Here is a 57,671-nt window from a genome sequence, read left to right on the forward strand (position 1 = left end):
CCGTCACACCATGGGAGTGGGTTGCACCAGAAGTAGCTAGTCTAACCTTCGGGAGGACGGTTACCACGGTGTGATTCATGACTGGGGTGAAGTCGTAACAAGGTAGCCGTAGGGGAACCTGCGGCTGGATCACCTCCTTAATCGACGACTCAGCTGCTCCATAAGTTCCCACACGAATTGCTTGATTCATTGAAGAAGACGATAGAAGCAGCTTTAAGCTCCAAGCTGATAGCTCCAAGCTAACAGTTACGCGCTCGAAATTGGGTCTGTAGCTCAGTTGGTTAGAGCGCACCCCTGATAAGGGTGAGGTCGGCAGTTCGAATCTGCCCAGACCCACCAATTTTGTATGGGGCCATAGCTCAGCTGGGAGAGCGCCTGCCTTGCACGCAGGAGGTCAACGGTTCGATCCCGTTTGGCTCCACCATTAACTGCTTCGAAGCGTTTGAGAGTTTAGAAATGAATATTCCAGAGTGAATATTGATTTCTAGTCTTTTGATTAGATCGTTCTTTAAAAATTTGGGTATGTGATAGAAAGATAGACTGAACGTTACTTTCACTGGTAACGGATCAGGCTAAGGTAAAATTTGTGAGTAATTGCGAATTTTCGGCGAATGTCGTCTTCATAGTATAACCAGATTGCTTGGGGTTATATGGTCAAGTGAAGAAGCGCATACGGTGGATGCCTTGGCAGTCAGAGGCGATGAAAGACGTGGTAGCCTGCGAAAAGCTTCGGGGAGTCGGCAAACAGACTTTGATCCGGAGATGTCTGAATGGGGGAACCCAGCCATCATAAGATGGTTATCTTGTACTGAATACATAGGTGCAAGAGGCGAACCAGGGGAACTGAAACATCTAAGTACCCTGAGGAAAAGAAATCAACCGAGATTCCCTTAGTAGTGGCGAGCGAACGGGGACTAGCCCTTAAGTGGCTTTGAGATTAGCGGAACGCTCTGGAAAGTGCGGCCATAGTGGGTGATAGCCCTGTACGCGAAAATCTCTTGGTCATGAAATCGAGTAGGACGGAGCACGAGAAACTTTGTCTGAATATGGGGGGACCATCCTCCAAGGCTAAATACTACTGACTGACCGATAGTGAACTAGTACCGTGAGGGAAAGGCGAAAAGAACCCCGGAGAGGGGAGTGAAATAGATCCTGAAACCGTATGCGTACAAGCAGTGGGAGCCCACTTTGTTGGGTGACTGCGTACCTTTTGTATAATGGGTCAGCGACTTATTTTCAGTGGCGAGCTTAACCGAATAGGGGAGGCGTAGCGAAAGCGAGTCTTAATAGGGCGTCTAGTCGCTGGGAATAGACCCGAAACCGGGCGATCTATCCATGGGCAGGTTGAAGGTTAGGTAACACTGACTGGAGGACCGAACCGACTACCGTTGAAAAGTTAGCGGATGACCTGTGGATCGGAGTGAAAGGCTAATCAAGCTCGGAGATAGCTGGTTCTCCTCGAAAGCTATTTAGGTAGCGCCTCATGTATCACTGTAGGGGGTAGAGCACTGTTTCGGCTAGGGGGTCATCCCGACTTACCAAACCGATGCAAACTCCGAATACCTACAAGTGCCGAGCATGGGAGACACACGGCGGGTGCTAACGTCCGTCGTGAAAAGGGAAACAACCCAGACCGTCAGCTAAGGTCCCAAAGTTATGGTTAAGTGGGAAACGATGTGGGAAGGCTTAGACAGCTAGGAGGTTGGCTTAGAAGCAGCCACCCTTTAAAGAAAGCGTAATAGCTCACTAGTCGAGTCGGCCTGCGCGGAAGATGTAACGGGGCTCAAACCATACACCGAAGCTACGGGTATCACCTTCGGGTGATGCGGTAGAGGAGCGTTCTGTAAGCCTGTGAAGGTGAGTTGAGAAGCTTGCTGGAGGTATCAGAAGTGCGAATGCTGACATGAGTAACGACAATGGGTGTGAAAAACACCCACGCCGAAAGACCAAGGTTTCCTGCGCAACGTTAATCGACGCAGGGTTAGTCGGTCCCTAAGGCGAGGCTGAAAAGCGTAGTCGATGGAAAACAGGTTAATATTCCTGTACTTCTGGTTATTGCGATGGAGGGACGGAGAAGGCTAGGCCAGCTTGGCGTTGGTTGTCCAAGTTTAAGGTGGTAGGCTGGAATCTTAGGTAAATCCGGGATTCTAAGGCCGAGAGCTGATGACGAGTGTTCTTTTAGAACACGAAGTGGTTGATGCCATGCTTCCAAGAAAAGCTTCTAAGCTTCAGGTAACCAGGAACCGTACCCCAAACCGACACAGGTGGTTGGGTAGAGAATACCAAGGCGCTTGAGAGAACTCGGGTGAAGGAACTAGGCAAAATGGCACCGTAACTTCGGGAGAAGGTGCGCCGGTGAGGGTGAAGGACTTGCTCCGTAAGCCCACGCCGGTCGAAGATACCAGGCCGCTGCGACTGTTTATTAAAAACACAGCACTCTGCAAACACGAAAGTGGACGTATAGGGTGTGACGCCTGCCCGGTGCCGGAAGGTTAATTGATGGGGTTAGCTAACGCGAAGCTCTTGATCGAAGCCCCGGTAAACGGCGGCCGTAACTATAACGGTCCTAAGGTAGCGAAATTCCTTGTCGGGTAAGTTCCGACCTGCACGAATGGCGTAACGATGGCGGCGCTGTCTCCACCCGAGACTCAGTGAAATTGAAATCGCTGTGAAGATGCAGTGTATCCGCGGCTAGACGGAAAGACCCCGTGAACCTTTACTATAGCTTTGCACTGGACTTTGAATTTGCTTGTGTAGGATAGGTGGGAGGCTTTGAAGCGTGGACGCCAGTTCGCGTGGAGCCAACCTTGAAATACCACCCTGGCAACTTTGAGGTTCTAACTCAGGTCCGTTATCCGGATCGAGGACAGTGTATGGTGGGTAGTTTGACTGGGGCGGTCTCCTCCTAAAGAGTAACGGAGGAGTACGAAGGTGCGCTCAGACCGGTCGGAAATCGGTCGTAGAGTATAAAGGCAAAAGCGCGCTTGACTGCGAGACAGACACGTCGAGCAGGTACGAAAGTAGGTCTTAGTGATCCGGTGGTTCTGTATGGAAGGGCCATCGCTCAACGGATAAAAGGTACTCCGGGGATAACAGGCTGATACCGCCCAAGAGTTCATATCGACGGCGGTGTTTGGCACCTCGATGTCGGCTCATCACATCCTGGGGCTGAAGCCGGTCCCAAGGGTATGGCTGTTCGCCATTTAAAGTGGTACGCGAGCTGGGTTTAGAACGTCGTGAGACAGTTCGGTCCCTATCTGCCGTGGACGTTTGAGATTTGAGAGGGGCTGCTCCTAGTACGAGAGGACCGGAGTGGACGAACCTCTGGTGTTCCGGTTGTCACGCCAGTGGCATTGCCGGGTAGCTATGTTCGGAAAAGATAACCGCTGAAAGCATCTAAGCGGGAAACTTGCCTCAAGATGAGATCTCACTGGGACCTTGAGTCCCCTGAAGGGCCGTCGAAGACTACGACGTTGATAGGTTGGGTGTGTAAGCGCTGTGAGGCGTTGAGCTAACCAATACTAATTGCCCGTGAGGCTTGACCATATAACACCCAAGCAATTTGCGTCGAAAGGCCAGATTGCGGTGTGTGAAGACGAAAGAACCGAAAGTTCGTGATACTCACAAAACACCAAGCTGTCACATACCCAATTTGCTGAAGCGCGACCATCTGGTCGCGACTCAGTACCCGAATTTCTTGACGACCATAGAGCGTTGGAACCACCTGATCCCATCCCGAACTCAGCAGTGAAACGATGCATCGCCGATGGTAGTGTGGGGTTTCCCCATGTGAGAGTAGGTCATCGTCAAGATTAAATTCCGAAACCCCTATCTGCGTATGCAGGTAGGGGTTTTGTTTTAGTAGAAGTCACCAGTTTTCACTGGCACGTTAAATTTCTAACGGGCTGGTCACAGAATTTCTTGACGACCATAGAGCGTTGGAACCACCTGATCCCATCCCGAACTCAGCAGTGAAACGATGCATCGCCGATGGTAGTGTGGGGTTTCCCCATGTGAGAGTAGGTCATCGTCAAGATTGAATTCCGAAACCCCTGTCTGCTAACGCAGACAGGGGTTTTGTCGTTTCAGGGGTACTGAAAAGCCCGATGTGGAACCTCTCCACAACGGGCTTTTTCACGTCTTACGCAAACAGCTTCAGCACATTGTTCATCGCATCATCGGCAAAACCCTGTACGAAGTCCTTGAAGCCCGGCAGTGCCTCGGCGCCACCCTGCGCCGGTTCGGCAATGATGCTCCAGGTGGCTCGGGACTTGCCCGCATCCAGTGGTTCAACGCTCATCGCTGCCCACAGATTGGCCACACCCAGAGTGTTGTAGATAGTGGTCCAGGTCATATGCCGTGCCTGGTCGTCCCGGGAGTTGAGTTGTTCGACCACCAGATTGCCGTCCTTGAAAACCTTTTTGCGCAGCGATGACACGCCATCACCGGTCATTTCGATGTGCGACAGCGCCGGGATGAAGCGATTGAAGCCGGCAAAGTCACCGACTACGGCCCATACCTGCGCAGCATCGGCGGGCACGTCCACCGAGGACACCACGTGGCAGCCTTGAGGGTTTTTGATCAGGGTGTCGGGTTGCAGAGTACTCATGGTTTTGCTCCGTTGGGTTGAGTCAGATGAAATTGATTTCTTTGAGGTAGTCGCAGCCGCGACGCAGCAGCGCCGGGGACTTTTGCGGGTAGTGCGCGCCCATTAGCCGAACACCGGCCTGGGCGTTGTCGTGACCGATCATCGAGATGTCGCCGATGTCCTCCTCGAAGCCGTTGAGGTAGAACCCCAGCACGCCGAACAGAGCGTTGTCGCTGTCCACCCGACCCAGTTGCTGTTGCCAGTCGGCGACGCTGACCATCGCGAATTCGCGGCCCGCTTCGCGGAAGGACGCCACGTAGTTGTCCCAGCTCAAGGGTTCGGGGTTGTGTAGGTTGAACACCGCTTGTTCCGGTTGATAACGACTGGCGTGGAAGGCGATGAAGCGGGCGAGAAAGTCCACCGGCATCAAGTCGAAATTCAAGGCGAATTCCGGCACCTGTCCCAGCTGGATCGAGCCCTTGAGCATCAGCATCAGGCGATTCTTGTGCGGCTGGCACACGCCCGTGAGGCTGTTGAAGCTGATGTTGCCGGGGCGGTAGAGATTGACCCGCACCCCAAGCTCCCGTGCCCGTTCGAGGATGCGCTCGCCGACCCATTTGGACAGGTTGTAGCCGTTCTTGATGTAGATCGGTGGCGTCGGTGCGGCCGGCAACTCAAGCACTCGGCCGTCGGCGGATATCGTGCTGGAGGCCGAGAGCGTCGAGACGAAGTTGAAGATTTTTTTGCTGCGTCCTTCGCACAGGCGCAAGCACTCGAAAATCGGCTCGACGTTGTCCGGGGCGAGCGACTCGTAATCGAGGACGTGATTGACGTTGGCCGCGTTGTGCACCAGTGCGCCAAACTCTCGATCCAGTCGCTGGTAAACCTCGGGCGCCAAACCGAGTTCCGGCCGCGTGATGTCTGCTGCGTAAACCCGCACCCGACTCATATCCAGATGCGCCAGACGGTTCTCTCGCAACGCCTGGGCAAAGCGCTCGCCCGCCGATTGCCCATTGCTGTCGCGAACCAGGCAAGCGACTTCGCTGGCACCCCAGGCCAGCAGCGCCTCGACGATGTGTACACCGACAAAGCTGTTGGCACCGGTGACGATCACCTTGTGCGCATCGCCCATGCGGCTGACGGGCAGCGGCTGAACATCCAGTTCGCGGAAGGCATCGTGCATGGCTTGTTCGCTCAGCGCTTCTTCGCTGTCGGAGCCGCGTACCAGTGTCGCCAGTTTCGCGAGAGTGGGCAGTTCGATGAAACGGTTGATCGAGATGCTGCGCCCGAACTCCTCGCGCAGTCGCAGGAGCATGCGCGACAGCAGGATCGAATGCCCGCCCAGGTTGAAGAAGCTTTCGTCGGTGGAAATGTCGATCGCCGGCAGCTCCAGTAACTCGGCCCAGATCTCCAGCAGTAGGGCCTCATCGGCGCTGGCGGGCAGGCGTCGTGGAGGGTGCTCGGTGACGTTGAGCGGCAACTCCAGAAGCGCTTTGCGGTCGACCTTGCCATTACTGGCGTAGGGCATGGCTGTCAGCTCGGTCCATGCAAGGGGGCGCATGTAGTCCGGCAGGTGCTGTGTCGCGTGGGCCTTCAACGCTTGGCGAGCGGTGCCGGTAAGGTCTTCCCGGGGTTGGGCAACGAAAGCCAGAACCCGCCGCTGGCTATCAATGACCACGGCAACCTGGCGGTACAACTGACTGTCGCGCAGACAGCGCTCAATCTCTTCCGGTTCGACCCGGAAGCCGCGAATCTTCACCTGATTATCACGCCGACCGCACAGCTCGATCCCTTCCGCCGTCCACTTCGCCATGTCCCCGGTGCGATAGACGCGCAGGGTCCGGCCATCAGGCAAGTTCAAGTGCAGATAGCGCTCAGCGGTTTGCTGCGGGTTGTTCAGGTAACCCAGGCACACACCCGGGCCAGCGATGTACAGCTCACCGACGGTCTGTTCGGCCACCGGTTGAAAGTCGTCATCGAGAATCAACACCTGGCTGTTGGCGATTGGAGCGCCCAGCGAGCGGTTGTTGTCGCCTGCTAGGAGTTTGCGCGCGGTAATCAGCACCGTGGCTTCAGTGGGTCCGTAGAGGTTGTAGAGCTTGCCCTGGCGGCTCAGTTGCTCGATGACCCACGGCTCGCAGACATCGCCTCCGGTCATCACATGGTCCAGGCACTGCAATTGCTCCAGCGGCAGGATGCTCAACAAAGCCGGCGGCAAAAAGGCGTGGCTCAATTGCCGATGACAGATCAGTTCCACCAGTTGCAGCGGATCGCGGCGTTGGTCATCGCCGGGCACGATCAGTTCCGCGCCCTGCAACAAGGTGGGGAAGATGTCGATCACCGACGAGTCGAAACCCAACGAAGAAAACTGCAGCACCCGGCTCTGGCGGGTCAGCTGTACATAGTCGGCGTACCAGTGGGTGAAGTGCGCGAGGTTAGCCTGGCTGAGCAACACGCCCTTCGGATGGCCGGTGGTGCCCGAGGTGTAGAGCGCCATGCAGGGCGCATCGAGGTCGGGGCGTTTGCGCATCAAAGGTTGAGAGAGGTCTGCTTCATGGGCGTCGATATTGCTGATGTCCAGCCCTGGCATCTCGCTCGCCAGGGGATGCTCGCCGTCATGCAGCAACAACACCGCGCCGGCATTCGACAGGATGTACTGCTGACGTTGCAACGGATGGCTCGGCTCCAGCGGCAAGTACACCGCGCCGCTGCCCAGGATCGCCAGGATTCCCGCATACAGCGCACTGCATTTGGGCAGGCAGATCCCGATGACGACCAAGCCTTGATGCTGCTCCAGCAGCGCTCGCAGACGTTGCTGGATGGCGCGGCTGTGGGCGTGCAACTGGCGATAGTCGAGGGTGTTGCCGTCGATGCTCAAGGCCGGATGGTCGGCACTCTGGATGCATTGTTGTTCAAGCCTTTCGATCATCGGCGTTTGCGCGAGTTGCTGCAGTCTTGGGTCGGCGGTGGCATTGAGGCGATGCACGAACGCGAGGCTGTCCAGGAACCGCAGGCTCTCGATGTGCTCGAAGCGGACAGGTACGGCGGGTGCGGCGAGCCGAAAATAGTCGGCATCGCGCGAGTAGCGGCTGACCAGCAGCGCCACGTGGTCAACCAGTGCTGTCATGGCCTGCATACGCAACGCCTGGCCGTTGCCCGACGGTTCATCGGCAATGGGTACACGGCTCAGTAGCGTTGAATCATGGCAGCACAACACGTCCAGCGATGGCAGGCCGGACGCCTGTGGCAGGCCAAGGCCCAACTGCAATGTCAGTCGTGGCGCCTGACAGCTGAACTGAAGCGACGTGCCATCGTCGATCAGTAGATCCGCAGGCCCCGGCACTTCGTCGAGTGGGGATATCCGCGTCAATGAGTGACCGTGTTGTTCGAGTTCCAATGCCAGGTCGGTCAGGGCCTGGCTTTGTCCGCTGAGCAAAATGTCGAGACGTCTCATGATGGGCTCCTCGTCAAACCAGGTAGTCGCTGAGGGCGGTTTGTACGCACGGCGAATCGAGCAGCGAGCTGCTGTGGAAAAACCGCACAATGTTGGCCACCAGCGGGTGATGGCGACTGATCGGGAAGGCCAGTGCCGACACTTCGTTCTTGAGGGCGTGGCGCGCCGCGTCTTTGATCTGCAGTGCGTCGATCAAGCGGAAGTCGAAGGATTTCTGGATGTCGTTGGTCAGGTAATGGGCAATGAACACCGGCAGAATCTGCGCGATGCTCTGGCGGTCGTCTGCACTTGCGGCATGCCAGTAGATGCGTACCAGCCGCGCCCAAAAACCGGAATGGCGCCCCTCGTCCAGCAAGTGATCGGCCATCAGGCCCTTGATCGATTGCTTGACCGTGTCGTCCTTGGCGAACGCGGCGACATCACCGGTCACCGTGTTTTCGGCGATGGCCACGCAGATCAGTTCTACGGCGCTACGCAGGTGTTCCGGTGCGAGCGCCACGGCCGCCGGTATCGCCCGGCTCAGCTCGATCTCATCCGGCAACTCAATGGGGGTGATGCCGGTCATGGCGATGGTCTGTTGCATGAAATCCATCGCCACCAGCGCGTGGTAATCCTCGTCCACCACGACAGTCATGGCGTCGTAGCGGCAGGCGAACGGGAACTCGACCGCGAAGCGATTCTTGGCAATGCTGCGGGCGGTTTTGTCGACGATCTCGGTTTCGAAGATCACCACATCGTTGATGAACTTGTAGAGCGTCTGCACCAGGGCGAAGTCGCGCTGTTCCGGGCATGCGCGCAGAAAGGTTTCGCTCAGCACCAGCGGTTGGCGGCTCAAGGGGTAGATCAGTTTGTCGTCGTTTTCCAGCACGCGGCGCGGGCGCGTACGGATGGTCGCGCGGCTCTCCCAGGCATCGGCGAAGGATTGGTAGTCGGCGGCGTTCATGCGCTCACCTCCACGACGGATTCGTTCATGCTCAGGCGCAACCCGTCCCACAGGGCAATGCGGCTTTCCACGGCAGCGATGGCGCTGGCGTACACGTCTTCCTGCCGTTGCGGGTCGCTATCGACCAGTCGCGACAGGAGCTTTTCCGCTGCCGGGCCGTGGTCCTCGGAATCGACCTCAATGTGCCGGTCGAGGTAGTACCGGAAAGTCGGCGCCTGTTCGATGCCGATACCCCAATCGTCGAGAATGCGCCGGAACATCTGCGGAATAACGCTCTCGCGACCGTGCAGAAACGCCGCGGCCACACTGTGACCCGGCGCATGCAGTGCTGTGTGTAGCGTATGGCGAACGAAATTGGCGGCCGCCGGATCGACGTTGACGCTCTGCAAGGCCACGTCGTAGTTCACGCCTTCTTGCTGCAGGGCCACGAAGCGTTCGATGGCAACGGTGCATGCCCCGACCTCGCGCATTGCATCCAGGTACAACTCGAAGTGGCTGTAGTGACCCTTGGCCGGGCGATCATCCGACTCCTCACCCAGTACGATCTCGTTGATCAACCGCGCGGCCTGGGGATCCTGCGGCGGCAGCCAGGGCAGTCGCACGCAGGTCAGTTCCTGTTGCAGGCGCTTGGTCAGCGACATGAAGTCCCATACGGCAAACACGTGGGTTTCCATGAAACGTCGCAGGACGGGAAGCGAATGTATTTCAGAAAAGATCGGGTGTTCGCTAAGTTCGGATTTTTTTGAATCAGACATTCTTTAGTTGGTTTCATGGATGATCCTGTAAATGATCCTGGGTGAGAACTAATCAAGCACTGAAGTTCGCTGGAAGTTTTCTCCTGACGAACGGGCGCCTCAAACTAATTGATCTTTTTCAGTGCCATGGATGCCGAGTGGCTGGGGCGCTGTAGTCGTTTGTAGCTGACGGCGAAGAAAAACTAATACACATATAAAGTGTTAATCAACTTGTTTCGGTATTATTTTAATATTCAACTTTTTTGAAGATGATAAGTTTCAATAAAACTTTTTATATTGGTTTTATTTTGGCGTAGTTACTCCTTCCGGCTTATATGAGTCAGAATTGAATAAAGAGTGAATGCCTCACTCGAAGTAACTTCTTTAGCGGGTGTCGTTGGGGATGTCTGAGGGGGTGGAAGTGGGGCGCGAGTGATGCCGATCCTTCCGTTCCCGTGATGAGGCTCCTTCCTTCGCTTCTGGGGGCAGGGACTGCTCCATTCGCACGGAGCGTCACCCGTTATTTGTCCTGGTTATCCAGAGTGGGCGTAAATCGAGGTGGCCGCCATTACTGAGGCATCACGCAAGCGTTGCAATGGTCGGGCTTTAAGGCGGCGGGGCGTTGGGGCGCGGCATGGCACCGCAAAGGTGGTGTGGTATGGGGCGGGGGGATTTGTAATCAAATTATTCGCGGAGCATTTTTTGGGGGGATGCGCGGCAAGCGAGGTGAACCCTTCGATAGGTTCCCCGGGCTTGCCGCCGCGGGCTACTTCGACCTGTTCCTGGCCTGGACTTCAGGGCTGTTGAGGTAGCGCGTAATGACCTCGACCCCTCGGTTCAGATGATGTTCGAGCAACTTCACGGTGCGTTCGACGTCCCGGTCTTCGGCGGCCCGCAACAGTGCCCGGTGGTCGTCCTGGGACAGTTTGCCCAGGCCCATGGCTTCCAGGTTGAAACGCAGGAACCGCTCCTCTTCGATCAGACCGTCTTCGACCAGATTCAACAGCCGGCGATTGGGCGCCCGACTGTAAAGCGCCATGTGGAACAGGCGATTGAGCCGGCCGATTTCGGTGTAGTCGCTTTGCGTTTCGAGTTCGTCGATGTAACGGGCAGCCTGTTCGAGATCTTCGTCCCGGAGCAGTGGCACCGAGAGACGCAAGGCTTCGGATTCCAGCAGGATGCGCAGCGCATAGGTTTCCACGGCGTCGCCCTGGACCAGCGGCGCGACCACGGCGCCCTTATGGGCAATCACGTTGAGCAACGATTGTGCTTCGAGCTGGCGCAAGGCCTCGCGTACGGGCATGCGGCTGACGCCGAACAGGTCGGCGAGGTCTTGCTGGCGCAGGGCCGCACCGCAAGGAATGCGCCCGTCGAGTATGGCCGCGCGCAGGGTTTCTTCGATCACCGAGCGTGCCATATGAGCGGGAATCGGCCCGTTGACCTTGATACTGCTGAGAGGGTTGGGCTTTTGTGTCACTAAACGCACCCTGATTGATGGAATTTTTTTGGATCCAAGTGACCCTAGTAACTGACTGACGGCTTGTCAAACAGGCTCACGAGTGCCCTTCTTGCAGTTTAGCGCGCCGCCAGTGATCTCACTGTGCCATTGTCTTTTCCCGGTCTAACCTTCACCATTCAAACGACTCCCTCCTGCCTATCCAGGATGCCTCGCATTGGCGGCAAGTTTAACGATCCCCCGGATTTTACGCTGGCTGTGCAGCGCATTGTTGCTGACTGGCGTGATGCTGGGCAGCTTGAGCGCCGATTGGGATTTTTCCCTGATCAGCCGACGGGCGCAGGCATTGTATGGACCTTTGGGAGAAGGTCAGCAGCGCATTAATGATTGGCAATACTTGCTGGTCAGTCAGAAGCAGCTCGGCGAATTGGAACAACTCAATGTGGTCAATCGCTTTTTCAACAAACAGCTGCGATACGTCGAAGACATCGACCTGTGGCACGAAGTCGACTACTGGGAAACCCCGATCGAAGCCCTCTGGAAAGGCGCCGGCGACTGTGAAGACTACGCTATTGCCAAGTACTTCAGCCTGCGTCACCTCGGTGTAGCCAGTGAAAAGCTGCGTATCACCTATGTCAAGGCACTGACCCAGAACCGCGCGCACATGGTGCTGACCTACTACTCGAGTCCGGAAGTCGAGCCCCTGGTGCTCGACAGCCTGATTGATGCAATCAAGCCGGCCAGCCAACGAACGGATTTGCTGCCGGTCTACTCTTTCAATGCAGAAGGGTTGTGGTTGCCGGGTGCCAAGGGCAACAAAAAGGTCGGTGATACCAAACGCCTTTCGCGTTGGCAGGATGTGTTGAAGAAAATGCAGGCCGAAGGATTCCCGGTCCAGACGACTAACTAGGAGCACACGCTCAGATGTCTTTGTTCAAACAGCTGTTGATTGCTATCTGTCTGTTTCTGGTGGTCGCCTTCACCGGTAGTTTCATGGTCAGTCTGGAGAGTTCGCGCACTCAGTACGTCAATCAGTTGCGCTCCCATGCCCAGGACGCCGCGACGGCGCTGGCGCTTTCCCTGACACCGAACATCGACGACCCGGCGATGGTCGAGTTGCTGGTCAGCTCGATTTTCGACAGCGGTTACTACGCGAGCATCCGCGTGGTCGATCTGAAGACCGACCAGACCCTGGTCGAGCGCACAGGCATTCCGACGGTCAACAACGTTCCGGACTGGTTCGTCAAACTGATCGGCCTGGAACCTGCCGGTGGTGACGCGATCGTCAGCCGTGGCTGGGAGCAGGCAGCCCGGGTCGAGGTGGTCAGCCACCCGATGTTCGCGCTGGCCAAGTTGTGGCAAAGCGCCTTGGGCAGCCTGGGCTGGTTGCTGCTATGTGGCGCGGTCAGTGCGGTACTCGGCGCACTGTTACTGCGTCAGCAATTGCGACCGCTGGATTACATGGTCCAGCAATCCCATGCCATCGCCCGACGGGAATTCCTCAGTCTGCCGGAACTGCCGCGCACCCCCGAACTTCGCCGGGTCGTGCAGGCCATGAACCAGATGGTCGAGAAGCTCAAGGCGCTGTTCCAGGAGCAGGCTGAGCGCAGTGAAAAACTACGGGTCGAGTCCTATCAGGACTCGTTGACCGGGTTGGCCAACCGGCGTTATTTCGAGATGCAACTGAATGCGCGGGTAAGCAATCCGGAGCAGGCCAGTTCCGGTTATCTGCTGCTGTTGCGGGTCAAGGATCTGGCCGGTCTCAATCAGCGTCTAGGCGGCCAGCGCACCGATGAAGTACTCAAAGCCGTCGGTGAGCAACTGTCTCGCGAGTGCGCCAAATACCCGGAAACCCAGAACCTGGTCACCCGTATCCGTGGTGGCGAATTTGCCGTACTGGCACCGGGGCTGGTGCGGGCAGAAGCGCTGCAACTGGCGCAGAACCTCGACAGTGCCTTGGCCAGTCTTCACGCTACCGGCGCCACCGATGTGGCTGCCGTGGCGTCCATCGGCCTGGCGCCTTTTGCTCATGGTGACTCACCGCAAACCGTGCTCAGCCTGGGTGACCAGGCGCTGGCGCAGGCCGAAGGCCAGGGCGAGCAGAACTGGGCCTGTATCGAACACAGCCTTGCGGCCAGTGTCGGCGACGATCACCACGCCTGGCATCTGATGCTCGACCAGGCGCTGACACAGCGGCGTTTCGAGCTGTATTTCCAACCGGTAGTCGCCGCCCAGGACACGCAACTGGTACTGCATTACAAAGTGTTGTCGCGACTGCTCGACGAGCACGGTCAGACCATCCCCGCCGGGCGTTTTCTGCCTTGGCTGGAGCGCTTCGGCTGGACCGCGCGTCTGGATCGGCTGATGCTCGAGCGGGTGTTGGAGCAAATGAGCGGGCATGAGGCGTCGCTGGCGCTGAATCTGTCGTCGGCTACCCTGGCCGACCCGCAGGCGCAAAACAAAATCTTCGAGATACTGCGCGCAAATTCCAACCTCGGCCCGCGTTTGACCCTGGAGATTGGCGAAGAGCAATTGCCTGACCAAGCGGTGCTGGAGCAACTGACCCGGCGCCTGCGTGAGCTCGGCTTCTCCCTGAGCCTGCAACGTTTTGGTGGCCGCTTCAGCATGATCGGCAACCTGGCACGGCTGGGGCTGGCGTACCTGAAGATCGATGGCAGCTACATTCGGTCGATTGATCTGGAGAGTGACAAACGCCTGTTCATCGAGGCGATCCAGCGGGCGGCGCACAGCATTGATTTGCCGTTGATTGCCGAGCGGGTCGAGACTGAAGGCGAGTTGTCGGTGATTCGCGAGATGGGGCTATACGGTGTGCAGGGCCAGTTGTTCGGCGAGCCCAAGCCCTGGAAGTAACTCTTTAGAGCTGGGTTGCCCGCGATGAGGTTGGAACAATCACTGAGGATCAATGATCAGATCAATCCGCTTTCATCCTCATCGATCAACTGACTCAACCCACCCAACGCCTCACGCGCCTGGGTCCGGTCCATCAGTTTGGCCTGGGCCGCCATCGGCAGGTCGGTGACGCGGATCACGCCTTTCTGGGTCAGCACCTGAATCAAGTCGTCGAGTACCCGGATCATTTCCAGGTCACTTTGCTTGAGCTGTTTGAGGCTGTTCTCCACAGCCGCGTTGGCAAACCAGGCCTGGATTTCATGATTGTCGGCCGCCAGCGTTTCCGTGGCCTCGGCGTAGGCGGCGGGTTCCACGCGTGCCAACAGGCCCTGCGCATCGCGTTGCACGTAAAACATTGAGCACCCCTCGGATTTGAGCCAGCGTCGTGCTGTCAGCAGCATAGGTCAACTGCACGCCAGTATGTGGCGCGGTGACGAAATCGTCACCGGGCAGTGGACGCAAACGTGACGGCCGCCCCATAAGGGGCGGTCGTTTTCGTGCATCAGCTGTTGTTGTGATCGACCTTGATGGTCGGGTCGCTACCGGCAATCAGGTTGTGCAGGTTGGCGCTCGACCAGTTGTTGCCTTCCAGCTTGATCGTCACGTCCGGCGTGGCGGCTGCGGCGTTGCCCGAGTTGAACTGACCGGCCGAGCTGACCTGCAGCGACGACACGCCATCGACCGTGGTGATCTTCAGGAAGTTGTCGATGGTGCTGCCGGTTTCGCCCTGCAACAGATCGCGCAGGTCGATCCGGTCGCCTTCGCTGGCCTTGAAGTCCTTGATCACGTCGTTGCCGGTGTCGCCCGCTTTCCAGACGAAGGTATCACCACCGGAACCGCCGATCAGGGTGTCGGTGCCAGTACCGCCGAGCAGGATGTCATTGCCCTTGCCACCGTCGAGGGTGTCGTTACCGCCTGAGCCGAACAGGATGTCATTGCCCGCACCGCCCAGCAGGGTGTCGTTGCCGTCATGGGCACCGGACACATCGAACGCGGTGTAATGCTCGGTGATGTACTGGTGCACATTGCTGGTGGTGACTTTGCTGGCGTCCACACCGGATTGCTGCGCCACAAAGGCTTGCATCGCCTGGTAACCCTCGCCGGCAATACCGTTGAAGCTCACCAGGTCGCCGAACAGGATGTCGTTGCCGTCGCCACCGCTGACGGTGTCGTTGCCCGGCATCGTCGTCTCGGTGTGGCCAATGATCGAGTTGGCCAGATCCTTCGGATCGATGTTGGTTTGTGGCGTTTGATCCGAGTCGTATGGCTTCAGGTCGTTGAGGCTCACTCCGCTGTTGAGGCCAATGGCCTCGACATTCGACAGCTTGCTCAGCAGTGTAAAGCTGTCGGTGGCGTTGCTGGTGGTGTCCCCGTCGGTGCTGTTGCCGTCGCCGTCACGACCCGAGAACTCGTAGGTGCCGTCGCCCTGGGCATGCAGATAGCCGAAGTCCTTGGATGACCATTCATCTCCGTTGCCGTTGCCGTTGCCGTTGCCATTGCCGTTGCCGTTGCCGTTGCCATTGCCATTGCCATTGCCGCTGTCATTGCCGTTCTTGGTCCAGACCGTCACGTAGCCCGAGGCGGTAATGTCGATCTGGTGCGTGCTGTCGGGGAACAGGCTGATCGCTTTACCCAACTGATAGTTGCTGGTGGTGATCAGGCTATCGAGTGTTGTGCTGCCATACAGGGTCGGGTTGGTCGACTCGCCGCTCTGGTAGTAAGTCGGCTTGCCGTCGGTAATGAAATACGTGAGGTTCTTCGCCCCGGTGTTGGCCACGGCGTCCGCACTCTGGAACCAGTTGGCCGTGGTTTTGAACACGTCCTCGTAGTTGGTGCCGCCGCCGGACGACATCGAGTCCAGAATCGCCTTCAACTGAGTCAGCGCATTCGGGTCATTGAGGTTCACCGACACCGACTTGTTGACCTGGGTGTCGAAGTCCACCAGGAAGATGTTCACCGTGCCCGAATTGCTGCCCAGGCTTTGCTTGAGGGTGTTGAACACCGACGTCAGCGAGTCCTTGGCCGAGTTGATCGACGAGGTACTCATACTGCCGGAGCTGTCGACCATGAATGCGATGTTGTAGTTGGTGCCCGGCACCACGGTCAGGCCACCGATGTCGGCGACGATGATGTCATTGCCGTCGGTGCCGGTGACGGTGTCATTGGCCGCGGTGGCGGTGACGGCGTTGTAGACCACCGGGTACACGGTCACGGGAATCTGCGAAGTGCTGCTGGCCGAACCACCCAGGGCTTCGGTGGAGGTCGAGGTCACAGTCAGGTTGAACTGGCCGTTGTAGTACGGTGGTGGAGTGACGGTCAGAGAGCCGAGGCTCCAGTCCGTCACATTGGCCTCGCCATTGGTTGCGGTGACCGTGAAGGTATGCCCCGCGCCGTCGGTGAGTACCGAGCCGACCGGCATGCCGCTGATCTTCAGGCTCAGGCTTTCCGAGCCGTCGGTGTCGGTCGGCGCGGTGGTGATGGCGGACAATTTCACACTGGTGCCTTCGGCACCGGTATTGAGTTTGTAACCGTCGTAGTAGCCTTCGCCATGGGTGCCGTGCAAGTCGGACACGGTCACACCGGCATTCACCAGATCCGACACGCCGGTGTAAATCGGTACGCCGGCACTGCTCAAGTCGATCGGCGTGCTGCCGTTGACCGACAGGTTGACGTCATAGTTGCCCGGGCCGCTCTGGTTGTGGTGGTAGATGTCCAGGGTGTAGTAACCGCTGCTGGTCGGGGTGAACGAACCATTGAGATTGCCGCCCGCGCCCCATGTGGTCGAGGCCACATTCTTGCCGCCAATGGTCACCAACAGGCTGTCATCACCGGTACCGCTGAAGGTGTAGGTCTTGCCGGCTTCGAGGTAGATCAGGCCGGAGGTTTTCGACGCCGTACCGGCGGTCACGCCACCGTCGGACTGCACGTTGGTCACGGTGCCTTTGGAGTTCGCTGTGCCAGCGGCGTCGATCACGTTTTTCAGCGTGGTCGAGTCCGCGCCGTTGCCGTTGGTGCCCAGACCCGAGAGACCGGTCCAGACTTCCTTGATCAACCCGGTGGACTTCACGCTGTTGTCGGCAACACTCAGGGTCGGCGCATCCGCCACTGGGGTGATGTCGATCTTGATCGTGCCGGTGTTGCCCAGCGCCTGGCCGTCGGTTGGCTGGAACTGGAGTTGCGCGTAGTCAGCCTTTTGGTCGCCAGTGCCGGGGCCGTATCCGTCCACGCCCGACTCGTTGGCATCCGGCATGAAGCGCAGTTTTCCAGCGTCGATATCAGCCTTGCTTAATGTCTGGTTGGTGGCGACATCTTTCCAGGTCTCGCCGTCCAGGTACTGCAGTTTGCCCTCGCCCGGCAGCTGGGTGATTTTCACGCCCAGGCTGGTGGCCGGACTGTCGACGTCGCTGACGCCGAAGGTCGACCAGCCGAGGATCAGAGGCGTGTCTTCGGTGCCGGTGACATTGACCGGTGCTGCAATCGGTGCGTCATTGACCGCCACCACGTTGACCGTGGTGGCCGCGGTGTTGGAGTAGTTGCTGCCATCGGTCACCGTCATGGTGATGATGCGCGGCACGGTGCCCGGATCTTCACTGTTGTTGGTGAAGGTGATGTTCTTGATCTGCTGCATGTAGTCAGCGAGCGTCGCGTTGCCCGACAGTGTCAGCGTGATGGAACCGTCCTGGCTGTTGGCATTGACCGTGATGCCATTGACGCTATTACCCAGGTTCAGCGCGTCGCCTGGCTGACGGTTGGTCAGCACGATCGTTGCGCCGGTCAGCAGGGTGCTGTCCGGGTCGGTAATGCTCAGGTCGGTATCGCCGATCGACACGCCAGGACCGGCCGTGTTTTCAGTGAACGTCACCTGGTAATCGGCCCCGGACGCGCCGCTGGAGTTGTTGGCATCGAGATCCAGCACTGGCGGTGCATCGTTGTCGATGATCGAAGTGCTGACGCTGCCGTTGGACGAGCTGATCGCCAGGTTCTCGAAGTTGCCGCCGGTGGCCGAGTCGATCTTGACCACGAAGTTTTCGGTGCCTTCGGTGATCTTGTCATCGATGGTCGCGACGTTGAAGTCGGCGCTGCTGGCGCCCGCCGGGATCTTCACGATGTACACACCGGTGAAGTCCGAACCGTCGGCAGCGGTACCGCTGTAGACAATATTCAGCGTCACTTCTGTCTGCGCCGGGTGCGTCAGGCTGACGGTGTAACTGGCGGTCTGGCCTTCGGTCACCGAGGTGCTGCCGCTGATGCTGACAGTGGTGGTGTCCTGGAAGTCACTGACGCTGGTCGACACTGGCGTCTTGTCCGTGCCGAGGGCTTCCAGGTTGCCGCCGCTGGCGGTCTTGATTGATTCGGTAACGGTTGGCGCGTCGTTGTAGACGTCGTTGCCCACGGTGATTGGCAGGGTGCCGGAGCTTTGACCGACGGCAATGGTGATCACTTTGCCGCTGTCCAGGGTCACGATCACCGGGGTGTCGTGTGCAGTGACAGGGACGCCATTTTTGTCGGTGATGGTCGCGGTATATGTGATCGTGCCGTTCTCGCTCACCGATGGGGTAGCAGTCAGCTTCACGGTGGTGGCGTCGTTGACATCGGTAACCGTAGTGTTCACCGGAGTCTTGATCGGGTTGATCGCTTCGAGGTTGCCACCCACCGCGTCCTTGATGGATTCGGTGACGGTGGTCGGGCCTTGGTACACGTCGTTACCGACCGTGACCGGCAGGGTGCCGGAGCTTTGACCGACGGCGATGGTGATCACTTTGCCGCTGTCCAGCGTGACGGTGACCGGCGTGTCGTGCGCGGTGATCGGGGCACCGTTCTTGTCGGTCAAGGTTGCGGTGTAAGTGATGGTGCCGTTTTCATCCACGCTCGGCGTCGCGGTCAGGGTCACCGTGGTGGTGTCGTTGACGTCGTTGACCGTGGTGCTGACCGGGGTTTTCACCGGATCGATGGCTTCGAGATTGCCGCCGTCGGCCGATTTAATCGACTCGGTGACGGTGGTCGGTCCTTGGTAGACGTCGTTGCCGACGGTCACTGGCAGGGTGCCGGAGCTCTGACCTTCGGCGATGGTGATGACCTTGCCGCTGTCCAGCGTGACAGTCACCGGACCGTTCTGCGCGGTGACCGGGGCGCCGTTCTTGTCGGTCAGGGTCGCGGTGTAGGTAATGGTGCCGTTTTCATCCACGCTTGGCGTGGCGCTCAGGGTCACGGTGGTGGTGTCGTTGACGTCATTGACCGTGGTGCTGACCGGCGTTTTCACCGGATCGATGGCTTCGAGATTGCCGCCGTCGGCCGATTTAATCGACTCGGTCACGGTGGTCGGTCCTTGGTAGACGTCGTTGCCCACGGTGACCGGCAGGGTGCCGGAACTCTGACCTTCAGCGATGGTGATGACCTTGCCGCTGTCGAGGGTCACGGTGACCGGAGCGTTCTGCGCGGTGACCGGTTTGCCCTGGGCATCGGTCAGTGTCGCGGTGTAGGTGATCGTGCCGTTTTCGTCCACGCTCGGCGTCGCGGTCAAGGTCACCGTGGCGGTGTCGTTGACGTCGTTGATCGTGGTGCTGACCGGGGTTTTCACCGGATCGATGGCTTCGAGATTGCCGCCGTCGGCCGATTTAATCGACTCGGTGACGGTGGTCGGGCCTTGGTAGACGTCGTTGCCCACGGTGACCGGCAGGGTGCCGGAACTCTGGCCTTCGGCAATGGTGATCACCTTGCCGCTGTCCAACGTCACGGTGACTGGACCGTTCTGCGCGGTGACCGGTGTGCCCTGGGCGTCGGTCAGCGTCGCGGTGTAGGTGATGGTGCCGTTCTCGTCCACGCTCGGCGTCGCGGTCAGGGTCACCGTGGTGGTGTCGTTGACATCGTTGACCGTGGTGTTCACCGGGGTCTTGATCGGGTTGATCGCTTCCAGGTTGCCACCGGCCGCTTCCTTGATGGATTCGGTGATAGTGGTTGGACCTTGGTACACGTCGTTGCCCACGGTGACCGGCAGGCTGCCGGAACTCTGACCTTCGGCGATGGTGATGACCTTTCCGCTGTCCAGCGTGACAGTCACTGGACCGTTCTGTGCGGTGACCGGTTTGCCTTGGGCGTCGGTCAGCGTCGCGGTGTAAGTGATGGTGCCGTTTTCATCCACGCTCGGCGTCGCGCTCAGCGTCACCGTGGTGGTGTCGTTGACATCGTTGACCGTGGTGCTGACCGGGGTATTCACCGGGTTGATCGCTTCGAGGTTGCCACCGGCCGCTTCCTTGATGGATTCGGTGATAGTGGTTGGACCGGTGTAGACGTCGTTGCCGACCGTCACCGGCAGGCTACCGGAGCTCTGGCCTTCGGCGATGGTGATGACCTTGCCGCTGTCCAGCGTCACGGTCACCGGACCGTTTTGTGCGGTGACCGGTTTGCCCTGGGCATCGGTCAGCGTCGCGGTGTAGGTGATGGTGCCGTTCTCGTCCACGCTCGGCGTGGCAGTCAGGATCACGGTGGTGGTGTCGTTGACGTCATTGACCGTGGTGCTGACCGGTGTTTTCACCGGTTCGATGGACTCGAGGTTGCCGCCGTCAGCCGATTTAATCGACTCAGTGACGGTGGTCGGTCCTTGGTAGACGTCGTTACCGACCGTCACCGGCAGGCTGCCGGAGCTCTGGCCTTCGGCGATGGTGATCACTTTGCCGCTGTCCAGCGTCACGGTCACCGGACCGTTTTGCGCGGTGACCGGTTTGCCCAGGGCATCGGTCAGGGTCGCGGTGTAAGTGATGGTGCCGTTTTCGTCCACGCTCGGCGTCGCGCTCAGGGTCACGGTGGTGGTGTCGTTGACATCGTTGACTGTGGTAGTCACTGGCGTTGTGTTTGGCGACACCAACTCCAGGTTGCCACCGGCCGCTTCCTTGATGGATTCGGTGATAGTGGTTGGACCGGTGTAGACGTCGTTGCCCACCGTCACCGGCAGGCTACCGGAACTCTGACCTTCGGCGATGGTGATGACCTTGCCGCTGTCGAGGGTCACGGTCACCGGACCGTTTTGCGCGGTGACCGGCTTGCCTTGGGCATCGGTCAGGGTCGCGGTGTAGGTGATGGTGCCGTTCTCGTCCACGCTCGGGGTGGCGGTCAAGGTCACGGTGGTGGTGTCATTGACGTCATTGACCGTGGTGTCCACCGGGGTCTTGATCGGGTTGATCGCTTCGAGGTTGCCGCCGGCCGTGTCCTTGATGGACTCGGTAACCGTGGTCGGACCTTGGTAAGCGTCGTTGACCACGGTCACCGGCAAGCTGCCGGAGCTCTGGCCTTCAGCGATGGTGATGACCTTGCCGCTATCGAGGGTCACGGTCACCGGACTGTTCTGCGCCGTCACCGGCTTGCCCTGGGCGTCGGTCAGGGTCGCGGTGTAGGTGATGGTGCCGTTCTCGTCCACGCTCGGCGTCGCGGTCAGCGTTACCGTAGTGGTGTCGATCGAGTCAGTGATGGACGTTACTGCCGGCTCTTTACTCGGCACCAGGTTTTCGAAGTTGCCGCCCGTGGTACCGGTAATGGTCGTGCTGACGGTGCTGCCATTCACATAAACATCATTGGCCGGGGTCTCGACCACGACGGTGCCGGTGGTCTTGCCCGCTTCGATGGTAATGACCGAGCCGTTGCTCAAGGTCACGGTCATCGGCGTGCCGGCCGGGTTGCTCAGGGTCGCGGTGTAGGTGATCTGACCGCCTTCGGTGATGTTGCCGGTGGCGGTCAGGGTCAGCCCGGTGTTGTCCACGGAATCGGTAATGGTGGTCACAGCCGGTGTGGTGTTGGGCACCAGGTTTTCGAAATTGCCGCCGGTGGTGCTGGTGATGGTGGTGCTGACGGTGCTGCCGTTGACATAAACGTCGTTGACCGCAGTTGGCACGTTGACGCTGCCGCTGGTCTGGCCCGCTTCGATGGTAATGACCGAGCCATTGCTCAAGGTCACGGTCATCGGCGTACCGGCCGGATTGGTCAGGGTCGCGGTGTAGGTGATCTGGCCGCCTTCGGTGATGTTACCAGTGACGGTCAGGGTCAGCCCGGTGTTGTCCACGGAGTCGGTGACGGTGGTCACGGCTGGTGTGGTGTTCGGCACCAGGTTTTCGAAGTTGCCGCCGGTGGTGCCGGTGATGATGGTGCTGACGGTGCTGCCATTCACGTAAACGTCGTTGGCCGGGGTCTCGACCACGACGGTGCCGGTGGTTTTGCCCGCTTCGATGGTAATGACCGAGCCGTTGCTCAAGGTAACGGTCATCGGCGTGCCGGCCGGGTTGCTCAGGGTGGCGGTGTAGGTGATCTGGCCGCCTTCGGTGATGCTGCCGGTGGCGGTGAGGGTCAGCCCGGTGTTGTCCACGGAGTCGGTGACGGTGGTCACGGCTGGTGTGGTGTTCGGTACCAGGTTTTCGAAGTTGCCGCCGGTGGTGCCGGTGATGATGGTGCTGACGGTGCTGCCATTCACGTAAACGTCGTTGGCCGGGGTCTCGACCACGACGGTGCCGGTGGTTTTGCCCGCTTCGATGGTAATGACCGAGCCGTTGCTCAAGGTAACGGTCATCGGCGTGCCGGCCGGGTTGCTCAGGGTGGCGGTGTAGGTGATCTGGCCGCCTTCGGTGATGCTGCCGGTGGCGGTGAGGGTCAGTCCGGTGTTGTCCACGGAGTCGGTGACGGTGGTCACGGCTGGTGTGGTGTTCGGTACCAGGTTTTCGAAGTTGCCGCCGGTGGTGCCGGTGATGATGGTGCTGACGGTGCTGCCATTCACGTAAACGTCGTTGGCCGGGGTCTCGACCACGACGGTGCCGGTGGTTTTGCCCGCTTCGATGGTAATGACCGAGCCGTTGCTCAAGGTAACGGTCATCGGCGTGCCGGCCGGGTTGCTCAGGGTGGCGGTGTAGGTGATCTGGCCGCCTTCGGTGATGTTTCCAGTGGCGGTCAGGGTCAGCCCCGTGTTGTCCACGGAATCGGAGATGGTGGTCACGGCTGGTGTGGTGTTTGGCACCAGATTTTCGAAGTTTCCGCCCGTGGTGCCGGTGATGGTGGTGCTGACGGTACTGCCATTGTTGTAAACGTCGTTGGCCGCAGTCGGCACGTTCACGATGCCGCTGGTCTGGCCGGCGGCAATGGTAATGGTCGAACCGTTGGACAGTGTGACGGTTACTGGTGTCTGCGCCGGATTGGTCAGGGTGGCGGTGTAAGTGATCTGACCACCTTCGGTGACTGTGTTGCCGGCCGTCAGGGTGACTGTGGTGGTGTCGACGGTGTCGGTGACCTGGGTCACGGCCGGGGTAGTCGGCGGCGTCACAGTGATGCCGCTGCCGCCGCTGGTTCCGGTGACAGTTACTTCGATCTGGGTCGCGTCGTTATAAACAGTGTCGTTCGCAGCCAGTGGCACATTGGCGGTGCCGGTGGTCGAGCCTGCGGGAATCACGATCACGGCGCCGTTGGACAAGGTAACAGTCAGGTCACTCAGCGGCACCTGGGTCAGGGTCGCGGTGTACACCAGCACGCCACCGGCTTCGGTGATGGTTGGTGTGGCGCTGAGGCTGAGGACTGATTCACTCGGGGTGTTGGTGTTGGTGTTGGTGTTGGTGTTGGTGTTGGCGTTGGCATTGGTGGACTGGCCACCCGGGATTTCCAGGGTCGTTTGCTCGGCAGAGTTGATACCCGCAGTCGGGAAGCCGATGGTCGGGTCGACGCGGCCAGCTGTAGCATCGAGCATCACGAAGCTGTGACCGCCACCGGCGGCACCACCAGAACCCGCCGCCGTCGGACCCGCCGCCGTGGCTTCAAGGTCTTTGGTCGGGTCGGCACCGGCGGCAATGGCTTGTTGCAGCTCTTCAACGGACGGCGCGGCCTGCGCGGTGGCGGCTGCCAGATCAGTGCCGGAGTCCGGAGCGTCAGCGCTCCATTGGGTGTCACGGCCCAGGTCGATGGTGCGGCCATCGGCCAGTTCCAGGGACACGGCGCCGGAAAGGCCTGTGTCGATCTGGTCACCGGCAAACAGTTTGTCGCCTTCCACGAGAACGCGGCGGATGCCTTCGGGGGACACCACGAAAACCTGACCGACAATGCTTTTGACGATGGCAACAACACTGCTCATTGAAGACTCTCCGGGGTGTCACGTTCAGTTGACGTCCATAGACCTGATGGCGTCTGCGCTGACCAATCAGGACGTATGCAAAATGGATGCACAAGTTTGACGCATAAATTAGTCAATAATTTGGCTATGATTTTTCGCTATTAACTTTATGCCAAACTATTGACCTTCTGCAGGTCATCCTAAACAATCGCCCCTGTAATGTCACATTGATATTTCAGTGGTGACCTGTCCTCGGTATGTGATCCAGTTCCGCTTTTGAACTTTCCGACATACGGTCATTCGGCTTGCCATCTTCCGACGCAGCGAGCTCTTTTGCTGTGATTCAAGACAAGAAGTTCTGGGAAATTCCTACATGCGTTCGCCCTTGTTCATGGCTCTACCTTTCGTCCTTGCCGCGTCTTTCGTCCAGGCGCAATCCTTGCCAGACGCCATGCAACAAGCGTTGGATGTCCATCCGGAGGTCCAGGCAGGCGTCAACAGCCGATTGGCTGCGGACTATCAGTTGCAGGCTGCGAAAGGTGGATACCTGCCACGGGTCGACCTGCTGGGTGGCTACGGTCGTGAAGGCACCGATAGCGTGACGACGCGCACGGACAGCAGCAGCAACAAGCACTGGGAAACCCTGAATCGCAGTGAGTCCAGTTTGCGACTGACCCAAATGGTTTTTGACGGTTTTGCGACGTCCAGCGAAGTGGGGCGTCAACAAGCCGCCGTCAACTCCCGCGCCTACTCGCTGTTGAGTACTTCCGAGCGTACCGGGCTGACGGTGGCCCAGGTTTATCTCGATGTGCTGACCCGTCGCGAATTCGTGCGTCTGGCCGAGGACAACCTAAAGAGCCACCAACGCATTTACGACCAGATCCAGCTGCGTACCCAGCGTGGCGTTGGCAGTGGCGCCGACCTCGATCAGGCCGAGGCGCGGATGGCTCAGGCGCGCAACAACCTGATCACCGAGCAGACCAACCTGGCTGATGCCGAAACCAACTACCTCTCCGCTGTCGGCCAGATGCCCGATCAACTGGAGCGCCCGGCGAGTTTCATGGCGCTGATGCCGGCCAACCTGAATGAGGCCCGTGCGCAGATGTTGGAAAACAGCCCGATCCTGCGCTCGGCCGAATCCGATATCGCCGCTGCCGAGAAGCAGTACGACACGGCCAAGTCGACGTTCTACCCACGCTTCGATGCTGAGTTGGGCCGTACCGCGGACAACGACATTGATGGTCAGGACGGCCACAACAACGAATGGCAAGCCATGCTGCGCATGCGCTTCAACCTGTATGCCGGCGGCAGCAACAAGGCCGATCTGGAATCCAAGGCGTACCTGTCGAACCAGGCGCTGGACATCCGCAACAACGCCCTGCGCCAATTGAATGAAGAGCTGGGCCTGGCCTGGAACGCCCTGAACAATGCCAACGCGCAGGTGCCGATCGCCCAGCAATACGTCGATCACAGCACCGCCGTGCGTACCGCTTATCAGCGTCAGTTCAGCCTCGGTGAGCGCACCCTGCTCGATTTGCTCGACAGTGAGAACGAACTGTTTACCTCCTCTCGCCGTCTGGCGGAGATCAGGAATACTCAGTTATTTACGCAGTACCGAATCAAAGCGACCATGGGCGAGTTGCTCAAGAGCCAGGGAGTAGTCGCACCATTGGCATCCGTTGTGCAAAACGATGTGAAGCCCAAGGTCCAATTGCCCGGTATGAATTGAGCAGGACCTTCATTTTTCAATTGTTAGCCAAGAGTGCCGAGCGTGGAATCAGAAGTCAGTCGGGTTCAACTCATTCATGATCCGCGCGCGTTGCATGACGATCCGCTGCTGGATGGTCTGCTCGCTCTTTGCATGCTGCACCAGAAGCCTGCCAGCGCGGCAATGCTGACCACCGGCCTGCCGCTGCCCGAGCAACGCTTGAGTGTCGAGTTGCTGCCACGTGCGGCAGCTCGCGCGGGGCTGCAAGGTCGGGTGCTGCAACGCAAGCTGGAGGATATTCCGGCGATTGCCATGCCGGCATTGCTGCTGCTCAAGGGCGGTCGCAGTGCCGTCCTGCTTGGCTGGCAAGGCGAAGATCAGGTACGGGTGCTGCTCAGCGAAAGCGATGGCGGCGAGTCCCTGGTCAGCCGTGAGCTGCTGGCCGACGATTACACCGGCAGGGTCTTTTTCGCCCAGCCGCAGCACAAATTCGACGTCAACCACGGCACGCTGATTCCGCGTGCGCGCTCGTGGTTCCGCGACACCCTCAAGCGTTCGCGCTGGTTGTATGTCGATGCCATTGCCGCCAGTTTTCTGATCAACATCATTGCCATGGCTGCGCCGTTGTTCGTGATGAACGTCTACGACCGCGTCGTGCCGAACCAGGCCGAAGCGACGCTCTGGGTGCTGGCACTCGGCATCACGGGCGCCTACCTCTTCGACCTGATCCTGAAAAGCCTGCGCAGCCTGTGCCTGGATCTGGCCGGCAAGAAAACCGACCTGATTATCTCGGCCACGCTGTTCGAGCGCATCGTCGGCATGGCCATGAAATACCGGCCCGCGCGGGTCGGCAGCTTTGCCCAGAACATCCATGAGTTCCAGAACCTGCGCGACTTCCTCGCCTCGCTGACCCTCACCAGCCTGATCGACCTGCCTTTTACTATTTTGATTTTTATCGTCATCGCGATCCTCGGAGGGCATCTGGTGTGGATACCGGTGCTGGCATTCCCGATTGCCCTGGCCATCGGCTATGCCTTGCAGAAACCCCTGGTGGCAACCATGGAACGGACCATGGCGCTGGGGGCCGAGCGTCAGTCGAGCCTGATCGAAACCCTGGCCGGCCTGGATGCGGTGAAGGTCAACAACGCCGAAAGCGAACGCCAGTATCAGTGGGAGCAGACCATCGGCACCCTCAGTCGTCTTGAGTTGCGGGTGAAAATGCTCTCTGGCCTGGCGATGAACATCACCTTGCTGATCCAGCAACTGGCCGGGGTGATCATGATCGTCTTCGGCGTGTACCAGATCATCGACGGTCACCTGAGCATGGGCGGCCTGATTGCCTGCTACATGCTCAGTGGGCGTGCGCTCAGTCCGCTGGCGTCACTGTCCGGGTTGTTGACCCGCTATCAGCAGGCGCGAGTGACCATGACCTCGGTCGACCAGATGATGGAGTTGCCCCAAGAGCGCAATTTCGAAGAGCGTCCGCTCAGCCGCAAGGTGCTGCAGGGCGGTATTGAGTGCCGCCAGCTCAACTTCACCTACCCGCAACAGCAGAACCTGGCGCTGAAGAACATCAACCTGTCGATTCATCCCGGCGAGAAGGTGGGCATCATTGGCCGAAGCGGCTCGGGCAAGAGCTCGCTGGCGAAATTGCTGGTGGGGTTGTACCAGCCGGATGACGGTGCGTTGTTGGTCGATGGTGTGGATATCCGCCAGATCGATGTCAGCGAGCTGCGCTACAACATCGGCTACGTGCCCCAGGATATTCAGTTGCTTGCCGGCACCTTGCGCGACAACCTGGTTTCCGGCGCGCGGTATGTCGAGGACGAGCTGGTGCTGCAAGCCGCAGAACTGGCCGGCGTCCACGAGTACGCGCGCCTGCATCCGCAGGGCTATGAACTGCAAGTCGGCGAGCGCGGGCAGAACCTCTCCGGCGGTCAGCGGCAAAACGTCGCCCTGGCCCGTGCGTTATTGCTCAACCCGCCGATCCTGCTGCTCGACGAGCCGACCAGCGCCATGGACAACACTGGCGAAGAACGTCTCAAACAGCGCCTGGCAGCGGTGATCGAAAACAAGACCATGGTGCTGGTGACGCACCGGGCATCGCTGTTGTCGCTGGTGGATCGGCTGATCGTGATCGACCGCGGGCAGATACTCGCCGACGGCCCGAAAGCCGCGGTGATGGAAGCGTTGAAGAAGGGGCAGATCAGTGTTGCTTAAGTCGGGTAAGGATTCGATCCGTCGCTACTTCAAAGGCTCTGCTTCACTTCAGGGCCAGCCGCTGCCGGAGGTCAACAAGGCGCTGATCGAGGATGCGCCGCGAGTGGTGCGGCTGACGATCTGGGCGATCATCGCGTTCTTCGTGTTCCTGATGCTCTGGGCCAACTTCGCGGTGATCGACGAAGTGACCAAGGGCGACGGCAAGGCGATCCCATCGTCGAAGATTCAGAAAATCCAGAACCTTGAAGGCGGTATCGTTGCCGAGCTGTTCGTCAAGGAAGGCCAGATCGTCGAGGCTGGCGCACCGCTGATTCGCCTGGACGACACACGATTTGCTTCGAACGTTGGTGAAACCGAGGCCGATCGGTTGTCGATGCTGCTGCGGGTCGAACGCCTGAGCGCCGAGGTCGAAGATCGCCCGCTGAACTTCCCCGAGGATGTGCTCAAGGCCGTGCCGGGTCAGGCCAAGAGCGAAGAGTCGCTCTATATAAGCCGCCGCCAACAGTTGCACGATGAGATTGGCGGCTTGCAGGAGCAGCTGATCCAGCGCCAGCAAGAGCTGCGCGAATTCACGTCCAAGCAGGCGCAGTATCGCCAGCAATTGGGCTTCCAGCGTCAGGAAATCAGCATGTCCGAGCCGTTGGTGGCCCAGGGCGCGGTATCGCCGGTGGAAGTCCTGCGCCTCAGGCGTGCCGAAGCGGAGACCCGTGGTCAGCTCGACGCCACCACCCTGGCCATTCCGCGTGCCGAATCGGCGATCAAGGAAGTGCAGCGCAAGGTCGATGAAACCCGCGGCAAGTTCCGTAGCGAAGCCCTGACCCAACTCAACGAAGCACGCACCGACCTGAACAAGGCCCAGGCCACCGGCAAGGCCCTGGAAGACCGGGTCAGCCGAACGCTGGTCACTTCGCCAGTTCGGGGTATCGTCAACAAGTTGCTGGTCAATACCATCGGCGGGGTTATCCAGCCGGGCAGCGACCTGGTGGAGATCGTGCCGCTGGACGACACCTTGCTGGTCGAGGCGAAGATCCGCCCGCAGGACATCGCGTTCCTGCATCCGGGGCAGGAAGCGACGGTGAAATTCACCGCCTATGACTACACCATCTACGGCGGGTTGAAGGCCAGGCTGGAGCAGATCGGCGCCGACACCATTACCGATGAAGACAAGAAAACCACGTATTACATCATCAAGCTGCGCACCGACCGCAGCCACTTGGGCACCGATGAAAAGCCGTTGCTGATCATTCCGGGGATGGTGGCTTCCGTGGACATCATCACCGGCAAGAAGACCGTGCTGAGCTACCTGCTAAAGCCGATCATCCGCGCGCGGGCCGAGGCGCTGCACGAGCGCTAGTCCTGCAGCGCGGTTGACGACCTCTTCGCGAGCAAGCCCGCTCCCACAGGTACCTCATTGAGCACAGAGTTTGTGAACACCAGAGATACTTGTGGGAGCGGGCTTGCCCGCGAAGGCGTCCGCCAAGGCGCCAAAACTCTACCGTCCGAATCGAGGTGAGCGCTGTATCAGGTCAATAAGCGACGAAAAGTGTCATCTCGTCGCTCAACCATCTCCCTTCCTTGTTAGCATTGCTCCCAAGTTAATCCAGATCGACGATGAGTGCTCACCATGCAACTCCCAGACATGAACCTGTTGGTCGCCCTCGATGCCTTGCTCGACGAGGGCAGTGTGGTGGGCGCGGCGCGGCGGATGAACCTTAGCCCGGCAGCCATGAGCCGGACGTTGACGCGCATCCGCGAAGCCATTGGCGACCCGATCCTGGTCCGCGCCGGCCGTGGCTTGGTGCCGACCCCCAAGGCGCTGGAATTGCGCGAACAGGTGCGCAGTGTGGTGGAGCAGGCCGGGTTGCTGTTTCGTTCGGCCGATGCGGTGGAGCTGAGTTCGCTGCGGCGGCGTTTCAGTATTCGGGCCAACGACTTTTTTGTCGGCGTCTACGGCGGCAAGCTGTTCGACACCCTTGACCGGCAGGCGCCGCAATGCGAGTTGCGTTTCGTCCCGGAAGGCGATGGCGATGATGAGGCGTTGCGCGAAGGGCGGATCGATCTGAGCATCAGCAACACCCGGCCGTTGACCCCGGAAGTGAAGATTCAGAACCTGTTTTCCACCCACTTCGTTGGTCTGGTGCGCGAGGATCATCCGCTGTTGGAAGGTGAGATCACGGCAGAGCGCTATGCGGGTTATTCCCATATCAGCATGTCCCGGCGTGGCATTGCCCGGGGGCCGATCGATACCGCACTCAATGCCCTGGGGCTGGAGCGGCGGGTGGCGGTGATCGCTCCAAGCTTTCATGCGGCGATGTTTGCCTTGCCCGATTCCGACCTGATTCTGCCGGTGCCCAAAGAGGCGCTGCTGAGTGTGCGACGGCTCGGACTGAAGCTGCGCTCGTTCGACCTGCCGATTCCTTTGCCGACCCTGATGCTGACCCAGGCCTGGCATCCGCGTTTCGACAAGGATCCGGCCCACCGCTGGCTGCGTGAAACGCTCAAGTCGTGTTGCGATGAGACGTGGCTGGCCGCTCAACCTGAAAGTCACCGCTGAACCCCTGTGGGAGCGAGCTTGCTCGCGATGAGGGCGATACAGGCAACATCTTTATCGACTGGTCTGCCGCTATCGCGAGCAAGCTCGCTCCCACAGGGGTTTTGTATCGTTGCGTCTAGCGCACTTATAACCTACCAATAAGTTGATTTTCGTCAGGCATCACGCTTCCTAGAATGCTTCGGTCTTTCCACGCCGGAGCTTGCAGTACATGACTTCCCTTACGGTCACGGCACCTGTTGCTGCGGCCAGCACGGCAGCCGCTCCACCCGTCTTCGGCCCTCGAATCATCATCGGCCTGGTGGGCGTATTGCTGGCGGTGCTGGTGTCGGGCCTGAACGAGATGGTGACCAAAGTCGCCCTGGCCGACATCCGTGGTGCGTTGGCCATCGGCTACGACGAAGGCACCTGGCTGGTCGCCTGTTACACCGCGACCTCCGTGGCGGCCATGGCCTTCGCGCCGTGGTGTGCGGTGACGTTCTCGTTGCGGCGTTTCACCCTGTGGGCCATCAGCCTGTTCACCCTGCTGGGCGTGTTGTGCCCCTTCGCCCCGAATTACGAAAGCTTGTTGCTGCTGAGGACGTTGCAAGGTCTGGCTGGCGGTGCTTTACCGCCGATGCTGATGACCGTGGCCCTGCGGTTTTTGCCCGCCAACGTGAAGTTGTATGGCCTGGCCGGTTATGCCCTGACGGCGACGTTCGGCCCAGGCCTGGGCACGCCATTGGCCGGGTTGTGGACCGAGTATGTCGGCTGGCAATGGACCTTCTGGCAAATCATCGCGCCGTGCCTGATTGCCATGGCCGCAGTGGCGTATGGCTTACCCCAGGACCCCCTGCGCCTGGAGCGCTTCAAGTCCTTCAACTGGCGCGGTGTGCTACTGGGTTTTCCCGCCATCTGCATGTTGGTGATCGGCATCCTGCAGGGCAATCGCCTGGACTGGTTCGAGTCGAACCTGATCTGCGGATTGCTCGGTGGCGGGCTGTTGCTGCTGGTGCTGTTTTTGGTCGGCGAGTGGTCGCAGCCGATGCCGTTTTTCAAGATGCAGATGCTCGGCATCCGTAACCTGTCTTTCGCCCTGCTGACCCTGGCCGGCGTGCTGGTGGTGTTGCAGGCGGTGATCATCATTCCGTCCAGCTACCTGGCGCAGGTCCAGGGTTATCGCCCGGTGCAGACCGCGCCGATCATGCTACTGGCGGCGCTGCCGCAATTGATTGCGCTGCCGTTGGTGGCGGCGCTGTGCAACTTTCGCTGGGTTGATTGCCGCTGGGTGTTGGGCATCGGCCTGAGCATGCTGGCGCTGTCGTGCGTCGGCGGCTCGCAACTGACGTCCGCGTGGATTCGCGACGACTTCTATGTGCTGCAATGGCTGCAGATTTTCGGTCAGCCCATGGCGGTGTTGCCGTTGCTGATGCTGTCCACCGGCAGCATCAGCCCGATGGAAGGGCCGTTCGCATCGGCCTGGTTCAACACCGTCAAAGGCCTGTCGGCGGTCATCGCCACCGGGGTGATCGAGGCGTTGACCACGGCTCGCCTGCATTTTCACTCGACCATGCTGGTCGACCGCCTCGGCAATTCGCCGCTGGCCGAGCGCGACAGCGCAAGCCTCGCTCATCGTCTGCATGAGCAAGCGGTGGTGCTCACTTCCTCTGATCTTTACCTGTGCATGGCCGGTATCGCCGTGACCTTGATCCTGCTGATTTTCTGGCTGCCGACGCGGATCTTTCCGCCGCGCGCACCGACCTGAATGCTCCACTGATACAGAAGGTTTTTATGAACACTCAAGCAAAGCAGAAAGTCGCGGTTGCCGTGGCCGCCGCATTGGCCGTCGGCGTGTTGATGTACCTGGCGATGCCCGGCCTGTTCGGCAAGCGTACCCAGCAGAACACCAACGATGCTTATGTCTCGGCGGATTTCACCCTGGTCGTGCCGCGCGTTGCCGGGTTTATCAAGCAAGTGCTGGTCGAGGACAACCAGCAGGTCAAGGCCGGGCAGTTGCTGGCGCTGATCGATGACCGGGATTTGCGCGCAGCCGCCCAGGCCGCCGATGCCGAAACGCTGGTGGCCAGGGCGCAACTGCAAAACGCCCGGGCGACCCTCGAGCGTCAGGCGTCGGTGATTGCCCAGGCGCAATCCTCGGTGGTTTCGGCCAAGGCGGAAATGGCCTTTGCCGAGCATGAATTGAACCGCTACAAACACCTCGCCGGGGTGGGCGCCGGCACGGTGCAAAATGCGCAACAGGCGCAAACGCGTATCGACCAGGCCTCGGCACGATTGGCCAATGCCACGGCGGTATTGGCGGCAGAGCGCAAGCAAGTGGAGATCCTCACAGCCCAGCGCGACGCAGCCGAAGGGGGGCTGAAACGGGCGCAAGCGCAGCTGGAAATGGCCAGCTACGAGTTGTCCTATACGCGGATCGTCGCGCCACAGGACGGCATGGTCGGCGAACGCGCGGTGCGGGTCGGCGCCTACGTCACTCCGGGCAGCAAAATCCTCGCGGTGGTGCCGCTGGCGCAGGCATACGTGATGGCCAATTTCCAGGAAACCCAACTGACAGATGTGCAGCCGGGGCAGGCTGTGCAAGTGCGCGTCGACAGCCTGGGTGGTGCGGCATTGAACGGTCGTGTCGAAAGCATTGCCCCGGCCACCGGGGTGACGTTTGCCGCGGTCAAACCGGACAACGCCACCGGCAACTTCACCAAAGTGGTGCAGCGGATACCGGTGAAGATCGTGCTGGAGCCGGGACAGTCGCTGGCCGAGCGCTTGCGGGTGGGGATGTCGGTGGAGGCGAGTATTGATACGGCCCCTGCCAAGGCGAAAGAGGTTGTTCAACGATGAAGATATTCGTTGATCGCGCTGACGCCTTCGCGAGCAAGCCCGCTCCCACATTGAAGCGCATTCCCCTGTGGGAGCGGGCTTGCTCGCGAAGAGGCAATCAGCTTCGCCTGACTTTTTCTGTCTTGCTTGTGCTGAGCCTGTCAGCCTGCACCGTCGGCCCGGACTTCCAGAAGCCTGAGTCACAGCCAATCGCCGAATGGTCGAAACCATCAAAGGCAGCCGCCAGCCAGGCTGTCGCCGAATCGATGGCCGAGCGCTGGTGGGAGGTGTTCCACGACCCGAAACTCTCGGCCCTGAGCCAGCGCGCCCTGACCGACAACCTCGACCTGAAGCTGGCCAGCAGCCGCTTGCAGCAAAGTCGTGCGGTGCGTCAGGTCATCACCGCCGAGCGCTACCCCAACACGGCCGCCAGCGGCCGTTACGGACGCAACCGCAACAGCGGTGAAGGCCTGAACGATCCGTCAGGACACAACGGCCAATCCGCCTTCAACCTGTGGGATGTCGGCTTTTCCGCTTCCTGGGAGCTGGATTTCTGGGGCCGCGTGCGGCGGGAAACCGAAGCGGCCGACGCCAACCTGGAAGTCGCCGAGAACGACCGACGCGGTGTGCTGCTGTCGGTGCTGGCTGAAACCGCCCAGGACTACATTCAGTTGCGCGGTGTGCAGAACACCCGGCTCGTCACCGAGCAGAATCTCGACGTCGCCCGCCATAGCCTGAAACTTTCGCAACTGCGCCTGGCCGACGGCGTCGCGACGGACCTGGATGTCGCCGAAGCCGCCGCACAAGTGGCGGCCATCGAATCACGCCTGCCCGCACTGGAGCAGCGCCAGTTGCAACTGATCAACGCCTTGAGCCTGTTGATGGGCGAACCGCCCCAGGCATTGGCAGCGGAGTTATCCACAGACGCACCGGTGCCACAAACACCGCGTCAGGTCGCCATCGGCGTACCTTCGCAACTGGCTGCACGTCGGCCGGACATTCGCCAGGCCGAAGCGCGACTGCATGCCGCCACTGCCAGCATCGGCGTGGCCAAGGGCGATTTCTATCCGCGAATCACCCTGTCGGGGAATATCGGCTCCCAGGCCATGCAACTGAGCGACTTCGGCTCCTGGGGTTCGCGTTCGTTCGGCATCGGCCCGCAATTCAGCTTGCCGCTGTTCGACGGAGGCCGCTTGCGTGGCGTGCTCGAGTTGCGTGAAGCGCAACAACAGGAAGCCGCTATCGCCTATCAGCAAACCGTGCTGCGCGCCTGGCATGAAATCGATGATCAACTGACCGCCTACAACGCCAGCCAGTTACGCCGCGACAGCCTGGCCGAAGCCGTGCGCCAGAACCGCATCGCGTTGGAAACCGCGCAACAGCAGTACGTCGAGGGCGTGGTGGATTTCGTCACCGTACTCACCGTGCAGGGGGCGTTGCTGGCGACGCAGGAGCAGTGGGTCGAGAGCTCGACCGGCGTGTCGCTGGCGGCCGTCGGGTTGTACAAGGCGTTGGGTGGTGGATGGCAGTCAGTGTATCCCGTGGCAGAGACGGCGTACTTCGAGCCGGCCGAATGACTATGGGTTGTACCTGTCCGGCAATACCGGGCAATGAGTGGCGTCATCGCAAACCTTCAGGATTTCGACGACAAGTCCGCCATGCCCTTGAGCAACTCGATCGGCAGCGGAAAGACAATGGTCGAGCTCTTGTCGCCGGCAATCGAACTCAGGGTCTGCATGTAGCGCAACTGCATGGCTCCCGGTTGGCGGCCTAGCATTTCGGCGGCCTGCATGAGTTTTTCCGAGGCCTGCAATTCACCCTCGGCGTGGATCACCTTGGCTCGCCGCTCCCGTTCGGCTTCGGCCTGCTTGGCGATGGCGCGGATCATCGATTCGTTGAGGTCCACGTGTTTGATCTCGACGTTGGCGACCTTGATGCCCCAGGCGTCAGTCTGGGCGTCGAGTACTTGCTGGATGTCCAGGTTCAACCGTTCGCGTTCGGCCAGCAGTTCGTCCAGTTCGTGTTTACCCAGCACCGCCCGTAGCGTGGTTTGCGCCAATTGGCTGGTGGCGGCCAGGAAATCCTCGACCTGGATGATTGCCTTCTGCGGATCGAGTACGCGGAAATACAGCACCGCGTTGACCTTGACCGACACGTTGTCGCGGGTGATCACGTCTTGCGGCGGCACGTCCAGAACCACGGTGCGCAAATCGACCCTGACCATTTGCTGGACCACCGGAATCAGCAGGATCAGGCCAGGGCCCTTGACCTGCCAGAAGCGCCCGAGCTGGAACACCACGCCGCGCTCGTATTCGCGCAGGATGCGGAACGTCGACCCCGCCAGTGCGATGATCAACAGTAGCAGCGCGACAAGACCCAATTGCAAACCCATGACTATTCTCCGCCCGGCGCCGCGTCAGCCGCGGCCACTTGCAGCAGCAAGCCCTTGCGCCCCACCACCCGCACCTGTTGCCCGGGTTGCAGCGGCGTCGCGCTGAGCACTTGCCATCGTTCTCCTTGCAGATGAACCCAGCCGCCATAGGCGTTGCCGAGCTGTACTGAAGTGACCGGCGTTTCGCTGCCGACCAGCCCGGCATCACCGCTGACCGTGTGGCGCGGTCGGGTCTTCAGGGCGTGAAACACCAGGTAGATCAACAACAGCGCGCTGATCAGTCCCAAGCCGATCATCAACGGCACGGGCACATCGGTATTGGTCAGGATCACAGCGCCGATCACGAACATCACGATGCCGCCCAAGCCGATCACGCCGTAATTGGGCAGGGCCGCCTCAGCGATCAGGAACGCGATGCCGAAGGTGATAAGCCAGATCCCGACGGGGTTGGGCAACAGCACCACAACCGTGTCGGCGGCGCAGGCCGATCCGCTCAACGCCAACAGCAACGCAACTGCACAGCAACGCGTGTTCACTTGACCCTCCGGGAGAGTCGTGGAGTGGCTCTGCATTCAGTTTAGTTGAGCCTTGGCCGGTATGAATTTTGCTCAACTGCCATCGACATCCGATGGGCGGATTTCCCGCCGGATCGCGCTGACGGGCCTAGACTTTTACTACGCAAGCAAAACTTTAACCATCGTCCGCCAGCGGTCATGGCGGGCACCGAGGTGCATCATGCGTATGGCAAGAACCGTGCAGCGAAGCCTGGAAAAGGCTCAATGCGAATATGACATCGTCAGCCACCCACACTCGGCCAGCAGCCTCGAAACGGCACGGGTCGCAGGTATTCCTGCCGAACGGGTGGCCAAATCGGTGATCCTCGACGATCACCATGGGCATTACCTGATGGCTGTGCTGCCCGCCAGCCGTCACCTTGACCTGAGCAAAGTCCGCAGCAGCGGTGAGTGGCAGGTTTCCCGCGAAAGCAACCTGGCGCACCTGTTCGATGATTGCGAACGCGGTGCCGTACCGGCGCTGGGTGAGTCCTATGGGTTGGAGGTGGTGATCGATCCGCTGCTGACCCGGCAGAAAGACATCTATCTGGAGGCCGGCAACCACGTCAACCTGGTGCGCATGGACATGCCCGAGTTTCTGAAAATGGTGCCGCATGCCGAGGTGCGGGAGTTGAGTCATTAGGTCTGCAGTGTCTTCGCTGCCGTCATCGCGAGCAGGCTCGCTCCCACAGGGAGAGCGCATTTTCCTGTGGGAGCGAGCCTGCTCGCGATGACCGCGCAGCGGTCCCTAAATTGGTCATCAGGAGTTCGTCATGGAAAGCCCGACCCACAACCTTCCATCCCTGTTCAAGCAACTCGGCCTGCCGGACGACGCCGAAAGCATCGATAAATTCATCGCCACCCATTCACCGCTCAAACCGGAGCTGCACCTTGCGGATGCATTTTTCTGGAGCCCGAGTCAGGCGGATCTTCTGCGTGAAGAGATACTCGATGACGCGGATTGGGCGGAGGTGGTGGATCAGCTGGATGTGCTGTTGAGGAAGGGGCGGGGGGTGTAAAAAACTGATAGGCGGTGGTCCACCGAGGTTGCTCTGATCACAATAACTGACCAGAATTAAGACCTTATTTGAGGTCTTAATTATGCAAAGTGTATTGGCTGATATGGCTGTCAGCGTGTCTGAACTAAAGAAAAACCCCTCTGCCGTTTTGAATGGCGCCCATGGAGGGCCCGTCGCAGTGCTCAATCACAATCGCGTCATGGGTTACATGGTCCCTGCCGATGTGTTCGAAGCCATGATGGAACGCCTGGATGATCTGGAGTTGGCGGAAATTGTGCGTTCTCGTCGTCATGAAACGCCGATTTCGGTAACGCTGGATGACTTATAAGCTCGAATTTCTGCCGTCTGCACGCAAAGAATGGGACAAGCTGGGGCACACGCTGCGTGAACAATTCAAAAAGAAGTTGGCAGAGCGGCTCGAAATGCCTCGAATCCCTTCCGACTCACTCCATGGCATGCCCGACTGCTACAAAATCAAGTTGAAGTCATCGGGATATCGACTCGTCTATGAGGTGATAGATGAGCGTGTCGTCGTTTCTGTCGTTGCAGTAGGAAAGCGCGAACGCAGTGAAGTGTATGAGCGTGCAAGGAAACGTTGAGGGCTCTCGGCAGGTCGCTGTTACGTATTTGTTTCAAAACTTGACGGAAAATCCCCTCCAATGCAATATTGATAGTTAGCAAACTAACAGTGTGTATTTTCCTTCGTGCCGAATAACCTCGACGTTCTCCAGATGAACATCAGCAGTGCCATGGTGGTGGCCGCCAGGCATTGGCGCAAAATCTGCCAGACCACGCTGGCCAACTATGGAATCTCCGAAGCCTGCGCCGTTCCGCTGTTGATGATCGGGCGTCTGGGCGAGGGTGTGCGGCAGGTGACGGTGGCCCAGGCAGCCGGGATGGAGAGCCCGTCGCTGGTGCGCTTGCTCGATCAGTTGTGCCATGGCGGCTACGTCTGCCGCACAGAAGATGCACAGGACCGCCGCGCCAAATGCCTGAGCCTGACCGAAACCGGTCGGGAGCTGGTGCAGGCGGTCGAAGTTGAACTGGTGCGCTTGCGCCACGAAGTCCTTGAAGGCATTGACCAGAGTGATCTGGAGGCTACGCTGCGGGTACTGAGAGCTTTCGAAGCGGCCACGCCACCATCGGTGGCCAACTCTTGAACGGATTCTTCTCTGGCATGCCCCCGGCGCGGGACTGGTTCTACGGAGTCCGCACCTTCGCCGCATCGATGATCGCGCTGTACATCGCCCTGCTCATGCAAATGCCGCGTCCGTACTGGGCGATGGCTACGGTGTACATCGTTTCCAGTCCGTTTCTCGGCCCTACCAGTTCCAAGGCGCTGTACCGGGCGGTCGGCACCTTTATCGGCGCTGCGGCGGCGGTTCTGTTCGTGCCGATGTTCGTGCAGAGCCCCTACGTGCTGGTGGTGGTGATTGCGCTGTGGACCGGGACGCTGCTGTTTCTGTCCCTGCATTTGCGCACCGCGAACAACTACGCCCTGATGCTCGCCGGCTACACCTTGCCGTTGATCGCCCTGCCGGTGGTGAACAACCCGCTGGGGGTGTGGGACGTGGCCGAAGCGCGGACCGAAGAAATCTTTCTCGGCATTGCCGTGGCGGCGGTGGTCGGTGCCATGTTCTGGCCCCGACGCCTGGCGCCGGTGTTCAATGATTCGGTGAGCAAATGGTTTACCGATGCATCGACCTACAGCCTGCGCTTCATCAGCCGCAACGTGCAGCCTGAAGAAGTCAGCGCGTTGCGGGCATCGATGGTCGCCACGTTCAACTCACTGGAATTGATGATCGGCCAGTTGCCCCACGAAGGCTCGCGTCCGCAGACGGTGCGCAACACCAAGGAATTGCGCGGACGGATGATTCATCTGCTGCCAGTGATCGATGCCCTCGACGATGCGCTTTACGCCCTGGAACGGCGCACCCCTGAGCTTGTGGACAAGTTCGCACCCTTGCTGGCTGCCACTACCGAATGGCTCGAGCACAAGGAGGCCGATCTCGTCCGCTGGCAAGCCCTGAAGGATCAACTTGAGGCCCTGCAACCGGCTCCCGAAGCGCTGGATGACCGCAAGCAACTGCTGTTCTCCAATGCCATTTACCGTCTCGGCGAGTGGATCGATTTGTGGCAGGACTGCCGCAGCCTGCAATACGCCATCCAGTGCGAAAGCCAGGACAGCTGGCGCGCGGTGTATCGGCACTGGCGGCTGGGACGGCTATCGCCGTTCCTGGATCGCGGCCTGATGTTTTATTCCGCGGCGTCCACCGTCACTGCGATTATCGTCGCTTCGGTGCTGTGGATTCTGCTCGGCTGGACCGATGGCGGCAGCGCAGTGATTCTGGCGGCGGTGGCGTGCAGCTTTTTCGCCTCGATGGACGATCCGGCGCCGCAGATTTACCGGTTCTTTTTCTGGACAGCGATGTCGGTGGTGTTCGCCAGCCTTTATCTGTTTCTGGTGCTGCCCAACCTGCATGACTTTCCGATGCTGGTGCTGGCGTTTGCCGTGCCGTTCATTTGCGTCGGCACCCTGACCGTCAAGCCGCAGTTTTACCTGGGCATGTTGCTGACCCTGGTCAACACCTCGTCCTTCATCAGCATTCAGGGCGCTTACGACGCGGACTTCCTCAGCTTCGCCAACTCCAACCTGGCCGGTCCCATGGGGTTGCTGTTCGCGTTCATCTGGACCCTGATTGCCCGGCCGTTCGGTGCCGAGCTGGCGGCCAAGCGCCTGACCCGTTTCAGCTGGCGTGACATCGTCAGGCTCTCCGAGCCGGCGACGTTGTCTGAGCATCGGCTTCTGGGCATACGGATGCTCGATCGGCTGATGCAGCATCTGCCGCGCCTGGCCATGACCGGCCAGGACTCCGGCGTGGCGCTGCGGGAAGTGCGGGTGGCGCTGAATCTGTTGGACCTGCTCGCTTATACGCCGCGGGTCCTTGGTGTACCGCAGGTGCTGCTGCATCAGGTGGTGGCCGAGGTGGGCGAGTACTTCAAGGTCTGTCTCAAGGCCGGTGAACGCTTGCAGGCACCGAGCCCGTTGCTGATGACCCTCGACCGCACGCGTCGCGCCCTCAGCGGTGCCGGCGACGATGAAACCCGTCGGCATCTGCTGCACGCCCTGAGCGGTCTGCGCCTGGCACTGTTGCCCGGCGTCGAGTTCGTCGGTTCCGGCGAGCCCGAAGCACCGCTTCCCCATGGCATTGATGGAGCGCCTTTATGATCGGTGACCTGGATCTGAGCGGGGTGTTCCTGCCCACGCTGCTGGTGCTGATGGGCATTACGTATGTGTTGTACCTGTTGGTGCACGGGGTGCTGACGCGCCTGCACTTTTACCGTCTGGTCTGGCACCGGGCATTGTTCAACGTGGCCCTCTACGCCTTGCTGCTTGGCGCCGTGGACTCACTCAGTCGATACCTGATGACATGAAAAAACCGTTTCTAACCCTCGGTCGCGTGGTGTTGACCCTGCTGATCGTGAGCTTTGCCGTTGTCGTGGTCTGGCGCATGGTGATGTATTACATGTTTGCGCCCTGGACCCGCGACGGGCACATCCGTGCCGACATCGTGCAAATCGCGCCGGATGTCTCCGGGCTGATCCAGCAAGTGGAGGTGCGCGACAACCAATTGGTCAAGCGCGGCCAGGTGCTGTTCAGCATCGATCCAGACCGCTTCAAGCTGGCTCTGCGCCAGGCGAAAGCGGCCGTCGCCGATCGCGAAGAAACCCTGGCCCAGGCCCAGCGCGAGGCCAGGCGGAACAAGGGGCTTGGCAACCTGGTGCCGGGTGAGCAACTGGAAGAAAGCCAGTCGAAAGTGGCCCGCGCCCAAGTGGCCTTGATGGAAGCCCAGGTGGCGGTGGACAGCGCGCAGCTCAACCTCGACCGCTCGGTGATCCGCAGCCCGGTGGACGGCTACGTCAACGATCGCGCGCCACGGGCCCAGGAGTTCGTCAGCGCCGGGCGTCCGGTGTTGTCGGTGGTCGACAGCAACTCGTTCCACATCGATGGCTATTTCGAAGAAACCAAACTGAACGGCATTCATATCGGGCAAAGCGTCGACATTCGGGTGATCGGAGACAATGCGCGCCTGCGCGGGCATGTGGAGAGCATCGTCGCCGGTATCGAAGACCGCGACCGCACCAGCGGCAACAACCTGCTGCCCAACGTCAACCCGGCCTTCAGCTGGGTGCGGCTGGCCCAGCGGATTCCGGTGCGGATTGCCTTCGATGACGTGCCGGAAGATTTCCGCATGATCGCCGGGCGCACCGCCACGGTATCGATCATCGACGATCAGAAGCGGGAGCCGGCGCAATGAGCAAGGCCTCGGGTTTGGCGGTCGCCGGGTTAGGCTTGCTGCTGTCGGCGTGTCAGATGGTCGGGCCGGATTATCACTTGCCCGAAGAAGCGGCCGTCCATCGTCAAGACTTCCAGGGTGATCTGGCGGTAGACGGTAAAACGGTGGTGTCCGCACCGGTGCCGGCCGATTGGTGGCGCCTGTACAAGGATCCGCGACTCGACCAGTTGGTGCAGCAGGCCATGGCCTCCAACACGGATTTGCGTGTGGCGGCGGCCAGTCTGTCCCGCTCTCGCGCTCAGGTTGATGAGGCGCAAGCGGCGGGCGGCTGGAGCGGCGGCGTGCAGATGGGTGCCCAGCGCTTGCAGGAGTCCGGCCAGGCCTTCCTGCTGCCGGAAAAAGTGCCGGTGGCCAACATCGGCGATATCGGCATCAGCGCGTCGTACCAGTTCGACCTGTTCGGCACCTTGCAACGCGGCATCGAAGCGGCCAAGGCCAATGCCGATGCGACGCAGGCCGCCGCCGATACTGCACGCATCACCGTGGTGGCCGACGTGGTTCGCGCCTACACCCAAGTGTGTGCGGCCAATGAAGAGCGGGAAATCGCCCAGCATTCCCTCGATCTGCAAGCCCAGAGCACCACGCTGATCCAGCGCTTGCGCGATGCTGGGCGTGGCGACGAAACCCAGGTCACCCGCTCGCAGACCCAATTCAAATCCCTGCGCGCCGACATGCCGCGCTATGAAGCCGCTCGTCAGGCCGGGCTGTATCGCTTGTCGATGTTGCTGGCCAAGCCGGTGGACCAACTGCCGGCCGGCACCGCCACCTGCGACGAGCTGCCGAAAATTGCGCAATTGATCCCGGTGGGCGATGGCGCCGCGTTGCTCAAGCGTCGTCCCGATGTACGGCAGGCCGAGCGTCGGCTGGCGGCCTCGACGGCCGGTATTGGCGTCGCCACGGGCGAGCTGTACCCGAACATCAGCATCGGCGCGACCATCGGTACCGTCGGCATCCTGGACGATCTGGGCGATCCGTCTACCAACCGCTGGGGCTTCGGTCCGTCGCTGACCTGGAACGTGCCGACCAACGGCGCCCGGGCGCGCATCCGCGAAGCCGAAGCGGTGACCCAGGCGACCCTGGCGCATTTCGATGGGGTGGTGCTCAACGCCATTCGCGAGACCCAGACCGGCCTGGCCCAGTACACGGCATTGCTGCAACGCCGCGATGCACTGGCCGATGCCGAGCAATCGGCAAAACTGGCGGCCGACCAGACCCATCGCTTCTTCCAGGCCGGCCGCGCCTCGTTCCTGGCCGACCTGCAAGCTACCCGCACCTACATCGACGTCACGGCACAACTGGCGGCCGCGAACACCCAGGTTGCCGCCAGTCAGATCGATTTGTTCCTCGCCTTGGGCGGCGGCTGGGAAAGCGGACGAACGCAAGCGTCGAACTCCGGCAAACCCTGAGGCCGTTGCTATGCTTTGAAGTGTTGGAGGGGCGCCCCGTGCGAAGCGTCCTTTCTTCGTACAAGGCTCGCGCAGGTCAGGGGGAAACCAATAATGAAAAACCCTTATGCTCTCGGCTTCTGGTGCGCCATCGTGGCGTTGGTGCTGCTGTCGGCCACCTATTTCTACGGCATCATGCTGGCCCACCAGATCGACAAGGCTCTGGTGTTCCTCGACAGTGCCGCCGCGCTGATTGCCGTGATGTCCATTGCGGTGGTGGCCTGGGCCTCGGTCCAGAATCAACGCATCAAGAAAAGACAACTCGAACAAGGCAAGACCCTGGTCCTGATCTGGGACACCAAGGTGGCGTTGCGTCGTGTCGAAACCGTGTTCGACCGCTATTTCTGGGGCAGTTACTGGCAACCGGGGCGCACCTTTCAGGAAGTCATGGGCGAATTGACCGGCACGCCGCTGGAAAAAAGCCTCGAGACCCTGAAAAAACAATGCCTGGCGCTGGACCGGCAAGTGGCTGACGACGGTCGGCACTGGCTCAGCAATGCCCGGGAACTGGCCGATGTCGCCACGGCCATGGCCCGCGAACGCTATCAACTGGACTTCTGCGACCCGCGCGAGGAAGTGACGGGCGGGGCGGTGATCAACCGCGACTTCGAAGTGCTGGTGTACACCTGGACTGCGCGGCTCAAAAGTTTTGATCATCAACTGGATGAGATCGAGGTCCAGTATTCCTGATTTTGTGGTGGCTGTTATGCCGCCATCGCGAGCAAGCCCGCTCCCACAGGGATCACGCCGTACCTGTGGGAGCGGGCTTGCTCGCGAAGGCGATTGTATAGGCGCAAAGAATCCCCAGCCCCAGTGAGCCCCCCAAGACACTCTTTCACCTTTAATCATTGAGCCGTTCGTCGCGCCCGGTGCTAATCTGCAATTCACTTTCAGCACAGTCGAGCCGCAACCCGTCATGGGTTCAGGGAAGACGACCTCACTTTCTACAACGGACTTGAACGGGGCATACATGAATAAATCAGCAGGCGTGCTACTGGGAATTGTTGTCGCAATCGGTGCCATCAGCGCAGGCGGAGCCTGGTTCACCGGCACCAAAATCGAAGGTGTGTTGAACACCTCGATTGCCGATACCAACAAGGAATTGCAGGCGGCGATGGTCGGTTCAAACGGCACGGCGTCGCTGGAATTGGTGTCGCTGGAGCGTCATGTATTCAGCAGCACCGCGCACTACCGTCTCAAGGGCGAAGGCGAAATGTTCGGCGAAGCGCCGGTCGAGTTGCTGTTTGTCGATCACATCGAACACGGCCCGTTGCCGTTCTCGCGCCTGATGTCGCTGAAGTGGCTGCCGGTCCTGGCGACCAGTCACTACGAACTGGAAAAGACCCCGTCCACCGAGAAGTGGTTTGCCGCCGCCAAGGACAAATCCCCGCTGACCGGTGTGGTCAACATCGGTTATGACAACTCTACCAATGGCACCCTCGAGTTGCAGCCGCTGGAAATGGCCCTGGATGACAAGTCGAGCTTGAAGTTCTCCGGCCTGAGCATGGACGTCGACGCCAGCGCCAAGGCGCAGAAGGTCAAGGCCAGCGGCTACATGGACAGCCTGAAGGTGACCACAGTGTCCGAGGATCAGGCACCGGTGCAGGTTGAATTGAACGGCCTGACCCTGGCCAGCAACCTGACAAAAAGTACCTACGGTTTCTACACCGGTGAGAACGTTGTTGAACTGGCCAGCGGCAAGTCGACTTTTGGCGTCAAGCAGTCGGTACTGGACTTCAAGAAATTCGAAATGAAAAACCTGACTGAAGAAAAGGGTAGCAACGTCTCCGGGCGTGCCGACTACAAGGTCGGCGACGTGTCCCTGAACGGCAAGACCATCGGTTCCGGGGCGCTGGCCATGAGCCTGAAGAACCTCGACATTCCGGCCACCCTGTCATTGATGCAGGTTTACCAGAGCAAACTGCAGCCGTATGAAAGGGCGGCGGCCGAAGCAGCGGCGGCCGGCCTGCCGGCGCCAGAGCTGAAACTGACCGAAGCCGAAGAGGCGCTGCTCAAGTCCAGCCTGGAAAAACTGCTGGCGGCCGGACCACAAGTGGCCCTGGAAAACCTGTCGTTCAACACCGCCAACGGTGAGAGCCGCGCCAACATGGTGCTCGACCTGACCAAGCCACAAGCCATCGATCTGCCGACCGATCAGTTGGTCAGACAGCTGATCGCGCTGCTGGACTTCAAACTGCAAGTGTCCAAAGCCATGCTGGTCGATGTGCTCACCGTGCAATCGCAAATCGATGGTCAGACCGACGCCAAACTGATTGCCGACCAGGCCACCGCCACCGCGGACATGTTCAGCAGCATGGCGGTCGGCAGCCAACTGGCAAAACTGGACGGCAATAACATCGTCACCAACTTGCGTTACGCCAACAATCAGGTGGACTTCAACGGCCAGAAAATGACCGTCGAAGAGTTTGCCAGTTTTGTGATGAGCAAGTTCGCAGATGCTGGTGCCACCCAATAACGGCGGCTGTTAACTCTGCAACGCCCGGCCTCTGCATCGCGCAGGCGTCGGGCGTTTTGCTGTCCGCCCCCTAGGGGACGTCACGGATCAGGCGCCATGCCTCTTCCCATGGCAGCGGTTGTTTCATCCGCTCGGCGAGCATCGCCATTGTCCGGTCCATCTCGCAGGCTACCGCCGCCGACACCACACCGTTTTTGCCGAACAGGCCAATGAAAGGCGGATCGTAGGGATCGCCCTTGAACTCGACTTCGTCCCAGGCCTCGGCGTGGCCGAGGTAGTCGTAGGTTTTACCGAAATGCCAGGTCCAGAAATACGGCACGTCGAGGTAATGCTCGTCACCGCCCAGCATATTGGCCGCGGCGATCCGCGCCTGCTGTTGGGCCAGTCGCCAGTGTTCGATGCGCAGGTGTTGGTTGTTCAGCGGGAACGTGGCGATATCGCCAGCCGCCCAGAGGCCGTCGGCCACGCGCATTGCGCCATCGACACGCAGCGAGTGGTCCTGCTCCTTCGGCAACCCGGTAAAGGCCGCAGTGGCTGGCGTGACGCCAATGCCGACCAGCACCAGATTGGCCGCCAAGCGTTGGCCATTGTCCAGGCGCACGGCTTCGACCTTGTCCGTCCCTTCGATCTGTACCGCATTGCCCTGGGTATGAAACACGACGCCCTGGGCTTCATGCCGCGCGCGAATGGCCTTGCCGACCGTGTCGCCGAACTGTTTGGTAAACGGTACTTCGTGGCGGGCGAGCACGGTCACGTGCAGGCCAAGCTCGCGCAGGGACGAGGCGGACTCCATGGCAATGAAACTGTCGCCGATGATCACGACCCGCTGGCCGGCGCTGGCGCTGTCGAGAATCTGCTGCGCATGGGCCTTGGAGCGCAGGACGAACACTTGCGGCAGCTCGGCACCGGGCAGCGTCAGCGGATTGGGTACACCGCCGGTGGCCAGCAGCGCGGCGTCGTATGTCAGTGATTGGCCGTCAGTCAGCCGCAGCGTCCGGTTTGGCGCATCCAGGCTTGCCACTTCGCCTCGCAGGCGCTCGATCCGCTGCTCGCGGTAAAAATCCTCGTCGCGCAGCGGCGGGACTTCGTCCAGCGGCATCTCTCCGGCGATCACGTATTTGCTCAGCGCGGTGCGGTCGTATCCGGCATCGGCTTCGCGGTCGATCAACAGTAACCGGCCGCCGAAACCTTTCTCGCGCAAACACGCTGCCGCCGCCGTGCCTGCCGCGCCAGCGCCGACAATGATGAAGGTCCGTGGATCGTCGGCCGGTGGCGTGTGGGCACCCGGCATCGGCTGGTCGCCGACCCAGATGTCGCCGTCACGCACTTCAAGGGGATAGCGCTTGAGGCTGTCCAGGGCTGGCGGCTCACACAGCCCGCCATCCTCGATCCGAAACTGCGCCTTGTGCCACGGACAGGTCAGGCGCCCGTTGCATACCGCACCGTCAGCCAGCGGGGCTCCGGCGTGCGGGCATTCGGCCTGATAAGCGCGCAGTTGTTCGCCGGCCCGCAACAGCAGAACCTTGCTGTCCTGGACCTGCACTTCCAGACCCCGGTCTTCGGGCACATTGGCGACACGCGCAACGCGATGCAGAGTCATGATCGCTCTCCAGACAGACGTTTCAATTATGAGTCTGGTACTTATCGCGAGGTTCAGCCAATTGCCCCTGCCACGGCGTGAACGGTCCGGCTATAGTTTGCGCGCCGACGACGGCCCAACACGCACAAGGTACTCCGGTATGCCCCGATTGACCTCAATGAACCCTTGGCTCGCGGCCTTGGCAGTCGCCCTTTGCGTGCAGTTCCCGGCGCAGGCCCAGGAGCGCTTCACCCTGAACATTCCCGGTGTCTCCGATGACCGTCTGTTCACGTCGGCCGCAGCGAGCGATTCCGCGGGTTGTGGCGGGCATAACATTTCCCCGGCATTGAACTGGAACGCCGGTCCGGAAGCGACCCAAAGCTACGCCATCGTCATGCACGACCCAGACGGCCAGAAGGGCCAGGGCATCGATCAGTGGGTGCATTACGGCATCAAGGCCGGCACCCACCAGATCCCGGCCGGTGCCGGGAGTAAACCCGGCCTGGAGGGTGTCGGCGGTACCAACAGCAAGACAACCACCGGCTACATCGGCCCTTGCCCGCCCGTTGGCGACAGCTCGCACCACTACATCATCCAGATCTATGCCCTGGACCTGCCCCCGGACGCCTTGCCCGCCGGCCTGACCCGTGCGCAGCTGCTGGAAAAAATCAAAGGCCACGTCCTGAAAAACAGCAGCGTGGTGCGGCGCTATCATCGCTAACCATCTTCAGGAATAAACTGAAGTGCGCAGCGCTCGGGGAATTTGGCATCCCGACCCGAAAGCGCGCACTATCAGGCCATAGCCGATGCGTTGGAGGATGCCGTGGCAAAAAAAATCGACCGCATCGCCCAAATGCTCAACTGCCCGCAAAAGGGCGAGGAACTGCGGCGAGCGATTACCGAGAGTCGCAAGGATTTTCTGCTGAATCAGCCGGAAGAAGACGTTGTTGAAGACGACGACCTTGAAGAGGAATTTTTCGAGGACGACGAGGACGATGATGAGTACGACGAGTTCGACTGGACGACAGAATGAAAAAAACCGCTTCGGCGGTTTTTTTGTGGGCCAGGACAGCACCGGTCGGAGATTCGTTGACCCTCATGCAGGGAATGGAACACTATAAGGTACTTTTTTTTGTACCTTTGGAGCCGTCATGGAGCAGCTACTTGCAAGCCGTTCGGTCAGTATCACCGAGCTCAAGCGCAGCCCGAGCACTGTCATTGAGCAAGCGGGTTCCGAGCCTGTTGCCGTGCTCAACCACAATCGCCCTGCCGCCTATCTTTTACCGCACGCGGCCTATCAACAGCTGCTGGATCGGCTGCAGGCTGCCGAACTTCGTGAAGCCATTGCGGCCAGCCGCAACGATCCGCGCCCGGCCATTGCTGCCGATACCGTGTTCGCCGAGCTTGATGCGCTGATTGATGAGGTAGCAGCCGAGCAAAGCCGTCCATGAGGCAATTGCTTTTCTCTGCATTGGCACGGGACGATCTGCTGCAAGTCGCTCGTTTTATCGCCCGAGACAATCCTGAACGGGCCCGGACGTTTGTGGGTGAGCTACGCAGGCAGTGCACACGGTTGATTGAACAACCGAATCTGGGTGTTTCAAGAGACGATTGCGCCAAGGGATTGCGAATGCTTGCCCATGGTCGATATCTGGTTTTCTACTGTTTGATGGACGACGGGATCAAGGTCGAACGTGTGCTGCATAGTGCGAGAGACATCGCCCGGCTGTTTGAAAAAAACAGCATTGGCCGTTAGGCGCCAAGCCTTCAAACACCCACAAAAAAGCCCCAGACCCATAAGGCCTGAGGCTTTCTCGTTACAACGTATGGTGCACCAGGCGGGATTCGAACCCACGACCCCTGCCTTCGGAGGGCAGTACTCTATCCAGCTGAGCTACTGGTGCAGCGGGCGCCATGATACGCATATGCACTGCGGGCGTCCATGCTGCTGAATCGCCTGCGTTTTTTTAAAGCTGTAACGCGCGTTTGCTACGTTGATCAGAAAAAATAGGCAAAAGCGTCGTTTTCGTTCTTTTTTTCGAACAGCCTATTGTCCTTTACCCCCTTTGATCCTAGGATTCGTTTGAGATTTCAAACGCTCTTGTCTGGGTGCTGAACCGCACGATTTGAATCAGTGCGCTATTTATGTGCTTCAGCCCGGTGAATGATTTCCCTGACGGCAGCCTATCGAGGCGCCTTTCTACAATCATAATTTGCTCCGCATTTGTTGCGGTGCTGTTAAGGAAAGCCGACATGCAGCTTAAAGACACCCAGTTGTTCCGCCAGCAAGCCTTCATCGATGGCGCGTGGGTTGATGCGGACAATGGTCAGACGATCAAGGTCAACAACCCGGCAACGGGCGAAATTCTGGGCACCGTGCCGAAAATGGGTGCTGCCGAAACCCGCCGTGCGATCGAAGCCGCTGACAAAGCGCTGCCGGCCTGGCGTGCACTGACCGCCAAAGAACGTGCGACCAAACTGCGTCGCTGGTTCGAGCTGATCATCGAGAACCAGGACGACCTGGCTCGCCTGATGACCCTGGAGCAAGGCAAGCCATTGGCTGAAGCCAAGGGCGAAATCGTTTACGCCGCTTCCTTCATCGAGTGGTTCGCCGAAGAAGCCAAGCGCATCTACGGTGACGTGATTCCGGGCCACCAGCCAGACAAGCGCCTGATCGTGATCAAGCAGCCAATCGGCGTGACCGCTGCAATCACCCCGTGGAACTTCCCGGCTGCAATGATCACCCGTAAAGCCGGCCCGGCCCTGGCCGCCGGTTGCACCATGGTGCTCAAGCCTGCTTCGCAAACTCCGTTTTCCGCCTTCGCCCTGGCCGAACTAGCCCAGCGTGCGGGCATCCCGGCTGGCGTGTTCAGCGTGGTTTCCGGCAGCGCCGGCGACATCGGCAGCGAGCTGACCAGCAACCCGATCGTGCGCAAGCTGTCCTTCACCGGTTCGACCGAGATCGGTCGTCAACTGATGTCGGAATGCGCCAAGGACATCAAGAAAGTGTCCCTGGAACTGGGCGGCAACGCTCCGTTCATCGTGTTCGACGACGCGGATCTGGATAAGGCCGTCGAAGGCGCGATCATTTCCAAGTATCGCAACAACGGTCAGACCTGCGTCTGCGCCAACCGCCTGTACATTCAGGATTCGGTCTACGACGCGTTCGCCGAGAAGCTGAAAGTGGCTGTGGCCAAGCTCAAGATCGGCAACGGTCTGGAAGACGGCACCACCACTGGCCCGCTGATCGACGAAAAAGCCGTGGCCAAGGTGCAAGAGCACATTGCTGACGCCATTTCCAAAGGCGCCACCGTGCTGTCCGGCGGCAAGTCGATGGAAGGTAACTTCTTCGAGCCGACCATCCTGACCAACGTGCCGAACAACGCTGCCGTGGCCAAGGAAGAAACCTTCGGTCCACTGGCGCCACTGTTCCGCTTCAAAGACGAAGCCGATGTGATCGCGATGTCCAACGACACCGAGTTCGGTCTGGCCTCGTACTTCTATGCTCGCGACCTGGGTCGTGTGTTCCGTGTGGCTGAAGCCCTGGAATACGGCATGGTCGGCGTCAACACCGGGTTGATCTCCAACGAAGTCGCGCCGTTCGGCGGCATCAAGGCCTCGGGCCTGGGCCGTGAAGGCTCCAAGTACGGCATCGAAGACTACCTGGAAATCAAATACCTCTGCCTGGGCATCTAAGCCCGGCACGGCATTGCTTCAAGCGCAAAGGGCACGAGAGCGCTGTCCCTTTGCGCCGCTTCAAACCGGAATTTTCTCGGTGACCGGGAACGCCGTGGCAGTCGATCATCGCATGCTGCCGCCGTTGCTCCCCGTCGCTTTATCCTTGAACCACACCGCCCGATGAGCGGTGAATGAGGAATGTATGAGCAAGACTAACGCTTCTTTGATGGCCCGCCGTACCGCTGCTGTACCACGTGGTGTTGGCCAGATTCACCCGATCTTCGCCGATTCCGCGAAGAACGCGACGGTAACCGACGTTGAAGGTCGTGAATTCATCGACTTCGCCGGCGGTATCGCCGTACTGAACACCGGCCACCTGCACCCGAAAGTCATCGCCGCCGTGACCGAGCAGCTGAACAAGCTGACCCACACCTGCTTCCAGGTACTGGCCTACGAGCCGTACGTGGAAGTGTGCGAAAAAATCAACGCCAAGGTCCCAGGTGATTTCGACAAGAAAACCCTGCTGGTGACCACCGGCTCCGAAGCCGTGGAAAACTCGATCAAGATCGCCCGTGCCGCCACTGGCCGTGCCGGCGTGATCGCGTTCACCGGCGCTTACCACGGTCGCACCATGATGACTCTGGGCCTGACCGGTAAAGTCGTGCCTTACTCGGCCGGCATGGGCCTGATGCCAGGCGGCATCTTCCGTGCGCTGTACCCGAATGAACTGCACGGTGTGAGCATCGACGACTCGATCGCTTCCATCGAACGCATCTTCAAGAACGACGCCGAGCCGAAAGACATCGCCGCGATCATCATCGAGCCGGTTCAGGGCGAAGGCGGTTTCTACGTCGCGCCTAAAGAGTTCATGAAGCGTCTGCGTGCCTTGTGCGACCAGCACGGCATCCTGCTGATCGCTGACGAAGTACAGACGGGCGCTGGCCGTACCGGCACCTTCTTCGCCATGGAACAGATGGGCGTCGCTGCCGACCTGACCACCTTCGCCAAATCCATCGCTGGCGGCTTCCCGCTGGCCGGTGTGTGCGGCAAGGCCGAATACATGGACGCCATCGCTCCAGGCGGCCTGGGCGGCACCTACGCCGGCAGCCCGATCGCTTGCGCCGCGGCCCTGGCCGTGATGGAAGTGTTCGAAGAAGAACACCTGCTGGATCGTTGCAAGGCTGTTGGCGAGCGTCTGGTAACCGGCCTGAAGGCCATCCAGGCCAAGTACCCGGTGATCGGTGAAGTCCGTGCCCTGGGCGCAATGATCGCTGTCGAGTTGTTCGAAAACGGCGACAGCCACAAGCCGAACGCTGCAGCCGTGGCGTCCGTTGTGGCCAAGGCTCGCGACAAGGGTCTGATCCTGCTGTCCTGCGGCACCTACGGCAACGTTCTGCGCGTCCTGGTACCGCTGACCTCGCCGGACGAGCAACTGGACAAAGGCCTGGCGATCATCGAAGAGTGCTTCTCCGAGCTCTGATCCCCAGTGTGACCTGATCCACAAAAAACCCGCTTCGGCGGGTTTTTTCATGCCCCTTGAAACGCATCCCGCGCATTAGCGCTGTATCGAATGGCCAGCATTGGCTAAGGTTTCCGCATTGCCAGGGAGAGCTGTATGACGACTGTCATTTTACCCGCCGTTCCAAGAGTCCTGATCGCCGAGGCCGACCCCTGGTCCCGGGATTTGCTCAAGGAAGTGTTGTTGAACGTACGCTGCGATGCGCGGCTGGATTTGTGCGCCGATGGTCAGCAAGCGCTGGAGCTATTGGCTGCCAACCCCTATGACCTGGTCATCGCCGACTGGGAGTTGCCGGGCGTCGATGGCCTGAATGTCCTGCGCAACGTCCGTCAGCGCAAACGCAATCCGCCCATGCCGTTCATTCTGATGAGCAGTCGTAACGACAGTGCCAGCGTGCGCGAGGCCTTGCCGCTGGCGCCGGCCGCGTACCTGACCAAGCCCCTGAATATGCAAAGCCTGACCCAGCGGTTGCAGGGTTTGCTGCTGAACGCTGGCGAAGAAGTCTCGTGCGAGGTGCCGTCGCTGGCACCGGGCATGACGTTGTCGGTATTTCTGGAGCGTCGACGGGAGTTGGCCGACGGTGCCCCGCTGATGACCGACGTGCAAGTGGCGGTCAAGCGCAGCCTCAATCCCAATGGCCTCGACCTGACGGTGCTGGAAGACGAAATCCGCACCGATCCGCAGGTCACGGCCGTGCTGATCGCCGCTGCCAACAGCGCGGCCCAGCACCACGGCGCCGCTGTGCAAACCCTGTCACAGGCACTGCATCGCCTGGGCACCGGGCAGAGCATGAACCTGATTCTCGGGCTGGCACTCAAGCGCAGCGCACGGCTCAGCGATCCGCAATTGGCCGACTATGCCGAGCGCTTCTGGGATCTGTCGCTGCACACCGCCGAATACGCGCGAACCCTGGCGCGCCTGCTCGATCTGGATCAGGAGCGCTGCTATTGCGCCGGTATGTTGCATCGTCTCGGCGATCTGGCGCTGCTGCGCTGTTTGCAGGAGTGGAAACAGGCCGGTGGCGAACTGGACGAGCAGGAGGACGTGGGCGAAGCGCTGGTTGAATTTGGCGCGGCCTATGGTTCGGCCCTGCGCACGCGCTGGCGCCTGCCACTGGAGTTGCGGGAGCTGATTGCAGCCGCCTACCAGCTCGGTGGCGGGGTTTATTTCCGCGAAGCGCTGGTGATGAACATGGCGGCGCAGATGGCGCGCCTGACCGAGCATGAGGGCATTGAGGCGCTGGCGAAGAGCCGGACGGCGCGATTGCTCAAGATTGGCTTGCCGGAATTGATGCGTTTGCGCAGGAAGTAAAGCCACCACTCAACCCTGTGGGAGCGAGCTTGCTCGCGATAGCGGACTGTCTGCCAACATTGATGTTGAATGAGCCGGCGCCATCGCGAGCAAGCTCGCTCCCACAGGGTTCTATGGTGTTCCTGTCAGGCAGTAACAATCCGGTTCTTGCCCTCGCGCTTGGCCTGATACATCGCGGTATCCGCCCGGGAAAACAGGTTCTCCACGTTTTCGTCCGCGGCGCTCAGGCTGGTCAGGCCCTGGCTGACGGTGATGCCGAACGTCCGGCCTTCATGGGTAAAGCGCAATCGCTGAATCTGCTGTTGCAAGCGTTCAGCCACTTGCAGGGCCATCTGTGGCGTACAGCCGGGAAACACCGCTGCGAACTCCTCACCGCCAATGCGCCCGAACAGATCGCCACGGCGCAACGCTGCGCGGCCGCTATCGGCGATGCGTTGCAACACGTTGTCGCCTTCCTGGTGGCCGTAGGTGTCGTTGATGATTTTGAAGTCATCGATGTCCAGCATCAGGAACGAAAGCGGCTCGCCCTGTTGCCGGGCGTGTGCGAACTCGCGGTGGGCGCATTCGAAGAAATGCCGGCGATTGCTGCTCTGGGTCAGCGCGTCGGTGGTGGCCAAGCGGTGCAGCTCGGTTTCCATCTGCTTCTTGTCAGTGATGTCTTCGGCGATGCCGACGATGATCACCGGTTGCCCCGGCTCGGCCTGGCGGTTGACGTAGCATTTGTCGCTGAGCCAGCGCACCTGGCCATCGGCGGCAATGATTCGATACTCGCGGTCTTCGACGGCGCCTTTGTCCAGCACTTCGGCCAGGCTGCGTTCGGCGTAGTCCAGGTCGTCAGGGTAAATGCTGTCGCGCCATTGGTTGCAGTCGGCCAGCAGTAGATCGGCCGAACGGTCAAAGATCCGTTCGTAGGCGGGGCTGACGTAAAGCACCTGGCGGGTTTCCCAATCGAATGCCCACAGCACCACGTTGACGCTCATCAGCAAGGTGTTGAGCAACTGTTCGCGTTCGCTCAGGCGTGCGACTTCACTTTGGGCGTGCATCAGCGCCATCAGGGTCTGCGCGGCCTCGGGCCAATGGGACGGAGATGAGTCTTGCAGGTTTTTTTCGGCCATCGACACAAATCTCAAAGGGCATGCCGCGCGCGATCGCGGCCAACATCAAGCCCGCCGGGGATGGCGAAGTGTCTTTGAGATAGGGCTTTTCAGATGAAGTTCCCGCCTTTTGCGGCGAGGGAACTGGCTCCCGCCGGGCGGTACTGGCGATGCCTTTTTGCGGCCACAAATCAATGTGGGAGCGAGCCTGCTCGCGAAAGGGGGGTGCCAGTCAAATCAATATTGACTGACACGCCGCCTTCGCGAGCAGGCTCGCTCCCACAGGTCAGACGGCGGCAGGACGCAGGGAGTAGGTCTTCAACTGACCGGCGAAGTCGCGCAGGGACTGAATCCCGCTGGCTTCGGCTTCGTGTACCCAATCCTTGATGGCCGCCAGCATGTCGTGACCATTTGAGCTGGTCTTGACCCAGATCTGCTGCAAGGCCAGGCGTTTCTCGTAAATTACCTTCAGCGCCTGACTGTGCTCGAGCATGTTCTGGATGCGTACATGGTGTTTGTCATCCAGCAGACTGGTTTCTCGCGAAAGCAGGCGTTTGGCCCGGTGGAACTGGTGACGTACCGAGTGATCGACCTTTTCCAGCTCTTGTTTGACCAGCGGGCCGATCACCAATTTGCGGTACTGGGCCATGATCTGGAAGCGGTTGTTGAGGATCGCCATGGCGGTATCCATGTCCAGGTTGCCCTTGCCTTCGACGCGATGGGCAATCGGCGCAACCCGCTGGACCTTGGCTAGGCGCAGGAAGCTGAAGACTTGAATCCACGCCCAGCCCAGGTCGAATTCCCACTTCTTCACCGACAGTTTTGCCGAGTTAGGGTAGGTGTGATGGTTGTTATGCAGTTCTTCGCCGCCAATCAGGATGCCCCAAGGCACCAGGTTGGTCGCCGCATCGCGGCATTCGAAATTGCGGTAGCCGATGGCATGGCCCAGGCCATTGACCACGCCGGCGGCCCACACCGGGATCCACATCATCTGGATGGCCCAGATGGTGATGCCGATGGTGCCGAACAGCAGCAGGTCGATAACGCCCATGATCGCAATGCCCAGCAGCGGGAAGCGGCTGTAGAGATTGCGCTCGATCCAGTCTTCGGGGCAGTTCTTGCCGTAGATGCGCAGCGTCTCGGGGTTTTCCGCTTCGGCGCGGTACAGCTCGGCGCCTTTGCGCAGCACCGTGGACAACCCCTTGATGACCGGGCTGTGCGGGTCATCGACGGTTTCGCATTTGGCGTGATGCTTGCGGTGGATGGCGGTCCACTCGCGGGTGTTCTGCGCCGTGGTCAGCCACAGCCAGAAACGGAAGAAATGCTTAAGGCCCCCATTCAGCTCCAGGGAGCGATGGGCCGAGTAACGATGCAGATAGACCGTGACGGCGATGATCGTGACGTGGGTCATCAGCAGGGTGACTGCTACCAGCGACCAGGGCGACAAGCCAAGAAAACCTTCGTACCACATAGGCTGTAGGGCCCTCGATAAAGAAAAAACAGCCGTTGCATTATCACTAAGCCCACACAGAAAACCAGTCGCCCTTTCAGATAAGAGTGGCTGGATGTGTCTTTAAACCATCATTCCAACCTTTTTGTAGGGACATGGATCGCCGGATGTCTGCCACCTATCGCGATGCCTTGCGCGCAGCGCTGCTCTATCTGTTGCTTTCTGTGGTTTGGCTGCAGATCAGTGACCATTTATTAAACAGTTTCTTCGATAGCTCTGCCGAGCGACTGCGATGGCAACTGATCAACGGTTATGTTTGGGTGTTGTTCAGCGCCGGGTTGATCTTCATTGCCCGGGCGCGGTTGCTGCGGTGTCTGGGTATCGGCGCCCAACTGCGTGAGCGCGATGCCGACCGCATGCGCTTGCGCCAGGCGGCGGCCGTGTTCGACTGCACCCGCGAAGGCGTGCTGGTCACCAATCGGGAAGGCGTGATCGTCCATGTAAACCGGGCATTCATGGAAATTACCGGTTACGGGTGTGGGGACGTGCTGGGGCAGCGGCCCAATCTGTTCAAGTCCGGGCGACATTCTCCTGAGTTCTATCAGGTGATGTTTGCCGCGCTCGCCAGTGTCGGGGAATGGAGTGGGGAAATCTGGAACCGGCGCAAAAGCGGCGAGATTTACCCGCAATGGCAAACGATCCGCCTGATCCATGACGACTACGGCCGGCCGAGCCAATATGTGGCGGTGTTTTCCGACATCAGTGCAATCAAGAACTCCGAACACGAGCTGATGCACCTGGCGCACCACGATCCGCTGACCGACCTGCCGAACCGCCTGCTGTTCACCGACCGCGCCGAACAGGCCCTGGCCTCGGCACAGGTGCACAAACGTGGCAGTGCGCTGCTGATGATCGATCTCGATCATTTCAAGATGATCAACGACAGCCTCGGGCATACCATCGGTGATCAGTTGCTCAAGGCTGTGGCCGAGCGCCTGGGCGCCATGTTCGGTCCTGGCTTCACCTTGGCCAGGCTGGGTGGAGATGAATTCGCCGTGCTCGCCGAAAGCTGTCCGCAACTGGTTCAGGCCGCTGCGTTGGCTCAGCGGATCATCGACGGCCTTAAAGAGCCGTTTCTTATTGATGGGCACCCGCTGTCCACCAATACCAGCATCGGCATCAGCCTGTTCCCCAGCGATGCGTTGAGCGTCGAGCAACTGCTGCGCAATGCCGACTCTGCACTGTTCAAGGCCAAGAGCACGGGGCGCAATGATTATGCGCTGTACACCGAAGAGCTGACGGCCCACGCCCAGCAACGGGTGGAGATCGCCTTCGAATTGCGCCGT

39 protein-coding genes, 3 tRNA genes, 4 rRNA genes and 1 pseudogene (2 of these 47 cut by a window edge) are annotated in these 57,671 nt (G+C 60.0%); 34 read left to right on the forward strand and 13 right to left on the reverse strand.

Features of this window, described 5'->3' with window-relative positions:
* The 6 genes from AC3IT9_RS00545 to rrf (AC3IT9_RS00570) form a co-directional block, all read left to right on the forward strand.
* Window positions 1-140, forward strand: a 16S ribosomal RNA gene (locus AC3IT9_RS00545); it begins 1,397 nt to the left of the window's first position.
* A 122-nt stretch (window positions 141-262) separates the two neighbouring features.
* Window positions 263-339 (forward strand) — tRNA-Ile (locus tag AC3IT9_RS00550).
* Window positions 340-348: 9 nt separating this feature from the next.
* Window positions 349-424 (forward strand) — tRNA-Ala (locus AC3IT9_RS00555).
* 228 nt (window positions 425-652) lie between these two features.
* Window positions 653-3,546 (forward strand): 23S ribosomal RNA (locus tag AC3IT9_RS00560).
* A gap of 150 nt (window positions 3,547-3,696) precedes the next feature.
* Window positions 3,697-3,812 (forward strand): 5S ribosomal RNA (gene rrf, locus AC3IT9_RS00565).
* A 108-nt stretch (window positions 3,813-3,920) separates the two neighbouring features.
* Window positions 3,921-4,036: ribosomal RNA gene (rrf, locus tag AC3IT9_RS00570) — 5S ribosomal RNA — on the forward strand.
* Together the 16S, 23S and 5S rRNA genes with 2 tRNA genes alongside form the textbook arrangement of a ribosomal RNA operon.
* A gap of 105 nt (window positions 4,037-4,141) precedes the next feature.
* On the opposite strand, the gene AC3IT9_RS00575 is transcribed toward rrf (AC3IT9_RS00570), so the two are convergent.
* From AC3IT9_RS00575 to AC3IT9_RS00595, 5 genes and pseudogenes are all read right to left on the reverse strand, one after another.
* Window positions 4,142-4,609: an SRPBCC family protein gene (locus tag AC3IT9_RS00575; RefSeq protein WP_489271651.1), complete on the reverse strand. Its 468-nt coding sequence runs from the start codon at window positions 4,607-4,609 to the stop codon at window positions 4,142-4,144.
* Window positions 4,610-4,631: 22 nt separating this feature from the next.
* On the reverse strand, window positions 4,632-8,042 hold the full coding sequence (locus AC3IT9_RS00580; protein ID WP_489271652.1) for an amino acid adenylation domain-containing protein: 3,411 nt from the start codon (window positions 8,040-8,042) through the stop codon (window positions 4,632-4,634).
* A gap of 13 nt (window positions 8,043-8,055) precedes the next feature.
* Window positions 8,056-8,985, reverse strand: a complete 930-nt coding sequence (locus AC3IT9_RS00585) for a diiron oxygenase (protein ID WP_489271654.1) — start codon at window positions 8,983-8,985, stop codon at window positions 8,056-8,058.
* Window positions 8,982-9,757 (reverse strand): annotated as a pseudogene (locus tag AC3IT9_RS00590) (DUF3050 domain-containing protein). Before AC3IT9_RS00590 ends, AC3IT9_RS00585 begins: the two are co-directional and overlap by 4 nt.
* A 728-nt stretch (window positions 9,758-10,485) precedes the next feature.
* Entirely contained in the window at window positions 10,486-11,196 is a 711-nt protein-coding gene (locus AC3IT9_RS00595; protein ID WP_150756640.1) for a GntR family transcriptional regulator, read from the reverse strand.
* Window positions 11,197-11,392: 196 nt separating this feature from the next.
* Here AC3IT9_RS00595 and lapG point away from each other — a divergent pair, with 196 nt between their 5' ends.
* Window positions 11,393-12,085 (forward strand): cysteine protease LapG, encoded by a 693-nt coding sequence (lapG, locus tag AC3IT9_RS00600; RefSeq protein ID WP_489271655.1) that lies wholly within the window; start codon window positions 11,393-11,395, stop codon window positions 12,083-12,085.
* Between the two features lie 14 nt (window positions 12,086-12,099).
* Window positions 12,100-14,046, forward strand: coding sequence for a cyclic di-GMP receptor LapD (gene lapD, locus AC3IT9_RS00605; protein ID WP_489271657.1), 1,947 nt, complete (start codon window positions 12,100-12,102; stop codon window positions 14,044-14,046).
* A 56-nt stretch (window positions 14,047-14,102) separates the two neighbouring features.
* Here lapD and AC3IT9_RS00610 read toward each other — a convergent pair whose 3' ends face one another.
* Window positions 14,103-14,441, reverse strand: a complete 339-nt coding sequence (locus AC3IT9_RS00610) for a tryptophan synthase subunit beta (protein ID WP_489271659.1) — start codon at window positions 14,439-14,441, stop codon at window positions 14,103-14,105.
* Between the two features lie 146 nt (window positions 14,442-14,587).
* The gene (locus tag AC3IT9_RS00615) at window positions 14,588-24,178 is read right to left on the reverse strand and encodes a retention module-containing protein (protein WP_489271660.1); all 9,591 of its coding nucleotides are present in this window, start codon (window positions 24,176-24,178) and stop codon (window positions 14,588-14,590) included.
* A 352-nt stretch (window positions 24,179-24,530) separates the two neighbouring features.
* Between AC3IT9_RS00615 and AC3IT9_RS00620 the strand changes: the two genes are divergently transcribed.
* The 7 genes from AC3IT9_RS00620 (at window position 24,531) to AC3IT9_RS00650 (ending at window position 35,027) form a co-directional block, all read left to right on the forward strand.
* Complete coding sequence (locus AC3IT9_RS00620; RefSeq protein WP_489271661.1) at window positions 24,531-25,886, forward strand: TolC family outer membrane protein; 1,356 nt, start codon at window positions 24,531-24,533, stop codon at window positions 25,884-25,886.
* Window positions 25,887-25,928: 42 nt separating this feature from the next.
* Complete coding sequence (locus AC3IT9_RS00625) at window positions 25,929-28,085, forward strand: type I secretion system permease/ATPase (protein WP_489271663.1); 2,157 nt, start codon at window positions 25,929-25,931, stop codon at window positions 28,083-28,085.
* The gene (locus tag AC3IT9_RS00630) at window positions 28,075-29,439 is read left to right on the forward strand and encodes an HlyD family type I secretion periplasmic adaptor subunit (RefSeq protein WP_151215156.1); all 1,365 of its coding nucleotides are present in this window, start codon (window positions 28,075-28,077) and stop codon (window positions 29,437-29,439) included. The genes AC3IT9_RS00625 and AC3IT9_RS00630 overlap by 11 nt, the downstream gene beginning before the upstream one ends.
* 270 nt (window positions 29,440-29,709) lie before the next feature.
* Window positions 29,710-30,639 (forward strand): LysR family transcriptional regulator, encoded by a 930-nt coding sequence (locus tag AC3IT9_RS00635; protein WP_489271665.1) that lies wholly within the window; start codon window positions 29,710-29,712, stop codon window positions 30,637-30,639.
* A 208-nt stretch (window positions 30,640-30,847) separates the two neighbouring features.
* On the forward strand, window positions 30,848-32,380 hold the full coding sequence (locus AC3IT9_RS00640) for an MFS transporter (RefSeq protein ID WP_489271666.1): 1,533 nt from the start codon (window positions 30,848-30,850) through the stop codon (window positions 32,378-32,380).
* Between the two features lie 26 nt (window positions 32,381-32,406).
* Window positions 32,407-33,471, forward strand: a complete 1,065-nt coding sequence (locus AC3IT9_RS00645) for an HlyD family secretion protein (protein ID WP_150726388.1) — start codon at window positions 32,407-32,409, stop codon at window positions 33,469-33,471.
* Complete coding sequence (locus AC3IT9_RS00650) at window positions 33,468-35,027, forward strand: efflux transporter outer membrane subunit (protein WP_489271668.1); 1,560 nt, start codon at window positions 33,468-33,470, stop codon at window positions 35,025-35,027. The genes AC3IT9_RS00645 and AC3IT9_RS00650 overlap by 4 nt, the downstream gene beginning before the upstream one ends.
* A 56-nt stretch (window positions 35,028-35,083) precedes the next feature.
* On the opposite strand, the gene AC3IT9_RS00655 is transcribed toward AC3IT9_RS00650, so the two are convergent.
* Together AC3IT9_RS00655 and AC3IT9_RS00660 are read right to left on the reverse strand one after the other, a co-directional pair.
* Window positions 35,084-35,842 (reverse strand): slipin family protein, encoded by a 759-nt coding sequence (locus AC3IT9_RS00655; RefSeq protein WP_095945030.1) that lies wholly within the window; start codon window positions 35,840-35,842, stop codon window positions 35,084-35,086.
* A 2-nt stretch (window positions 35,843-35,844) separates the two neighbouring features.
* Window positions 35,845-36,378: an NfeD family protein gene (locus AC3IT9_RS00660; RefSeq protein WP_150753285.1), complete on the reverse strand. Its 534-nt coding sequence runs from the start codon at window positions 36,376-36,378 to the stop codon at window positions 35,845-35,847.
* Window positions 36,379-36,577: 199 nt separating this feature from the next.
* Here AC3IT9_RS00660 and AC3IT9_RS00665 point away from each other — a divergent pair, with 199 nt between their 5' ends.
* The 11 genes from AC3IT9_RS00665 to AC3IT9_RS00715 all read left to right on the forward strand — a co-directional run bounded on the left by AC3IT9_RS00665 (window position 36,578) and on the right by AC3IT9_RS00715 (window position 45,694).
* Window positions 36,578-37,039: an aminoacyl-tRNA deacylase gene (locus tag AC3IT9_RS00665; RefSeq protein WP_007975646.1), complete on the forward strand. Its 462-nt coding sequence runs from the start codon at window positions 36,578-36,580 to the stop codon at window positions 37,037-37,039.
* 130 nt (window positions 37,040-37,169) lie between these two features.
* Window positions 37,170-37,415 carry a DUF2789 domain-containing protein gene (locus AC3IT9_RS00670; protein WP_150726392.1) on the forward strand — a complete coding sequence of 82 codons (246 nt, stop codon included), beginning with the start codon at window positions 37,170-37,172 and terminating at the stop codon, window positions 37,413-37,415.
* Between the two features lie 82 nt (window positions 37,416-37,497).
* Entirely contained in the window at window positions 37,498-37,743 is a 246-nt protein-coding gene (locus tag AC3IT9_RS00675) for a type II toxin-antitoxin system prevent-host-death family antitoxin (protein WP_150726393.1), read from the forward strand.
* Window positions 37,733-38,014, forward strand: a complete 282-nt coding sequence (locus AC3IT9_RS00680; RefSeq protein ID WP_057399135.1) for a type II toxin-antitoxin system RelE family toxin — start codon at window positions 37,733-37,735, stop codon at window positions 38,012-38,014. The genes AC3IT9_RS00675 and AC3IT9_RS00680 overlap by 11 nt, the downstream gene beginning before the upstream one ends.
* Window positions 38,015-38,146: 132 nt before the next feature.
* Entirely contained in the window at window positions 38,147-38,575 is a 429-nt protein-coding gene (locus AC3IT9_RS00685; RefSeq protein ID WP_046040691.1) for a MarR family winged helix-turn-helix transcriptional regulator, read from the forward strand.
* Complete coding sequence (locus AC3IT9_RS00690) at window positions 38,572-40,644, forward strand: FUSC family protein (RefSeq protein WP_489271669.1); 2,073 nt, start codon at window positions 38,572-38,574, stop codon at window positions 40,642-40,644. Before AC3IT9_RS00685 ends, AC3IT9_RS00690 begins: the two co-directional genes overlap by 4 nt.
* Window positions 40,641-40,850 (forward strand): DUF1656 domain-containing protein, encoded by a 210-nt coding sequence (locus AC3IT9_RS00695; protein WP_007987399.1) that lies wholly within the window; start codon window positions 40,641-40,643, stop codon window positions 40,848-40,850. Before AC3IT9_RS00690 ends, AC3IT9_RS00695 begins: the two co-directional genes overlap by 4 nt.
* Entirely contained in the window at window positions 40,847-41,734 is an 888-nt protein-coding gene (locus tag AC3IT9_RS00700) for an efflux RND transporter periplasmic adaptor subunit (RefSeq protein ID WP_489271670.1), read from the forward strand. The genes AC3IT9_RS00695 and AC3IT9_RS00700 overlap by 4 nt, the downstream gene beginning before the upstream one ends.
* Complete coding sequence (locus AC3IT9_RS00705; protein ID WP_489271672.1) at window positions 41,731-43,179, forward strand: efflux transporter outer membrane subunit; 1,449 nt, start codon at window positions 41,731-41,733, stop codon at window positions 43,177-43,179. Before AC3IT9_RS00700 ends, AC3IT9_RS00705 begins: the two co-directional genes overlap by 4 nt.
* Window positions 43,180-43,272: 93 nt before the next feature.
* Entirely contained in the window at window positions 43,273-43,908 is a 636-nt protein-coding gene (locus AC3IT9_RS00710; RefSeq protein WP_150726399.1) for an NADH:ubiquinone oxidoreductase subunit N, read from the forward strand.
* Between the two features lie 280 nt (window positions 43,909-44,188).
* Window positions 44,189-45,694, forward strand: coding sequence for a YdgA family protein (locus AC3IT9_RS00715; RefSeq protein WP_489271673.1), 1,506 nt, complete (start codon window positions 44,189-44,191; stop codon window positions 45,692-45,694).
* A 70-nt stretch (window positions 45,695-45,764) separates the two neighbouring features.
* Here the strand turns inward: AC3IT9_RS00715 and AC3IT9_RS00720 are convergent, their stop codons facing one another.
* On the reverse strand, window positions 45,765-47,294 hold the full coding sequence (locus AC3IT9_RS00720; protein WP_489271674.1) for an FAD-dependent oxidoreductase: 1,530 nt from the start codon (window positions 47,292-47,294) through the stop codon (window positions 45,765-45,767).
* Window positions 47,295-47,433: 139 nt separating this feature from the next.
* On the opposite strand from AC3IT9_RS00720, the gene AC3IT9_RS00725 reads away from it, so the two are divergent.
* The 4 genes from AC3IT9_RS00725 to AC3IT9_RS00740 all read left to right on the forward strand — a co-directional run bounded on the left by AC3IT9_RS00725 (window position 47,434) and on the right by AC3IT9_RS00740 (window position 49,029).
* Complete coding sequence (locus tag AC3IT9_RS00725; RefSeq protein ID WP_489271675.1) at window positions 47,434-47,994, forward strand: YbhB/YbcL family Raf kinase inhibitor-like protein; 561 nt, start codon at window positions 47,434-47,436, stop codon at window positions 47,992-47,994.
* Window positions 47,995-48,036: 42 nt separating this feature from the next.
* Entirely contained in the window at window positions 48,037-48,306 is a 270-nt protein-coding gene (locus AC3IT9_RS00730) for a hypothetical protein (RefSeq protein WP_223530029.1), read from the forward strand.
* Between the two features lie 118 nt (window positions 48,307-48,424).
* Window positions 48,425-48,724: a type II toxin-antitoxin system prevent-host-death family antitoxin gene (locus AC3IT9_RS00735; protein ID WP_223457258.1), complete on the forward strand. Its 300-nt coding sequence runs from the start codon at window positions 48,425-48,427 to the stop codon at window positions 48,722-48,724.
* Window positions 48,721-49,029, forward strand: a complete 309-nt coding sequence (locus AC3IT9_RS00740; RefSeq protein ID WP_150726405.1) for a type II toxin-antitoxin system RelE/ParE family toxin — start codon at window positions 48,721-48,723, stop codon at window positions 49,027-49,029. The genes AC3IT9_RS00735 and AC3IT9_RS00740 overlap by 4 nt, the downstream gene beginning before the upstream one ends.
* Before the next feature lie 71 nt (window positions 49,030-49,100).
* On the opposite strand, the gene AC3IT9_RS00745 is transcribed toward AC3IT9_RS00740, so the two are convergent.
* Window positions 49,101-49,177: transfer RNA gene (locus AC3IT9_RS00745), tRNA-Arg, on the reverse strand.
* 349 nt (window positions 49,178-49,526) lie between these two features.
* Here AC3IT9_RS00745 and gabD point away from each other — a divergent pair.
* The 3 genes from gabD (at window position 49,527) to AC3IT9_RS00760 (ending at window position 53,781) form a co-directional block, all read left to right on the forward strand.
* On the forward strand, window positions 49,527-50,969 hold the full coding sequence (gene gabD / locus AC3IT9_RS00750) for an NADP-dependent succinate-semialdehyde dehydrogenase (protein ID WP_258683070.1): 1,443 nt from the start codon (window positions 49,527-49,529) through the stop codon (window positions 50,967-50,969).
* 184 nt (window positions 50,970-51,153) lie between these two features.
* Window positions 51,154-52,431, forward strand: a complete 1,278-nt coding sequence (gabT, locus tag AC3IT9_RS00755; protein ID WP_108219752.1) for a 4-aminobutyrate--2-oxoglutarate transaminase — start codon at window positions 51,154-51,156, stop codon at window positions 52,429-52,431.
* A gap of 135 nt (window positions 52,432-52,566) precedes the next feature.
* Complete coding sequence (locus AC3IT9_RS00760) at window positions 52,567-53,781, forward strand: HDOD domain-containing protein (protein WP_489271677.1); 1,215 nt, start codon at window positions 52,567-52,569, stop codon at window positions 53,779-53,781.
* 125 nt (window positions 53,782-53,906) lie between these two features.
* On the opposite strand, the gene AC3IT9_RS00765 is transcribed toward AC3IT9_RS00760, so the two are convergent.
* Together AC3IT9_RS00765 and desA are read right to left on the reverse strand one after the other, a co-directional pair.
* Window positions 53,907-54,896, reverse strand: coding sequence for a GGDEF domain-containing protein (locus AC3IT9_RS00765; protein WP_489271678.1), 990 nt, complete (start codon window positions 54,894-54,896; stop codon window positions 53,907-53,909).
* A 265-nt stretch (window positions 54,897-55,161) separates the two neighbouring features.
* Complete coding sequence (gene desA, locus AC3IT9_RS00770) at window positions 55,162-56,346, reverse strand: delta-9 fatty acid desaturase DesA (RefSeq protein ID WP_150755900.1); 1,185 nt, start codon at window positions 56,344-56,346, stop codon at window positions 55,162-55,164.
* Between the two features lie 146 nt (window positions 56,347-56,492).
* On the opposite strand from desA, the gene dibA reads away from it, so the two are divergent.
* Window positions 56,493-57,671, forward strand: partial view of a phosphodiesterase DibA gene (dibA, locus tag AC3IT9_RS00775; RefSeq protein WP_489271679.1) — the 5' portion only. 741 nt of this gene lie beyond the right edge of the window; only the first 1,179 of its 1,920 coding nucleotides appear in the window; the start codon lies at window positions 56,493-56,495; its stop codon lies off the right edge, out of view.

Source organism: Pseudomonas sp. KH_046_1 (genome assembly GCF_057839025.1).

Bases quoted from the DNA above. Each gene is read 5' to 3' on its own strand.
- AC3IT9_RS00575 (WP_489271651.1), bottom strand. From the start codon at position 4,609: ATGAGTACTCTGCAACCCGACACCCTGATCAAAAACCCTCAAGGCTGC.
- AC3IT9_RS00580 (WP_489271652.1), bottom strand. From the start codon at position 8,042: ATGAGACGTCTCGACATTTTGCTCAGCGGACAAAGCCAGGCCCTGACC.
- AC3IT9_RS00585 (WP_489271654.1), bottom strand. From the start codon at position 8,985: ATGAACGCCGCCGACTACCAATCCTTCGCCGATGCCTGGGAGAGCCGC.
- lapD (WP_489271657.1), top strand. From the start codon at position 12,100: ATGTCTTTGTTCAAACAGCTGTTGATTGCTATCTGTCTGTTTCTGGTG.
- AC3IT9_RS00610 (WP_489271659.1), bottom strand. From the start codon at position 14,441: ATGTTTTACGTGCAACGCGATGCGCAGGGCCTGTTGGCACGCGTGGAA.
- AC3IT9_RS00615 (WP_489271660.1), bottom strand. From the start codon at position 24,178: ATGAGCAGTGTTGTTGCCATCGTCAAAAGCATTGTCGGTCAGGTTTTC.
- AC3IT9_RS00620 (WP_489271661.1), top strand. From the start codon at position 24,531: ATGCGTTCGCCCTTGTTCATGGCTCTACCTTTCGTCCTTGCCGCGTCT.
- AC3IT9_RS00635 (WP_489271665.1), top strand. From the start codon at position 29,710: ATGCAACTCCCAGACATGAACCTGTTGGTCGCCCTCGATGCCTTGCTC.
- AC3IT9_RS00640 (WP_489271666.1), top strand. From the start codon at position 30,848: ATGACTTCCCTTACGGTCACGGCACCTGTTGCTGCGGCCAGCACGGCA.
- AC3IT9_RS00645 (WP_150726388.1), top strand. From the start codon at position 32,407: ATGAACACTCAAGCAAAGCAGAAAGTCGCGGTTGCCGTGGCCGCCGCA.
- AC3IT9_RS00650 (WP_489271668.1), top strand. From the start codon at position 33,468: ATGAAGATATTCGTTGATCGCGCTGACGCCTTCGCGAGCAAGCCCGCT.
- AC3IT9_RS00655 (WP_095945030.1), bottom strand. From the start codon at position 35,842: ATGGGTTTGCAATTGGGTCTTGTCGCGCTGCTACTGTTGATCATCGCA.
- AC3IT9_RS00665 (WP_007975646.1), top strand. From the start codon at position 36,578: ATGCGTATGGCAAGAACCGTGCAGCGAAGCCTGGAAAAGGCTCAATGC.
- AC3IT9_RS00670 (WP_150726392.1), top strand. From the start codon at position 37,170: ATGGAAAGCCCGACCCACAACCTTCCATCCCTGTTCAAGCAACTCGGC.
- AC3IT9_RS00675 (WP_150726393.1), top strand. From the start codon at position 37,498: ATGCAAAGTGTATTGGCTGATATGGCTGTCAGCGTGTCTGAACTAAAG.
- AC3IT9_RS00680 (WP_057399135.1), top strand. From the start codon at position 37,733: ATGACTTATAAGCTCGAATTTCTGCCGTCTGCACGCAAAGAATGGGAC.
- AC3IT9_RS00685 (WP_046040691.1), top strand. From the start codon at position 38,147: ATGAACATCAGCAGTGCCATGGTGGTGGCCGCCAGGCATTGGCGCAAA.
- AC3IT9_RS00695 (WP_007987399.1), top strand. From the start codon at position 40,641: ATGATCGGTGACCTGGATCTGAGCGGGGTGTTCCTGCCCACGCTGCTG.
- AC3IT9_RS00700 (WP_489271670.1), top strand. From the start codon at position 40,847: ATGAAAAAACCGTTTCTAACCCTCGGTCGCGTGGTGTTGACCCTGCTG.
- AC3IT9_RS00705 (WP_489271672.1), top strand. From the start codon at position 41,731: ATGAGCAAGGCCTCGGGTTTGGCGGTCGCCGGGTTAGGCTTGCTGCTG.
- AC3IT9_RS00710 (WP_150726399.1), top strand. From the start codon at position 43,273: ATGAAAAACCCTTATGCTCTCGGCTTCTGGTGCGCCATCGTGGCGTTG.
- AC3IT9_RS00715 (WP_489271673.1), top strand. From the start codon at position 44,189: ATGAATAAATCAGCAGGCGTGCTACTGGGAATTGTTGTCGCAATCGGT.
- AC3IT9_RS00720 (WP_489271674.1), bottom strand. From the start codon at position 47,294: ATGACTCTGCATCGCGTTGCGCGTGTCGCCAATGTGCCCGAAGACCGG.
- AC3IT9_RS00725 (WP_489271675.1), top strand. From the start codon at position 47,434: ATGCCCCGATTGACCTCAATGAACCCTTGGCTCGCGGCCTTGGCAGTC.
- AC3IT9_RS00735 (WP_223457258.1), top strand. From the start codon at position 48,425: ATGGAGCAGCTACTTGCAAGCCGTTCGGTCAGTATCACCGAGCTCAAG.
- AC3IT9_RS00740 (WP_150726405.1), top strand. From the start codon at position 48,721: ATGAGGCAATTGCTTTTCTCTGCATTGGCACGGGACGATCTGCTGCAA.
- gabD (WP_258683070.1), top strand. From the start codon at position 49,527: ATGCAGCTTAAAGACACCCAGTTGTTCCGCCAGCAAGCCTTCATCGAT.
- gabT (WP_108219752.1), top strand. From the start codon at position 51,154: ATGAGCAAGACTAACGCTTCTTTGATGGCCCGCCGTACCGCTGCTGTA.
- AC3IT9_RS00760 (WP_489271677.1), top strand. From the start codon at position 52,567: ATGACGACTGTCATTTTACCCGCCGTTCCAAGAGTCCTGATCGCCGAG.
- AC3IT9_RS00765 (WP_489271678.1), bottom strand. From the start codon at position 54,896: ATGGCCGAAAAAAACCTGCAAGACTCATCTCCGTCCCATTGGCCCGAG.
- desA (WP_150755900.1), bottom strand. From the start codon at position 56,346: ATGTGGTACGAAGGTTTTCTTGGCTTGTCGCCCTGGTCGCTGGTAGCA.